Origin of the sequence: Candidatus Palauibacter sp. (genome assembly GCF_965197445.1) — a bacterium.
Classification (GTDB): domain Bacteria; phylum Gemmatimonadota; class Gemmatimonadetes; order Palauibacterales; family Palauibacteraceae; genus Palauibacter.
Genome location: NZ_CBDANE010000005.1, coordinates 1,262,858 through 1,320,528, shown reverse-complemented (window position 1 = coordinate 1,320,528; position 57,671 = coordinate 1,262,858). Strand labels below are relative to the sequence as shown.

At 69.6% G+C, this 57,671-nt stretch carries 46 protein-coding genes and 5 pseudogenes (2 of these 51 running past the window's edge); 6 read left to right on the top strand and 45 right to left on the bottom strand.

Going from position 1 to position 57,671, the window contains the following annotated elements; all coding sequences use genetic code 11:
- Together ACN9M6_RS13110 and ACN9M6_RS13105 are read right to left on the bottom strand one after the other, a co-directional pair.
- A protein-coding gene (locus tag ACN9M6_RS13110; RefSeq protein ID WP_419163339.1) for a hypothetical protein crosses the window boundary here: on the bottom strand, window positions 1-27 show its 5' portion. The gene continues 552 nt to the left of window position 1, outside the view; the window shows 27 of its 579 coding nt (coding positions 1-27); its start codon is at window positions 25-27; the stop codon falls past the left edge of the window.
- A gap of 171 nt (window positions 28-198) precedes the next feature.
- Window positions 199-594, bottom strand: coding sequence for a hypothetical protein (locus ACN9M6_RS13105; protein ID WP_419163338.1), 396 nt, complete (start codon window positions 592-594; stop codon window positions 199-201).
- A 227-nt stretch (window positions 595-821) separates the two neighbouring features.
- Here ACN9M6_RS13105 and ACN9M6_RS13100 point away from each other — a divergent pair, with 227 nt between their 5' ends.
- Window positions 822-1,085: a hypothetical protein gene (locus ACN9M6_RS13100; RefSeq protein ID WP_419163337.1), complete on the top strand. Its 264-nt coding sequence runs from the start codon at window positions 822-824 to the stop codon at window positions 1,083-1,085.
- A gap of 19 nt (window positions 1,086-1,104) precedes the next feature.
- Here the strand turns inward: ACN9M6_RS13100 and ACN9M6_RS13095 are convergent.
- From ACN9M6_RS13095 to ACN9M6_RS13080, 4 genes and pseudogenes are all read right to left on the bottom strand, one after another.
- A pseudogene (locus ACN9M6_RS13095) lies at window positions 1,105-1,302 on the bottom strand (toxin-antitoxin system HicB family antitoxin); the annotation flags it as partial.
- A 133-nt stretch (window positions 1,303-1,435) separates the two neighbouring features.
- The gene (locus ACN9M6_RS13090; RefSeq protein ID WP_419163336.1) at window positions 1,436-1,669 is read right to left on the bottom strand and encodes a hypothetical protein; all 234 of its coding nucleotides are present in this window, start codon (window positions 1,667-1,669) and stop codon (window positions 1,436-1,438) included.
- 10 nt (window positions 1,670-1,679) lie between these two features.
- Window positions 1,680-1,922, bottom strand: coding sequence for a FitA-like ribbon-helix-helix domain-containing protein (locus ACN9M6_RS13085; protein ID WP_419163335.1), 243 nt, complete (start codon window positions 1,920-1,922; stop codon window positions 1,680-1,682).
- Between the two features lie 124 nt (window positions 1,923-2,046).
- Entirely contained in the window at window positions 2,047-2,199 is a 153-nt protein-coding gene (locus ACN9M6_RS13080; protein ID WP_419163334.1) for a hypothetical protein, read from the bottom strand.
- A gap of 82 nt (window positions 2,200-2,281) precedes the next feature.
- On the opposite strand from ACN9M6_RS13080, the gene ACN9M6_RS13075 reads away from it, so the two are divergent.
- Window positions 2,282-2,449, top strand: a complete 168-nt coding sequence (locus ACN9M6_RS13075; RefSeq protein WP_419163333.1) for a hypothetical protein — start codon at window positions 2,282-2,284, stop codon at window positions 2,447-2,449.
- Window positions 2,450-2,560: 111 nt separating this feature from the next.
- Here ACN9M6_RS13075 and ACN9M6_RS13070 read toward each other — a convergent pair whose 3' ends face one another.
- The 5 genes and pseudogenes from ACN9M6_RS13070 to uvrA all read right to left on the bottom strand — a co-directional run bounded on the left by ACN9M6_RS13070 (window position 2,561) and on the right by uvrA (window position 15,465).
- Window positions 2,561-5,122 (bottom strand): Ig-like domain-containing protein, encoded by a 2,562-nt coding sequence (locus ACN9M6_RS13070; protein WP_419163332.1) that lies wholly within the window; start codon window positions 5,120-5,122, stop codon window positions 2,561-2,563.
- Window positions 5,123-5,309: 187 nt separating this feature from the next.
- Window positions 5,310-5,528 (bottom strand): annotated as a pseudogene (locus ACN9M6_RS13065) (hypothetical protein); the annotation flags it as partial.
- Between the two features lie 25 nt (window positions 5,529-5,553).
- Window positions 5,554-6,177 (bottom strand): annotated as a pseudogene (locus ACN9M6_RS13060) (Ig-like domain-containing protein); the annotation flags it as partial.
- 1,598 nt (window positions 6,178-7,775) lie between these two features.
- Complete coding sequence (locus ACN9M6_RS13055) at window positions 7,776-11,930, bottom strand: Ig-like domain-containing protein (protein WP_419163331.1); 4,155 nt, start codon at window positions 11,928-11,930, stop codon at window positions 7,776-7,778.
- 640 nt (window positions 11,931-12,570) lie between these two features.
- Complete coding sequence (uvrA, locus tag ACN9M6_RS13050; protein ID WP_419163330.1) at window positions 12,571-15,465, bottom strand: excinuclease ABC subunit UvrA; 2,895 nt, start codon at window positions 15,463-15,465, stop codon at window positions 12,571-12,573.
- A gap of 257 nt (window positions 15,466-15,722) precedes the next feature.
- On the opposite strand from uvrA, the gene ACN9M6_RS13045 reads away from it, so the two are divergent.
- Window positions 15,723-16,949, top strand: coding sequence for an AAA family ATPase (locus tag ACN9M6_RS13045; protein ID WP_419163329.1), 1,227 nt, complete (start codon window positions 15,723-15,725; stop codon window positions 16,947-16,949).
- A gap of 103 nt (window positions 16,950-17,052) precedes the next feature.
- Window positions 17,053-17,547, top strand: coding sequence for a DUF4276 family protein (locus ACN9M6_RS13040; protein ID WP_419163328.1), 495 nt, complete (start codon window positions 17,053-17,055; stop codon window positions 17,545-17,547).
- Between the two features lie 67 nt (window positions 17,548-17,614).
- Here the strand turns inward: ACN9M6_RS13040 and ACN9M6_RS13035 are convergent, their stop codons facing one another.
- The 6 genes and pseudogenes from ACN9M6_RS13035 to ACN9M6_RS13010 all read right to left on the bottom strand — a co-directional run bounded on the left by ACN9M6_RS13035 (window position 17,615) and on the right by ACN9M6_RS13010 (window position 24,111).
- Entirely contained in the window at window positions 17,615-17,956 is a 342-nt protein-coding gene (locus ACN9M6_RS13035) for a hypothetical protein (protein WP_419163779.1), read from the bottom strand.
- Complete coding sequence (locus ACN9M6_RS13030) at window positions 17,920-18,225, bottom strand: hypothetical protein (protein WP_419163778.1); 306 nt, start codon at window positions 18,223-18,225, stop codon at window positions 17,920-17,922. The genes ACN9M6_RS13035 and ACN9M6_RS13030 overlap by 37 nt, the downstream gene beginning before the upstream one ends.
- A 28-nt stretch (window positions 18,226-18,253) precedes the next feature.
- Window positions 18,254-18,580, bottom strand: a pseudogene (locus tag ACN9M6_RS13025) (ATP-binding protein); the annotation flags it as partial.
- Between the two features lie 22 nt (window positions 18,581-18,602).
- Entirely contained in the window at window positions 18,603-19,520 is a 918-nt protein-coding gene (locus tag ACN9M6_RS13020; RefSeq protein ID WP_419163327.1) for a hypothetical protein, read from the bottom strand.
- 140 nt (window positions 19,521-19,660) lie between these two features.
- Window positions 19,661-21,043 carry a sodium:solute symporter gene (locus ACN9M6_RS13015; protein ID WP_419163326.1) on the bottom strand — a complete coding sequence of 461 codons (1,383 nt, stop codon included), beginning with the start codon at window positions 21,041-21,043 and terminating at the stop codon, window positions 19,661-19,663.
- A 50-nt stretch (window positions 21,044-21,093) separates the two neighbouring features.
- Window positions 21,094-24,111, bottom strand: coding sequence for a glycoside hydrolase family 3 N-terminal domain-containing protein (locus tag ACN9M6_RS13010; protein WP_419163325.1), 3,018 nt, complete (start codon window positions 24,109-24,111; stop codon window positions 21,094-21,096).
- Window positions 24,112-24,247: 136 nt separating this feature from the next.
- Between ACN9M6_RS13010 and ACN9M6_RS13005 the strand changes: the two genes are divergently transcribed.
- Window positions 24,248-25,531, top strand: a complete 1,284-nt coding sequence (locus ACN9M6_RS13005; RefSeq protein ID WP_419163324.1) for an exo-beta-N-acetylmuramidase NamZ domain-containing protein — start codon at window positions 24,248-24,250, stop codon at window positions 25,529-25,531.
- A gap of 74 nt (window positions 25,532-25,605) precedes the next feature.
- Window positions 25,606-26,619: pseudogene (locus ACN9M6_RS13000) on the top strand (DUF222 domain-containing protein); the annotation flags it as partial.
- Window positions 26,620-26,913: 294 nt separating this feature from the next.
- Here ACN9M6_RS13000 and ACN9M6_RS12995 read toward each other — a convergent pair.
- From ACN9M6_RS12995 to ACN9M6_RS12860, 28 genes are all read right to left on the bottom strand, one after another.
- Window positions 26,914-27,840, bottom strand: coding sequence for a diacylglycerol/lipid kinase family protein (locus ACN9M6_RS12995; RefSeq protein WP_419163755.1), 927 nt, complete (start codon window positions 27,838-27,840; stop codon window positions 26,914-26,916).
- A gap of 19 nt (window positions 27,841-27,859) precedes the next feature.
- Complete coding sequence (locus ACN9M6_RS12990) at window positions 27,860-32,266, bottom strand: translocation/assembly module TamB domain-containing protein (protein ID WP_419163323.1); 4,407 nt, start codon at window positions 32,264-32,266, stop codon at window positions 27,860-27,862.
- 104 nt (window positions 32,267-32,370) lie between these two features.
- Entirely contained in the window at window positions 32,371-34,575 is a 2,205-nt protein-coding gene (locus ACN9M6_RS12985) for a BamA/OMP85 family outer membrane protein (RefSeq protein ID WP_419163322.1), read from the bottom strand.
- Complete coding sequence (locus ACN9M6_RS12980) at window positions 34,572-35,405, bottom strand: prolipoprotein diacylglyceryl transferase (RefSeq protein WP_419163321.1); 834 nt, start codon at window positions 35,403-35,405, stop codon at window positions 34,572-34,574. Before ACN9M6_RS12980 ends, ACN9M6_RS12985 begins: the two co-directional genes overlap by 4 nt.
- A 27-nt stretch (window positions 35,406-35,432) precedes the next feature.
- Window positions 35,433-36,455, bottom strand: a complete 1,023-nt coding sequence (gene tsaD / locus ACN9M6_RS12975; RefSeq protein ID WP_419163754.1) for a tRNA (adenosine(37)-N6)-threonylcarbamoyltransferase complex transferase subunit TsaD — start codon at window positions 36,453-36,455, stop codon at window positions 35,433-35,435.
- Between the two features lie 38 nt (window positions 36,456-36,493).
- Window positions 36,494-37,450, bottom strand: a complete 957-nt coding sequence (locus ACN9M6_RS12970; protein WP_419163320.1) for a CdaR family protein — start codon at window positions 37,448-37,450, stop codon at window positions 36,494-36,496.
- The gene (locus tag ACN9M6_RS12965; RefSeq protein ID WP_419163319.1) at window positions 37,451-38,209 is read right to left on the bottom strand and encodes a PASTA domain-containing protein; all 759 of its coding nucleotides are present in this window, start codon (window positions 38,207-38,209) and stop codon (window positions 37,451-37,453) included.
- Complete coding sequence (locus tag ACN9M6_RS12960; RefSeq protein WP_419163318.1) at window positions 38,206-39,492, bottom strand: RsmB/NOP family class I SAM-dependent RNA methyltransferase; 1,287 nt, start codon at window positions 39,490-39,492, stop codon at window positions 38,206-38,208. The genes ACN9M6_RS12965 and ACN9M6_RS12960 overlap by 4 nt, the downstream gene beginning before the upstream one ends.
- On the bottom strand, window positions 39,489-40,265 hold the full coding sequence (locus ACN9M6_RS12955; RefSeq protein WP_419163317.1) for a thiazole synthase: 777 nt from the start codon (window positions 40,263-40,265) through the stop codon (window positions 39,489-39,491). Before ACN9M6_RS12955 ends, ACN9M6_RS12960 begins: the two co-directional genes overlap by 4 nt.
- Complete coding sequence (thiS, locus tag ACN9M6_RS12950; RefSeq protein ID WP_419163316.1) at window positions 40,266-40,472, bottom strand: sulfur carrier protein ThiS; 207 nt, start codon at window positions 40,470-40,472, stop codon at window positions 40,266-40,268. It lies immediately after the preceding gene.
- Window positions 40,435-41,055: a thiamine phosphate synthase gene (locus ACN9M6_RS12945; protein WP_419163315.1), complete on the bottom strand. Its 621-nt coding sequence runs from the start codon at window positions 41,053-41,055 to the stop codon at window positions 40,435-40,437. Before ACN9M6_RS12945 ends, thiS begins: the two co-directional genes overlap by 38 nt.
- A gap of 49 nt (window positions 41,056-41,104) precedes the next feature.
- Window positions 41,105-42,079: a methionyl-tRNA formyltransferase gene (fmt, locus tag ACN9M6_RS12940; protein ID WP_419163314.1), complete on the bottom strand. Its 975-nt coding sequence runs from the start codon at window positions 42,077-42,079 to the stop codon at window positions 41,105-41,107.
- Between the two features lie 16 nt (window positions 42,080-42,095).
- Entirely contained in the window at window positions 42,096-42,590 is a 495-nt protein-coding gene (def, locus tag ACN9M6_RS12935; RefSeq protein WP_419163313.1) for a peptide deformylase, read from the bottom strand.
- 29 nt (window positions 42,591-42,619) lie between these two features.
- Complete coding sequence (gene yajC, locus ACN9M6_RS12930) at window positions 42,620-42,922, bottom strand: preprotein translocase subunit YajC (protein ID WP_419163312.1); 303 nt, start codon at window positions 42,920-42,922, stop codon at window positions 42,620-42,622.
- Window positions 42,916-44,103 (bottom strand): tRNA guanosine(34) transglycosylase Tgt, encoded by a 1,188-nt coding sequence (tgt, locus tag ACN9M6_RS12925; RefSeq protein ID WP_419163311.1) that lies wholly within the window; start codon window positions 44,101-44,103, stop codon window positions 42,916-42,918. Before tgt ends, yajC begins: the two co-directional genes overlap by 7 nt.
- A complete protein-coding gene (queA, locus tag ACN9M6_RS12920) occupies window positions 44,100-45,227 on the bottom strand; it encodes a tRNA preQ1(34) S-adenosylmethionine ribosyltransferase-isomerase QueA (RefSeq protein WP_419163310.1) in 1,128 nt (375 codons plus the stop codon). The genes tgt and queA overlap by 4 nt, the downstream gene beginning before the upstream one ends.
- Entirely contained in the window at window positions 45,217-46,296 is a 1,080-nt protein-coding gene (ruvB, locus tag ACN9M6_RS12915) for a Holliday junction branch migration DNA helicase RuvB (protein WP_419163309.1), read from the bottom strand. The genes queA and ruvB overlap by 11 nt, the downstream gene beginning before the upstream one ends.
- Window positions 46,293-46,892 (bottom strand): Holliday junction branch migration protein RuvA, encoded by a 600-nt coding sequence (gene ruvA / locus ACN9M6_RS12910; protein ID WP_419163308.1) that lies wholly within the window; start codon window positions 46,890-46,892, stop codon window positions 46,293-46,295. Before ruvA ends, ruvB begins: the two co-directional genes overlap by 4 nt.
- The gene (gene ruvC, locus ACN9M6_RS12905) at window positions 46,889-47,368 is read right to left on the bottom strand and encodes a crossover junction endodeoxyribonuclease RuvC (RefSeq protein ID WP_419163307.1); all 480 of its coding nucleotides are present in this window, start codon (window positions 47,366-47,368) and stop codon (window positions 46,889-46,891) included. The genes ruvA and ruvC overlap by 4 nt, the downstream gene beginning before the upstream one ends.
- Before the next feature lie 2 nt (window positions 47,369-47,370).
- Window positions 47,371-48,114, bottom strand: coding sequence for a YebC/PmpR family DNA-binding transcriptional regulator (locus tag ACN9M6_RS12900; protein WP_419163306.1), 744 nt, complete (start codon window positions 48,112-48,114; stop codon window positions 47,371-47,373).
- Window positions 48,115-48,183: 69 nt separating this feature from the next.
- On the bottom strand, window positions 48,184-50,271 hold the full coding sequence (fusA, locus tag ACN9M6_RS12895; protein ID WP_419163305.1) for an elongation factor G: 2,088 nt from the start codon (window positions 50,269-50,271) through the stop codon (window positions 48,184-48,186).
- A gap of 113 nt (window positions 50,272-50,384) precedes the next feature.
- Entirely contained in the window at window positions 50,385-51,296 is a 912-nt protein-coding gene (locus ACN9M6_RS12890; protein WP_419163304.1) for a rhomboid family intramembrane serine protease, read from the bottom strand.
- A gap of 2 nt (window positions 51,297-51,298) precedes the next feature.
- A complete protein-coding gene (gene ddlA / locus ACN9M6_RS12885; RefSeq protein WP_419163303.1) occupies window positions 51,299-52,426 on the bottom strand; it encodes a D-alanine--D-alanine ligase in 1,128 nt (375 codons plus the stop codon).
- Window positions 52,423-52,845 carry an energy transducer TonB family protein gene (locus ACN9M6_RS12880; protein ID WP_419163302.1) on the bottom strand — a complete coding sequence of 141 codons (423 nt, stop codon included), beginning with the start codon at window positions 52,843-52,845 and terminating at the stop codon, window positions 52,423-52,425. The genes ddlA and ACN9M6_RS12880 overlap by 4 nt, the downstream gene beginning before the upstream one ends.
- Window positions 52,838-55,462: a DNA mismatch repair protein MutS gene (gene mutS / locus ACN9M6_RS12875; protein ID WP_419163301.1), complete on the bottom strand. Its 2,625-nt coding sequence runs from the start codon at window positions 55,460-55,462 to the stop codon at window positions 52,838-52,840. The genes ACN9M6_RS12880 and mutS overlap by 8 nt, the downstream gene beginning before the upstream one ends.
- Window positions 55,459-56,247 carry an SPOR domain-containing protein gene (locus ACN9M6_RS12870; RefSeq protein WP_419163300.1) on the bottom strand — a complete coding sequence of 263 codons (789 nt, stop codon included), beginning with the start codon at window positions 56,245-56,247 and terminating at the stop codon, window positions 55,459-55,461. The genes mutS and ACN9M6_RS12870 overlap by 4 nt, the downstream gene beginning before the upstream one ends.
- Window positions 56,244-57,254 (bottom strand): DNA polymerase III subunit delta, encoded by a 1,011-nt coding sequence (holA, locus tag ACN9M6_RS12865; protein ID WP_419163299.1) that lies wholly within the window; start codon window positions 57,252-57,254, stop codon window positions 56,244-56,246. Before holA ends, ACN9M6_RS12870 begins: the two co-directional genes overlap by 4 nt.
- A 48-nt stretch (window positions 57,255-57,302) precedes the next feature.
- Window positions 57,303-57,671, bottom strand: partial view of a zf-HC2 domain-containing protein gene (locus tag ACN9M6_RS12860; protein WP_419163298.1) — the 3' portion only. It continues 204 nt past the right edge of the window; the window shows 369 of its 573 coding nt (coding positions 205-573); its start codon lies beyond the right edge, outside the window — the gene reads right to left on this strand; it ends in the stop codon at window positions 57,303-57,305.

Here is a 57,671-nt window from a genome sequence, read left to right as displayed (position 1 = left end):
GATGATTCCGAGCACGTTGAAGTCCATTGTTCAGCTCCCGCTGGAGGTTCGGGGCGGCGCGCGGGCCGGTGGACCCGCCACGCCGGTACGCAACCAACCTCCGGGTGACCCTCAATTTGGTGTCACGCGGGGAGCGCCTCAAGCCCGGTCCCGTTGCTGCCCAGGATGGCTACCATCCCGTGGTGCCGGGGCTCTCGATCACGGCCGTTCTCTCATGGGCGTCGGGTCGCCGGCCAGGCTGGACAGAAGCGCGGGGATGTCCCCATCGCCGCCCGTGCACCGCTGGAGGATGTCGAGGATTCTCTCTCCGGCGTCGCGCTCCGCCTCGTCTACCGTCAACGCGTATTTGGCGCGCACGGCCACAATCGCTCCCGCGTACCAGCACTGAACGCGCTCGCGCGGGAGATGTGCTTCCCGGACGGGGCCCTGCGCCCGCGCGACCGTCCCATCTCCGAGCGGGACGCGGCGTATTCCGACCGGGACTTCGAGTACGTGCGCGATCTCGGACTGGTCGCGCCGGACCCGCCGCTTCGCATCGCCAACCCCATCTACGGCGAAGTGCTTCCCCGGGAACTCGCGTGGGTACTTCAGCAAGCGATGCCGCGGCCGCAGACGGCCTGGTACGTCGATGCCGATGGCGGCCTCGACATGGGCAAGCTGCTGGCCGCGTTCCAGGATTTCTTCCGGCAGAACTCGGAGCACTGGGTCCAGCGGGCGCAGTACACGGAGGCGGGCCCGCAACTTGTGCTGCAGGCGTTCCTGCACCGGGTGGTGAACGGGAGGGGCCGGATCGAGCGGGAGTACGCGCTGGGGAGCCGCGCGTGGACCTGCTGGCGGTCTGGCCCGCCGGCGCCGGGCGCGAGGTCCGGTTCGTGGTGGAGTGCAAGCTGGTCCGGGAGGGCCGCTCGCGCGTCCTCGACCATCGAAACGGGGCTGGAACAGACGGCGGCCTATATGGACCTGAGCGGCGCGGGCGCCGGCCATCTGTCGTGTTCGACATGCGCGAGGGGAGGACGCGGGCCGAGAAGATCTACACGGAGGAGCGGCGCCGGAACGGCACGCCCATCACCGTGTGGGGCGCGTGATCGGCGGTCAGGCCATCCCGGGCTCGACGCCGTCCTTTTCGCACATCGCGAGAAACACCCTGAGCGATGCCGCGCCCTCCCTTCTGAGACCGGAAACGTCGCGGGCGTAGAAGTCCGCGCCGCCGTTCAGGCCGACGAACTCGCCCCGGAACATCTCGATGTCAGCGTCGAATTGGATGATGGCCCGGTAGCCGTTGACCTCCGTCGTGTTTCTCACGGCTCCACTCCGTTCTTCCCGCATGTCAACGGGGACGCTCTACGGCCTGGGGGTGGCCAGCCACATAGCGGTATTCTGTACGTCCGCGTTCGCGTGCGTGGACTTTGCGTTCGGACGCTGCAGCTGGCATCGCTCACGCCCCGGACCAGGGATCCACGACCTCGATTCCCATGTTCTCGAAGTCCCTGACGTTGCGCGTAGCCACCGCCATCGCGCGGGACCGGGCGATCGCCGCAATCTGGCAGTCGGGCGGTGCGACGGGGCGTCCGGCGGAACGGCGCCTGGAGGCGATGTCCGCGTACGCAGCGGGGCGGGGCGACTTGCGCATCAGCTCGGACACGACGTTCGTGTCCAGCAGCACGGTCATGACCGCGGGCTCAGTCGAAGGATGGCGGCTCGCGTCCGGGCTCGCGCGGCGGCAACTCCAGGTCCACGCCGTTCACCGGCCCGAAGTGCGAGCGGATGATGCTCGCGAGGTTACCGGAACTCGGCTTTCGACCGACCGCGTCGCGCAGGATCCGACGCGCTTCCTCCTCCATCGAGCGGCCGTTGCCCGCCGCCCGCACCCGCAGACGGGTCTTCACGTCATCGTCCAGGTTGCGGATCGTGATACTCGCCATAGCGACACCTCCCAGTCTTCGACGAGCTTACGGACTGATTGCGTTGCAATCAAGACGAACGGCCGTGGCCCGGGAGAGTTCAGGGGGTGGGGGGCGTACCCAGGGCGCGGATATCCTCACGGATCTAGGCGAACCCCTCGTTCATCTTGCCCTCCAGCCGATCGATTCGCCGATCCAACTGGTTGAGGTGCCGTTCGAGCGGTTGCGCGAAGAGCTTCGTCATCGTCCAGACGGAACCCACCAGCATGGCGAGCGGCCACGCTTCAGCAGCTTGCACTCAACCGCGAACCTGCGGACGCGCCCCTGCTGCCGGGCCAGATGACCAGCAGGTTCACGAAGCTCGAGATCCTCGCGGGCAGGTGGGCGGGCAGCCCCTCCAGCCCGGACAGGTCGAACACGAGCGCGGCATGGCGGTCGATGCCCGGTCACGCCGCAGCGCCGCCTCAAGGCGGTTCGCCCGCGAAGGGAGGTTGTCGATCACGATGGACCGGCGTCGGCTCCTCGTCGGCGGGGTCGGCCCCGCGTAGACCGCCGGCTTCCCAGTCCCGCCGGGACCGGAAAGTGGCTCCAGGCTCCTCCTGAGTCAAAAAAAGGCAGGGGCGCCGTGGGGCGCCCCTGCCTGTGCAGACCTTCCCTGGCTAGCGCGGCCTTCGGTCGAGCCTGTCCACACCGCCGGGAAGCCGGACCTGATTCGCGGCGGGGGAACCGGCGACCGCCTTCACCTGATCGAACCCGGGCGGAGCGCCGGCTTCACCGGCCATCGCGGCAACCTCCTCACCGGAGACCTCCACCCAGTCGAATAGCGCGGTCGCACCGGTGGCGCCCCGGTTCACCAGCCAGATGTCCACGAGGCGGTCAAGAAAATCGCCCAGACGAATGCCGTGCAGCGGCGCGTCCAGGCTAACCCTCAAGATCGTAATGCCGAAATCACCCCCGCCTACCTCGAACACGAAGGAGCCGAACGTATCATGTCCCAGCCGGAGTTGATCGTACGAATTCGGAGCCGCCCCGATGCTGCGCGAATGTCCGGACAGGTCCTCTATCACGATCCATCCGTTCTGCGCGGCATCGAACACGGCGAACTCGTAGTTCATCGTTGTAGACGCCGGCAGCAGGAGCCGGACGGCGTGGAACCGGTCGTGGCCGGTAAACCAGATCACTCCGGGGGTTGCCTCGCTCGTGACACGACTGATCACCGCGGAGAGTTCCCACCCCCGCAGGCTGGGCGGTGACGAGCGTTCCGCGGTCCCGGTGCCCGTGACACTGTTCGTCAGATGCAACGCGCTGTCGGCAACCGTCGCGTCGGCCTCCTGGATGCTCCAGTCCTGGAGGCTGGCGGAGGTCTCGAAGTCCTCGCGAAAGCCGCCCGCCCGCCCGCGGACGGAGACCTCGATGGTCTGCGTTCCGGTCCGGCCGCCCGGGTCCGTCGCCGTCACCGTCACCGTCGCCGTGCCTCCGGCCACGCCGATCATGGTCACGTTGCTTCGGAACAGCCGGGTCGACACCACGCCGGGGTTCGATGTCGCCGCAGTGTATCTGAGCACGTCGCCGTCCGGATCGCTGAAGTACTGAGCCACATCGACGGTCGCAGCCCGCCCCGCGTCGAGGTGCTGGGCTGGAATCGAGCCGGACGGCGACGGGGCACGGTTGGACTGCACCGTTACGTCCACGCTCTGCGTCGCGCTCAGACCGCCCGGGTCCGTCGCCGCCACCGTCACCGTCGCCGTGCCGTCCGCCTCCCCGGTGAGCGTCAGCGTGCTGCCGGACACGCCGACAGACACGACGCCGGCGTTCGATGTCGTCGCCGCGTATCTGAGCGTGTCGCCGTCCGGATCGCTGAAGTACTGAGCCACATCGAGCCTCGCAGTCCCCCCCGCGTCGACGCTCTGGGCCGGAATCGAGCCGGACGGCGCCGGGGCGCGGTTGGGCGTCTGCACCGTCACGCTCACGCTCTGCGTCGCGCTCAGACCGTCCGGGTCCGTCGCCGTCACCGTCACCGTCGCCGTGCCGTCCGCCACCCCGGTGAGCGTCAGCGTGCTGCCGGAGACGCCGACGGAAACGATGCCGGCGCTCGATGTCGTCGCCGCGTATCTGAGCACGTCGCCGTCCGGATCGCTGAAGTACTGAGCCACATCCACGGTCGCAGCCCGCCCCGCGTCGAGGTTCTGGGCCGGAATCGAGCCGGACGGCGCCGGCGCGCGGTTGGACTGCACCGTTACGCCCACGCTCTGCGTCGCGCTCAGACCGTCCGGGTCCGTCGCCGTCACCGTCACCGTCGCCGTGCCGTCCGCCACCCCGGTGAGCGTCAGCGTGCTGCCGGAGACGCCGGCAGACACGACGCCGGCGCTCGATGTCGCCGCCGCATATCTGAGCGCGTCGCCGTCCGGATCGCTGAAGTACCGAGCCACGTCGAGCCTCGCGGTCCGCCCGGGACTGAGGCTCTGGGCGGGAATCGAGCCGGATGGCGCCGGCGGGCGGTTGGGCGTCTGCACCGTCACGTCCACGCTCTGCGTCGCGCTCAGACCGCCCGGGTCCGTCGCCGCCACCGTCACCGTCGCCGTGCCGTCCGCCACCCCCGTGAGCGTCAGCGTGCTGCCCGAGACGCCGGCAGACACGACGGCGGCGTTCGATGTCGTCGCCGCGTATCTGAGCGCGTCGCCGTCCGGATCGCTGAAGTACCGAGCCACATCGAGCCTCGCGGTCCGCCCGGGATTGAGGCTCTGGGCGGGAATCGAGCCGGACGGCGCCGGGGCGCGGTTGGACTGCACCGTTACGCCCACGCTCTGCGTCGCGCTCAGACCGTCCGGGTCCGTCGCCGTCACCGTCACCGTCGCCGTGCCGTCCGCCACCCCGGTGAGCGTCAGCGTGCTGCCGGAGACGCCGGCAGACACGACGCCGGCGTTCGATGTCGTCGCCGCATATCTGAGCGCGTCGCCGTCCGGATCGCTGAAGTACTGAGCCACATCGAGCCTCGCGGTCCGCCCGGCGTTGACGCTCTGGGCGGGAATCGAGCCGGATGGCGCCGGCGCGCGGTTGGGCGTCTGCACCGTCACGTCCACGCTCTGCGTCGCGCTCAGACCGTCCGGGTCCGTCGCCGTCACCGTCACCGTCGCCGTGCCGTCCGCCACCCCGGTGAGCGTCAGCGTGCTGCCCGAGACGCCGACGGAGACACGACGCGGCGTTCGATGTCGTCGCCGCATATCTGAGCGCGTCGCCGTCCGGATCGCTGAAGTACCGAGCCACATCGAGCCTCGCGGTCCGCCCGGGATTGAGGCTCTGGGCGGGAATCGAGCCGGATGGCGCCGGCGGGCGGTTGGGCGTCTGCACCGTCACGTCCACGCTCTGCGTCGCGCTCAGACCGTCCGGGTCGGTCGCCGTCACCGTCACCGTCGCCGTGCCGTCCGCCACCCCGGTGAGCGTCAGCGCGCTGCCGGAGACGCCGGCAGACACGACATCGGCGTTCGATGTCGTCGCTGCATATCTGAGCGCGTCGCCGTCCGGATCGCTGAAGTACCGAGCCACATCGAGCCTGGCGGTCCGCCCGGGATTGAGGCTCTGGGCCGGAATCGAACCGGACGGCGCCGGGGCGCGGTTGGGCGTCTGCACCGTCACGCCCACGCGTCTGCGTCGCGCTCAAACCGTCCGGGTCCGTCGCCGTCACGGTCACCGTCGCCGTGCCGTCCGCCTCCCCCGTGAGCGTCAGCGTGCTGCCGGACACGCCGACAGACACGACGTCCGCGTTCGATGTCGTCGCCGCGTATCTGAGCGCGTCGCCGTCCGGATCGCTGAAGTACGAGGCTACATCAAGCGCCGCGGTGCGCCCGGGATTGAGGCTCTGGGCGGGAATCGTGCCGGACGGCGCCGGGGCGCGGTTGGGCGTCTGCACGCTCACGCCCACGCTTTGACTCGCGATCAGACCCCCGGGGTCGGTCGCCGTCACGACCACAGCCGCCGTGCCGTCCGCCACCCCTACCATGGTCAGGCGGCTGCCGGACATCGACACGGAGACCACGCCGGGAACCGCAGTGGTCGCGGCATATCTGAGCGCGTCGCCGTCCGGATCGCTGAAGTACGGGGCCACGTCAACGGTCACGGTCCGCCCCACATTGACGCTCTGGGCGGGAATCGAGCCGGACGGCACCGGGGCGCGGTTCGGCGTCTGCACCGTTACGCCGACGGTCTGCGTCGCGCTCAGACGGTCCGGGTCGGTCGCCGTCACGACCACCGTCGCCGTGCCGTCCGCCACCCCGACCATGGTCAGGCTACTGCCGGATATCGACACGGAGACCACGCCGGGGGACGACGTTGCGGCCGCGTAACTCAGCGGCCCTCCGTCCGGATCGCTGAAATAGGGAGCCACGTCGATCACGGCCGACTCGCCCACGTTGACGATCTGAGCCGGAATCGAGCCGACCTGCGCCGGCGGGACCGCCGGTGGAGGCGGGGGCGGGGGCGGGGGGGGCATGGTCGGCTCCCCGCCGCATGAGGCGAGACTCGCCAGGAGCGCGCAGAGGAACGACGTGGATGCGGCGCGTCCGCCCGACTGAAGCCGCGTGAGGCGAGGGTTGGTCACGGACATGATCCTCGGAAGGTTCGGGTGAGATCGGGTCCAACCAAGAGTGTAATAAGGCAGCGGGCTGAGACTCGGGTCAACCCTTCCGTGTAACCCGTCGAATCGGTTGCGCACCTCGGCCCCCCCGTCAGCGTATCGACGCCGCAGCTCAAAGCGGCCACTCCGATCAGAAGACCCATCCTCGCAGAGACCGCGCGGGCCGCGGTCCTCCGGGATGGAGCCAGGTGATCCGCACCGCCCTGACGTCCGGGGGTCCACTCACGGTCATGCATCGGGTTCTCATCATAGACGGTGAAATGGGGTCTCCACCAAAAGGTAAGGACCCCGCGCTTGTTGGCGGGGTCAGCTGAATCCCTTGCTCGCCCGGTGGCATTGCCGTCCGAGGACGGGAGTTGTGGTTAGCTCTCGGCGTCAAATGTCCGCGTTGACCGATCGTCTCAGCTCGGCCGCCTGGAACGTCCCTAACGGTGGCTGCCAGGCTTCGCCGGAGGCGCAACGGTGACCGGGACGGCGCAACGTCCTGGTTCGCCTGTCGTGGATGTCATCGACCGGCGTCACCGTCACCGTCCCGCTCGCATCGACATCTTATCCGTGTCGGGGTGCTGAACGTCTGCGTCACTCGAGGCCGGCAACCCCTTCGCAGCGGCGACATCCCCGATCGTCGACGACGTGAGGATCCTCGGTCGACGGCGCACCCAGCTGACCGCCGGACCGGTCACCACCGTCGCACCGGACCCCTCATCCAGCGATGTGACTCGCGACACGCGTATCCGTCGGCGTCGATGATCATGATCGAGGTCGGAACCACGTCCCCGTTCACATCGGCGTTGTTGGTGTCGCTCAACGAATCGCGTCACCGGCTTCGTCCATGCACGTGTCATCAATCGTCGGTCACGTACACGGTCGATCGTCGACGTCATGCCCAAATCGTGATGTTGTTGCCACCATCGCCGTGCCACCGAGGTCACGCGTTGAAGTCCTGTCGGCGTCTGGCCGCCACTGTGCAAATGCACCGCTACCTCTTGCCCGGCCGCAGCCGTGTCGCGGTGAGCCCGGTGGCCACCACCGTGGCACTGTCGGCGTCCTCGGTCACGGACGTCACACTCCGCGGAGAGCGAGAAGTCATCGTCCGTCACCGTCACCGTCAGCGACGCCGCCGTCGTAGTCCGTCGCCGTGTGGTCTCACGGATGTGCTCTTCGGATCATCGGTTCAGGTCGTGTGCGGACGACCTGCGCCAACGTTGTCCGTTGCCGACGTGAACGCTCAGTGTCATCGGGACTCACGCATCACCCTCGGCCGGCGGGCTGATCGTCACCGTGACGGGCGCGGTCGCCGTTGGGGCGTCTGCCGTCGCCAGCGGACCCAGTAGCCGACCTGTTATGGCGTGTGCCGTCGAGCCCTCGTCCAGTGCCGAACGTCGCCGGATTGCTGCGTCGTCCGCGCTCTGGAACTCGAACGTCGGGCCCGGTGGCACCACCGGTCCTGCAGGCCACGTCACGCTGAACGTGGAGATGACATCGCTGTACGAGTTCGCGGCAGCGCGGTCATCCGCGTCGCGGGCGTCATCCTCGCCGTGCAGGAAGAAACAGTAGGACGTCTCACTGTTGTCGTCGCCCTGCTTGACCGTGAACACCTCGGAGAACTCGATCGAGTTGCTGTCGTTGTCGAGCCGCCGCACGGGACCGCTCACCTGCGACGCCTCCAACGGATCGTCGGCCGTGCAGGTGGTACCGTGATGGATGCTGAGGAACGCACGCCGGATCTCCGTCGCGTCGTTCAGCGTTCCCGCCACGCTCACGCTCACCGACTTCGCCGTGATGCTGCCGAAATCGTTCGGCACCGCGGAGAGCGAGAGAACCGGATCCGATTGATCGCGAACGAACGTGAAGGCCGTGGACGCGTAATTGCCGGCAACGTCCGGCGTCGCGGCGTACACGGTGTGACTCGCTTCACGCGCAAAGCGGGCGTTCCCCGCTGGATCGATATCGATCTCGACCGATCCGTTGGCGGCGACCGTCGTCCCCGACGCACGCCAGTAGACCTGGCCGGAATTGGGATTCGAGCTGCCGGCCCACGCAAGAACGTTGCGCGCCAGCCCACTGCCGTCTTCGCCGGTTCCGAGCCGCGGGTCTTCGACCTCGAAGAACAGCGAATTACTCGACAGCACCAGCGCTTCGGAGGGCCGCTCGCGGCTGATCTCGGGCGCCGTGCGGTCCACGCCGAAGGTCGAGGCCGTACGGATCCTCGCCACGTCGGCAAGACCGACGGCATTCCCCAGCCGGTCCGCCAGAGACTGGACCTCTGCCACGTAGCAATCGACCCCGCCGCCATCCGCTACGCCATTCGCGATAGGATCTTCCTCGGGCAACTGATTGATGAGCGTGACGTTCTCAAGGCCCCCCAAGGGAGTGAACGCCGTGCTTCCCCGAGTGTCGGCGTTGCCGGCCACCCCGCAGTCGCCCACGGCGATGGCCGAGGTCGTGCCGTACACGTGCCCGACACCCATCTCGGTCATTTCCGTGATCCGCAGGCGTCGCGTGCTCCCACCCGAGCTGTCGCGGTAGTACGTCGCTGTCGTGGACTCCCAGGTCGCGGGATTGTTTGAGGTGGCGATCACGACTTCCGATTCGTTCGTTCGCACCGGGGCCTTGAAGTCGAAGTGAAGCGGCCCGAGCTTCGCCGTCTCGCCGCCCGCACGGAACGTCGCGGTGGCGTCGAGGCCGTTGGGATCGAGAATCTGTCCATCGTTGACGATCCACGTCTCGCTCGCGTCGTCCCCGCCCGGGATGTTCTCCAGGCTGTTGTTGGGGTTCCACCACTGCGTGCCGGCGGACCACGTGAACGGCGCTTCCTTGCTCGGATAGTCCGGACCGAACCGGCTCTCCCTGAAGCTCAAGGAGGTGGCGTCCGCGACGGGCGTCGGCGTCGGCCTGCTGGTGTCGGTGTGCATGGTGGACAGCCGCATCTTTCCAACGACAGTGCCGTCGTACGCGACCGGGCACGCGTGGAACTGGTTGACGTTGCCCTCGGCGTTCGGACCGCCGTAGAAGGTGAGCCCGCTCGTGTGGGCCCCGAGCTCGGACTGGCTGCCCGGAACATGCGCGATCATCACGAACCCGTGATTGCCGAGCGAGATCGGCAGAGGGGCGATGGCTGCGCGCCGCTCGTCCGCATCGGTGGTGAGGAAGGCACCCAACTGGTACTCGCCGTTGGCGTACTTGGGATCGAGCTGCATCCCCACGCACTCACCCACAACTGCGTTGGTGGTGAGCTGGCACTCGATCTCGGCCTGCCCTGCGGCGGCGAGTCCGGGGCCCACGGCTACGTCGGCAGAGGCACTGCCGCGGCACATGGGAGTTACCGTCTCGCCTCCCAGCGTGAGACCGATGTCCGTCCACGTCTCATCGTTCGACTCCACATCCAGGACCACGTAAATCGTGCCCGAGATGCCCGACGGATTGCTGATCTGCTGCCGATCCGCGTCCAGCAGTCTGGTGATAACAACCGTGGCCTCCTTCGGACCCGCGTTAACCTCCACGCGGAAGCCCTGAGACACGGACGCGGATCCGTCGCTTGCCGAGATCGTGATCACGGCATCGCCGGCCGCGATCGCGGTGATCGTCGCGCTCGCGCCCTCCATCGCCACGGTCGCGACGCCCTCGTTCGAGCTGGATCCCGTGTAGGTCAGCTCATCGGCGTCCGCGTCGCTGAAGTAGCCGGCCGCGTCGATCGTGGACGTGCCGCCGATCTCGAGGCTCGAACCCGGAATCGTACCCACCGCTACCGGCGGGTTGTTCACCGGCTCCGCCTGGACCGTCACGGTGAAGCCCTGCGACACGGACGCGGATCCGTCGCTTGCCGAGATCGTGATCACGGCATCGCCGGCCGCGATCGCGGTGATCGTCGCCGTCGAGCCCTCCATCGCGACCGTCGCGACGCCCTCGTTCGAACTGGATCCCGTGTAGGTCAGTTCGTCGCCGTCCGCGTCGCTGAAGTAGCCGGCCGCGTCGATCGTGCCCGTGCCGCCGATCTCGAAGCTCGAACCCGGAATCGTGCTCACGGCTACCGGCGGATTGTTCACCGGTGCCGCTTCAACGGTCACACTGAAGCCCTGCGCAACCGTCGACTCGCCGTCGCTGGCGGTGACGTTGATCACGGCCTGGCCGGCGGCCACGCCCTCGATCGTCACCGTCGTGCCCTCCATGGAGGCAGTGGCCACGTCGGCGTTCGAACTCGATGCCATGTAGCTGAGCTCGTCACCGTCCGCATCGCTGAAGTACCCCGTCACGTCAACGGTCACTGTCCCGCCAACCCCCACGGAGTGGTCCGGAATCGAACCCTGGGCTACCGGCGGATTGTTCGCCGGTGCCGCTTCGACGGTCACACTGAAGCCCTGCGCAACCGTCGACTCGCCGTCGCTGGCGGTGACGTTGATCACGGCCTGGCCGGCGGCCACGCCCTCGATCGTCACCGTCGTGCCCTCCATGGAGGCAGTGGCCACGTCGGCGTTCGAACTCGATGCCATGTAGCTGAGCTCGTCACCGTCCGCATCGCTGAAGTACCCCGTCACGTCAACGGTCACTGTCCCGCCAACTCCCACGGAGTGGTCCGGAATCGAACCCTGGGCTACCGGCGGATTGTTCGAACTGTCGCCGTCGCCGATCGTCACGCTGACCGTCTGCTCAGCGCTCTCGCCGTCCGGGTCGCTCGCCGTGACCGTCACGACGGCCTTTCCATCGGCCACGCCGCTGATGGTCACGGTCGCAGCCTCGACGGATGTGCTGGCCGCATCGCTATTGGACGATTCGGCACCGTACGTCAGCGCATCGCCGTCGGGATCGGAGAAGTAGGCGCCCAGTCTGATGCTGATCGCGCCACCGACGTCAACGTCGTACGCCGGGATCGTTCCCACGGCGACCGGCGACCGGTTCTCGGCCACGCCGTCGCCGACCGTCAAGCTGACCGTCTGCTCAGCGCTCTCGCCGTCCGGGTCGCTCGCCGTAACCGTCACGACGGCCTTTCCATCGGCCACGCCGCTGATGGTCACGGTCGCAGCCTCGACGGATGTGGTGGCCGCATCGCTATTGGACGATTCGGCGGCGTACGTCAGTGCATCGCCGTCGGGATCCGAGAAGTAGGCGCCCAGTCTGATGCTGATCGCGCCACCGACGTCAACGTCGTGCGCCGGGATCGTTCCCACGGCGACGGGCGACCGGTTCTCGGCCACGCCGTCACCGACCGTCACGCTGACGCTCTGGGCGGCGGCCCCACCGTCCGGGTCGCGCGCCGTGATCGTCACGACCGCGGTTCCGTCGGCCACGCCGGTAACCGTCGCCGATGAACCGTCCATGGAGACGGTGGCGGCGGCCTCGTTCGAGGATCCGGCGTCGTAGCTGAGTTCGTCACCATCCGCGTCGCTGAAGTATCCGGCCACGTCGACCGTGCTGGTCCCGCCCGGGTTGATGCTGATGGCCGGAATTGAGCCAACGGCCGCCGGTGCCTGATTCGGCGGCGGTGGCGGTGGCGGCGGTGGCGGCGGGAATGGTGGAATTACGGGGGGCGGCGCTGGCGGTGGCGGGTCCGGAACGAGCACCTCGACGGTGTCTCCGCAGGCGCCAATGACCAAGGCGATAATCCCTGTCGTCAACAGGCCTTTCGTAACCTTCCTCATTCAACTCCTCCTCAGGATGAAGTCCTTCGGGTGGTGACTGACTTTCGCCGACCTCGCGGCCGCTGGCATTCGATTTGTACCTGCGATGCACCACACCCCAGCCGCAAAACGGGCTGAACATACCGGCGCTCCCGATGAGGGTCAAGAGCGTCGGACTTCGCGAAACCTCTTTTGTCTCTTTTCGATTAACTCCGTGAGTCGTCTCCGGCAAGAGCCAGGATTTCCCGGTCGAAACCGGGGCGACGAGATTACGATCTTTTCACGTTGAGTCAGGTACTCGGGGAGGCGATTCAAGGCAGGCCCAACCCCTCCACATCCCCCACCTCCACGTTTCCAAGTATGGCAAAAGTTCCCCCGTGCGTCAAGAACGGGCGAGACTTGTGCACGGACCGACCTGCCCGGGTCATACGGCTAAAGTTCCACCTGCCGTTCGAGCCGGTGGTTCGCCCATCTCGCGCAGGAGCGACGACAGGTGTCGACCCGTGTGGCTACCCGGCGTCCGCGCAACATGTTCCGGAGGCCCTTCCGCGACGACGAGACCGCCCCCGGCGCCCCCCTCGGGGCCCATGTCGATGACCCAGTCGGCCGTCTTCACGACGTCCATGTGGTGCTCGATGACGATGATCGTGTTTCCGCGGTCCGCGAGCCGGTGCAGGACGCCCAGGAGGAGCCGCACGTCCTCGAAGTGGAGGCCGGTCGTGGGCTCGTCGAGGATGTAGATGGTGCGGCCGGTGCTCGTCTTCGCGAGTTCGGTCGCGAGCTTCACGCGCTGGGCCTCGCCGCCCGACAGCGTGGTGGCGGGCTGGCCCAGCGTCACGTAGCCGAGACCGACGTCCGAGAGCGTGCTCAGGCGGCGCGCGAGGGTGGGCACGGCGTCGAAGAACTCGAGCGCTTCGTCCACGCTCATCGCGAGCACGTCGGCGATGCTGCGGCCCCGGTACAGGACCTCCAGCGTCTCGCGGTTGTAGCGCCGGCCGCGGCAGATGTCGCAGGGCACGTACACGTCGGGCAGGAAGTGCATCTCGATCTTCACCAGGCCGTCGCCGCGGCAGGGTTCGCAGCGCCCTCCCTTGACGTTGAAGCTGAAGCGGCCGGGCGCGTAGCCGCGGATGTTGGACTCGGGCAGGCGGGCGAAGAGTTCGCGGATGGGGGTGAAGACGCCGGTGTAGGTGGCGGGGTTCGAGCGCGGGGTGCGGCCGATGGGACTCTGGTCTACGTCGATAACCTTGTCGAAAAGTTCAATACCGTCGATCGCGTCGTGCGCGCCGGGGACGAGCCTGGAGCGGTAGATCTCGCGCGCCAGGCGCCGGTAGAGGATCTGCTCGACGAGGGTGGACTTGCCGGAGCCGGACACGCCGGTGACGCAGATGAAGAGGCCGAGGGGGAAGGCGACGTCGATGCCGCGCAGGTTGTGCTCCCGGGCCCCGCGCACCACGAGGCGGCCCTGCAGGGGCGGGCGGCGGACGGACGGCACCGGAATCTCGCGCTCGCCGCGCAGGTAGGCCGCGGTGAGCGAGCGCTCGTCGGCCAGGAGTGCGTCGATGTCGCCGGAGACCATCACTTCCCCGCCCTCGCGCCCGGCCCGCGGTCCCATGTCGACGATGTGGTCCGCGCGGCGGATCGTGAGTTCGTCGTGTTCGACGACGAGGACGGTGTTTCCGAGGTCGCGGAGGGCGGCGAGCGTGCCGAGCAGCTTCTCGTTGTCGCGCGGGTGGAGGCCGATGCTGGGCTCGTCGAGCACGTAGAGGACGCCGACGAGCCGGCTCCCGATCTGGGTCGCGAGACGGATGCGCTGGGCCTCGCCGCCGGACAGGGTGCCCGCCGAACGCGACAGGGTGAGGTAGCCGAGGCCGACGTGGTCGAGGAACTCGAGGCGTTCGACGATTTCCTTGAGGATGGGGGCGCGGATCTCGGACGTCTGGCCGCCGGCCGCGCGCGCGCCCTCGACCCAGCCCGCGAGGAAGGGGCGGAGTTCGGCCACCGACTTTGCGGTGAGCGCGGGGAGGGAGACGCCCTCCACGGTCACGGCCCGGCTCTCGGGACGCAGGCGGCCGCCGTCGCAGGCGAGGCAGGTCGAGAGCGTCATGTATTCGTCGAGCGCGAGCCGCACGCGCTCGCTGGTGGTCTCGTGATAGCGGCGGAGGGTCGCCGCCACCGCGCCCTCCCAGCCGACATCGGTGTCGCCGTACAGGATGGCCTGCTTCTGGTCGTCGTCGAGCGCTCCCCAGGGCGTGTTGAGGTCGAATCCCATCTTGCGGGCCAGCCGCGGGAGCTGGTGTCGGCGCGTGCTGCCGCTGGGGGCCCCCATGGGGAGGAGGACGCCCTCGAGAATCGAGATCTGGTCGCCGCCCACGATGAGGTCGGCGTTTGGCACGCGCTGGGAGCCGAGGCCGTCGCACTCGGGACAGGCGCCGAAGGGGGAGTTGAAGGAGAACTGCCGGGGTTCGAGTTCGGGGATGCCGAGCCCGCAGCCGGGGCAGGCATAGCGCTCGCTGAACAGGTGCGCCTCGGGCTCGGCGCCGCGGCCGCCCTTCGCCCGGGCGCCGGGGTAGAGCGCGACCTCGACCACGCCGTCGGCCATGCGCAGGGCCGTCGCCACGGAGTCCGCCAGCCGCTCGCGGTCGGAGGCGCGCACCGTGAGCCGGTCCACCACGACGGAGATGTGGTGGTTGCGGCGGCGATCGAGGGTGGGAGGCTCCGACAGGTCTATCAACTCTCCATCCACGCGCGCGCGCACGAAGCCTTCGCGCAGCGTGCGCTCGAACAGGTCGCGGAACTCTCCCTTCCGTCCGCGGACGAGGGGGGCGAGAACTTCGATGCGGGCGCCGGCGGGCCACTGCAGGATCTGCCCGGCGATCTGCGTGGGCGACTGGGGGCGCACGGGACGGCCGCACGAGGGACAGTGGGGGGTGCCGGCGCGGGCCCACAGGAGGCGCAGATAGTCGTAGATCTCGGTGACGGTGCCGACGGTGGAGCGGGGGTTGCCGCCGGCCGTGCGCTGCTCGATGGCGATGGCGGGCGAAAGTCCCTCGATGACGTCGACGTCGGGCTTCTCCATGACGCCGAGAAACTGCCGGGCGTAGGCGGAGAGGGATTCGACGTAGCGGCGCTGCCCCTCGGCGTAGATGGTGTCGAAGGCGAGCGAGGACTTGCCGGAGCCGGACAGCCCGGTGACGACGATGAGGCTGTCGCGCGGCAGCTCGACGTCGATGTCGCGGAGGTTGTGCTCCCGGGCCCCCCGCACGATGAGCATGTTGGCGCTGGCGTCGGTGTTGGCTGCTGGGGTGGCGTCTTTCATAGCCGGGGATCGTAGACGCGGTCAGCGCTTCCGCGCCAGTTTTCCGCGGCGGTTGATCCCCCGTTGATGGGCCGAGGGTAGTATCTTGCCCGAGTCGGCAACCTGAGCCGGCACGTCAGGTGCGCTTCGACAGGCGGGTGGACGAGATCGAAGCCCGGATCGGCGAGTTGCGGCGGTGAGCAGGCCGGCCGCGTAGCGGACTGCGGCAAGCGGCGTCATCATGGTGGCCTTGATCCACTCGATTGACGGAGACCCACATGGCTGAGCCACCTGGCCCCCTTCTGAAGGCCATCACACTCAGGGGCTTCCTCTCCTTTGGGTACGCTACGAAGGAGTTCCCCCTGGCGCCGCTGAATGTCGTCATCGGACCGAATGGGTCCGGCAAATCCAATCTCGTTGAAGCAGTGTCGGTGCTGCGGGCCGTCCCGCGAGACCTTCCCCTGCCGATCCGGCAGGGCGGCCGTGTACAGGACTGGCTGTGGAAATGCGATCCATCGAGTGCGCGAGCCGGTCCCCGCGTGGACCCTCCTTCCGCCTGTATCGACCTGGTGTTCGCCGAAGGCCGAATAGCCCAATTCCATACCGATCCGGCTGTTCGGTATCGGTTGGTCTTTGGGGTACAGGGCGATTCATTTGTCGTTCTCGACGAGCGTTTGGAGAACGAGGCGAAACCCAAGGACAAGGACAAACCATACTTCTACTTTGGGTACGAGAATGGCCGCCCGATGCTGAACGTGCGGGACGGGCGGCGTAGAGAACTTCGAAGGGAAACCCTCGACATGACTCAGTCCATTCTGTCCCAGCGAAGGGATCCCGAAGAATACCCGGAACTGGGCCGATTGGCGGATACTCTGGCGCGAATCCGGATCTACCGACGTTGGCAGTTCGGTCCAGACGCGGCTGTCAGAGAGGCCTGCTCGCCAAGCGTGAGGGCGGATCATCTGTCCGAGAACCTCGATAACCTCCCGGCGCGCCTCGCCGTGCTCAAGGGGAAACCTCTCGTCAAGCAACGGCTGCTCGAACTGATCCGTGAACTGGCCCCGGGATTCAGTGACTTCGAGGTAGTTCCAGAAGGCGGAGCGCTGACCCTCTACCTCACCGAAGGCAACCTATCCATTCCTGCGCGCCGCGTGTCCGATGGGACACTCCGCTTCCTCTGTCTGCTGGCAATCCTGGTCGATCCCGAGCCGCCGCCGTTCATAGCGATCGAGGAACCGGAACTGGGGTTACACCCGGACATCCATGCGCAGCTGGCGGCACTCCTGCTCGAGGCGAGTACCCGCACTCAGCTCATCGTGACCACCCACTCAGACATAATGGTCGATGCGCTTACGGACACGCCGGAGACGGTCGTCGTCTGTGAGAAGGTCGGCGGCTCAACGCGGCTGGAGCGCCTTGACCCCGAGAAACTCGAACCGTGGCTCGAGAAGTATCGCCTCGGAGAGTTGTGGATGCGGGGAGAGATCGGGGGAACGCGCTGGTGAGCATCGCACTCTACGTGGAGGGCGGCGGGGACTCCAGGAGCTGAAGACACAGTGTCGGAGAGGCTTCAGGAAGTTCGTCGAAAAGGCAGGTGTTGAGGGCAGGATGCCCCGCATCGTGGCCTGCGGCGGGCGCCAGAATGCGTACGACAGCTTCAAGAAGGCCCTCGACATCGGGGAAAGAACCCCGATGCTTCTCGTTGATGCCGAAGATCCTCTTACGGCTGCAAATCCCTGGGAACACCTTCGCAATCGGGACACCTGGGATCGGCCGAATGGCGCGGGCAACGACCACTGCCACCTGATGGTACAAGTCATGGAGTCATGGTTCCTGGCCGACAAGTCGGCTCTGGAGTCCTTCTACGGCCAGGGATTTCAAGTGAGCGCGCTTCCTGGAAACCCGAACGTCGAGCAGATCAGCAAGGCTGACGTTCTGCGCTGTCTTGCCAATGCCACCCGCCACACGACCAAGGAGGCCTATGACAAGGGACCGAACAGCTTCACGATCCTGGGCAAGATCAACCCGTCTGTCGTTGAGTCAGGAGCGCCGTCCGCCAAGCGTCTTCTCGACATGCTTCGTGCCGGGGGCCCCCAGCCGTGAGTGACCAACATCCCTCCGGATTGGAGATCGGCGGTGAGCATGCCGGCCGCGGCGGTCACGGCCGGGTTTATCGCCAACCGGGCGGTGCGGGCCTCAGCCGGGCTTCCGGATCCGAATCCGCAAGGAGCCACTCGTACGCCGGACAGGCCTCGATCCCCGGGGGAGCCTCCGGCGGGAGTCCCGCCCGCGTAAGCGTCAGCAGCCGGCGGTGGGCGACGGCCCCCCGCGGGGCGGCGTCGAGGAGGGCCCGGATCTCTCGCTCGGCGGTGACGGGGTCGGAGGCGTCGGCGCACACCTGGATGAGTTCGGCGTCGCCGCCCGGTGCGCGCGCCAGGAAGTCCACTTCGTAACCTCCGGGCGTCCGCACGTACGTCACCTCACAGCCGCGCCGTTCAAGTTCGACGAACACGGCGGTTTCCAGCGCGTGGCCGATATTCGCGCGTCCCGCACCAGGAAACAATCTTCCAGGTGGGCGACAAGATCGTGCACGGAGTCGCGACCGATGGCGATCTCCTGCGACTTCAGCCGAGCATGGAACTTCGTCGCGCTGAAGAGAGATCCCGCATTCGCCAGCAGCTGTCGCACCAGCCAGCGCAGTCCCGTCACGTTCCGGACGCCGTGGCGTTCCACGACGTCCCTCAGAATCGCGACATCCACGTAGTCCCGTAGCAGCTGCATCCGAGCTGCCGTGCCGAAGAGCTTCCTCGAAGCTGAAAGGATGCATGAGGACCGTCCAACCCCTCCCCCGCAGTTCCGTGGCGATCTCGCGCGAGAGGAGGGCCGCGGAAGATCCCGAGAGGAAGACTTCGACCCGCCGGGCGTCCAGAAGCCGCCGCACGAGCCGCTCCCAGCCAGGTACGACCTGGATTTCGTCGAGGAACCACGCGGCGGGGGCACCTTCGGGATCGGTCAGGTACCGTTTCGGATACTCGTCCAGCAGGGTTCCGAGAGTCGGGGCGTCCAACCCCAGAAGCTGCTCCTCCTCCAATCTGAGGAAGGGGAGCCGCCACGGCGGCGAGAGTTGCTCGTCCATCGCCCGGCGGAAGCGCTCGAGGTCAGGCGTCATCCCCCCCGGCACCCGTCACCATGGGCCACGCCCACCGGATCCACTTCATCGCTTCGGGCAGGTCGGGTACGTGCTCGAGAACGATACAGGTCTCCCGGTCCCGCTCCATGTCCAGGTTCCGAAGCGACTCGGCGCCATCGTACGCTATGGCGAGCAGTTGCCGAAGCTTGCGCAGGAACGTCTCTTCGTCGTCGTCTTCGGCAGCCCGCACCGCCTCCCCGGCGTACCTCTTCAGGTCATCCAGTTTCCGCGCGTCGTTCATCCGGGTGGACCGCGCGGGGACTCGCGGGCGGAACTTGATGGCGCCGTGGCCGTTGACGAACACTTCGCCTCGCCGACACTTGTCGCGGACATAGAGCGCGAAGCCTTCGTCGAGCACCGTGCCGACGACCTCGCCGTCCACCACCAGGTCGTACACCTCCCGCCGCCGCAGCGCCGCGCTCTCCCGGGGAAGGATGAGCCTGAAGCCGATGGGGGGATCGGCCGGCACCAGGCCGTCCCCGGCCGTTTTCCTTATCGTGCGCGCCCAGGCATCCCGGGCCGCCGAGGGCATTGCTACAAGGCGGGATCCGCGCGCGACGTGCTCGACTTCGACGACTGCGTTTACCGCGACCTCGTACTCGGCCACATCGGTCTCGGCTACCCGCGGGGCGACGGTCCGGGAACCGGCAGCCCGGCGGCCGACTCCTTCGGGTCCGTCCGATTCCTCATCCAGTTTGTAGACGTCCTGTCCTTCGGGAGCGCCGACTCTCATCTCATCATCGAGCCGGTCCACCAGCCCGGGGGGCCACCCGTAGTAGCGGGCAGCCTCGCGGAGATCCACGCTGCGGACCGCGGCGCGTTCAGCCTCCGCCAGCGTGACGGCGTTCAGCCGCCCGCGACGAATCGCGGCTCTGACGGCAGGCACCCCGACTCCTGCCAGCCGTGCCGTGAGTTTGAGTGAGAGAAGAACCCTGCCGGCCATCGTTTCCTGCGCATTCCTGCGTATCGGGAAAAGTAGCGTGCGGGGCGGGTTCGCTCAAGACGTGGTGGGGACCTGCGTCTGTTCTACCGTCGCGCGCCGAGCCGGGCGGCAACGAGACCGACGCCGACGGTGACCGCCGCGCCGATGAGGACGAACCAGGGCCAGGCGACGGCGGCGCGCGCGAAGACCCACACGCCGGTGACCGACGCGATGCCGATGGCGATCCCGGCGCGTACGGAACCGCTGGTGGCCCGGCGCGAGAATCGCGCGAGCGCGAACGCCCCCAGCAGCCCGCCGTAGACCAGCGACGCGATCCCGAGCGACACCTCGACCGCCGTGCTCTCCTCGCTCAGCGGGATGAACCCGATCGCCGCCGCCACGAGGAGGAGGGTCCACGCCGCCGCCGCGGCCCGCCCCGCGCGCAGGATCCGGCCCTCGTCCGCCCCGGGATGGGCCGCCGCCCAGAAGTCGTAGGCCGTCGTCGATGAGAGCGCGTTGATCGAGCTGGAGAGTGTGGACATGGCGGCCGCGAACACACCGGCCACGAGCAGCCCGCGGACGCCCGCGGGAAGCGCCTCGACGATGAAGCGGGCGAAGATCTCGTCGGAGCGGGCGAACGTGGCGCCGTCGTACCAGGCCCACAGGCCGAGGCCGACGAACAGGAAGAGGGCGAACTGGAGCAGCACCGCGAAGCCGCTGCCGATGAGGGCGCGGCGGCTCGCGGCGAGGTCGCGGCAGGCGAGGAGGCGCTGGACGATCAGCTGATCGGCGCCGTGAGAGCCCATCGACAGGAAGGCGCCGCCCAGCAGCCCGGCCCACAGCGTGTAGGGCCGCCCGAAGTCGAGTGCGGGATCGATCAGGGTGAGCTTCCCGGCCTCGGCCGCCCGGCCCAGGATGTCGGGCCAACCGCCGGGCGCCGCCTGGCCGAGGACGACGAGGGCGATGAGCCCGCCGGCCACGTAGAGGAGCATCTGCGACGCGTCCACCCAGACGACGGCGCGGATGCCGCCGATGAAGGTATAGATGAAGGTGACGGCCCCGATGACGAGCACGGAGGCGATCAGCGGCCAGCCGGTGACGAGCGTGAGCGGGATCGCGGTGGCGAACAGCCGTACGGAGTCCGCGAGGAGGCGCGTGACCATGAAGAGGGCGGAGGTGAAGCGCCGCGTCTCCGGACCGAAGCGCGCCTCGAGCAGTTCGTAGGCCGTCCGCAGCCGCCCCTCGTGGTAGGCGGGAAGGAGCCAGCGGGCGACGGCGATGCGGCCGAGCACGTATCCGGCGGCGATCTGCAGGAAGGCCAGCGAACCGCCGTACGCGATGCCGGGAATGGACAGGAAGGTGAGGGTGCTCGTCTCCGTGGCCACGACGGACAGAAGCACGATGGCCCACGGGAGGTCGCGCCGGCCGAGGAAATACTCCTCTCCGCCCCGGGCGCCACGCCCCAGCCACGCCCCCCACGCCGTCACCCCGCCGAGATAGACGACGAGGATGACGAGATCGAGCGTACTCAGGGTACTCAGGGGTCCCGGATCGAGGTCGCGACCGCGTCGTGTACGGCCCGCCGCAACTCGATGTGCTTCTGGTTCGCCCGGGTCGGATTCACGCGGTTGGTCAGCAGCACGACGAAGAGATCGAGTTCGGGCTCCACCCAGATGCTGGTCCCGGTGAATCCGGTGTGCCCGAACGCGCCTTCACCGAAGTAGTCCCCGGCCGACGAGCGCCCCGAGGGGGTGTCCCATCCCAGCGCCCGGCTCGACCCGCCCTCGCCCGTGTCCGCCCGCGCCGTGAACTGCGCCACGATGTCCGGCGAGGGTGAGTCGAGCGACGCGGTCAGCCTGAGGGCGCCCGTCGTGCGGGTGGGCCGCGCTATGGACGGAAGACCTCGCCCTTCACGCGCCGCCCCCAGAATCCAGGCGGCGAACCGCGCCAGATCCCGGGCGTCGGAGAAGAGTCCCGCGTGTCCCGCCACGCCGCCCAGCGCGTGGGCGTTCTCGTCGTGCACCTCTCCGATCACATGTCTGTCCCGGTATACGGTATCCATCTCCGTCGGGGCGACCCGCCCGTGCAATGAGTTCGGCGGATTGAACCATGTATCCGTCATTCTCAATGGGCGGAGCAATGATTCATACAGATAATAATCGAGCGACTGTCCTGTAATCTCCTCTATAACGAACCCGAGAGTCATGAACCCGATATCAGAGTAGACGGTCTCTTCCCCCGGCTCATAGTCGGGCTCGAGCGCGGCGATCGCCTCGCGATATTCATCCTCTCCCTCGAGGGTGCGCCAGAAGGGACGGAACGGCGGCAGGCCGCCCTGGTGGGTCAGCAGATGACGGACGGTGACTCCGCTCTTCCAGCCCTCTGACCACTCCGGGAGGTGTTCGCCGATGCGGGTGTCGAGGGACAGGTCCCCCCGGTCGACGAGTTGCATGACGGCCGTGGTCGTCGCGATCCCCTTGGTCAGCGACGCAAGGTCGTAGAGACTCGAATCTCCCACCGGCGGGGCTGTCGCGGCCCAGTCGAGACGTCCGTAGCCCCGGAGCCGGACGAGGCGATTCCCGCGCCCCACGACGAGCGCGGCGCCGGGCGTGGCGCCGTCCCGGATCGCCGCTTCGATCAGACGGTCCACCCGGGACAGGGAGTCCCCGTCCATCCCCACCTCTTCGGGCAGAACCTCGCCGGGCTGGAACGAGCTTGCGTGGACCGATTCGAGTCCGCGATTCAACCCGTCTCCGAGTGCGTGCAGCGGCGGGAGCGAGATGGGAAGCCGGCCCGAGATGGGCGCGCCGAGGAGGGCGCGGGCCGCGGCTTGCTGTGACGCCTCGCCCCCGCCCCACGCAAGGAGGTACGCCTTCGCATCCGGGATCGACGTCAGCAGGTAGGGGCTCCCGAACGAGAGGAGCACGGCGGTCCTGCCGCTGGCCTGGAGACCGTCGAGGAAGCGCCGGGTGTCCTCGGGAAGATCGTTGGAGTCCCCGGCGGCGCCGGGCCGGACGTAGGCGGACAGCGTCACGGCGTCGACCGAGCGCGCGATCCGGGCGAGCGAGTCGTACACGGCCGGGTGCGTGTCGAAGCCGACCCGGGCCCGGCGGACGCGCACCGCCTCGCCGAGACTTCGGTCGAAGACGCGGCCCGCGGCGAGGTCGCTCGCGCCGGCGAAGGTCACGGAAAGCACGGAGCGCATCGTCGTGGTGTCCAGCGGGACCGCGCCGTCCGCATCCCGGACCAGCGTGATGGAGCGGGACGCGATCGCCTCGGCGAGTTGTCTGTGCGACTCGGTTCCGACGACTCCCGGGAGGGCGTCGGGCTCGATCATCGCACCTTCGTTCAGGCCGGCCCGCGCCTTCAGCGTCAGCACACGACGGGCGGAGGCCTCGATGCGCTCGGCGGTGAGCCGGCCGGAGCGCACGGCGCCGACGACGGCCGCAATGGCGCGGAGGGGCTCGCGCGGCATGAGGAGCACGTCGGCCCCGGCCTCCATGGCGCGGATCGCGGCCTCGCTGGCCCCGTAGCCGTCGGCGATGGCGCCCATGTCGAGCGCGTCGGTGAACAGGACGCCGCCGAAGCCCAGGTCGACGCGCAGCATCTCGGTCATGAAGTACGGAGACAGGGTCGCGGGCGGGGCCCCGGAGCCGAGGATGGCGGGGGCCGCGACGTGGGCCGTCATCACGGCATCAACGCCCTCGTCTATCGCCCTCCGGAAGGGTACGAGCTCGAGGCTGTCGAGCCGCGCGCGATCTCCGGGGATGATGGGCAGGGCGACGTGGGAGTCGGTGCCGGTGTCCCCGTGACCCGGGAAATGCTTGGCGGTGGTGAGGAGCCCGGCCTCGCGCGCGCCGCGGATGAACGCCGCGCCCAGAGCCGCCACCCGCTCGGGGTCCTCACCGAACGACCGGGTGTTGATGATCGGATTGGCGGGATTGTTGTTGACGTCGAGCACGGGCGCGAAGGCGAGGTGCACGCCGAGGGCCCGCGCCTCGTCGCCGGTGACCCGGCCCGCGTTGTATGCGAGGTCTTCATCGTTCGCGGCGCCCAGCGCCATGGCGGGCGGGAGCACCGTCGCGCCGGGCATCTCGAGCATATTGGGAAGCGCGTAGATGCCGGCCACGCGGAAGCCCGCGCCGGACTCGAAGTCCGCCGTGACGAGCAGAGGAATGGGGGCCTCGGCCTGGAGCCGGTTGAGGCGCGAGGCGTATCCGAGCGGAGTCCCGAGCGAGAGCACGAGGCCGCCGATCCCGTCGTCGCGCACGAGGGCTTCGATCCGGGTGAACTCGTCGTCGTCCTCCGAAGCGTAGCCGCCGCTCATCCACACCATGACGAGCTGGGCCACGCGCTCGCGCAGACTGAGGCCCGCCAGCGTCTCTTCGACCCAGTCGCCCGCTTCGGAGGTAAGGGACTGTCCGGCCGGCGTGGAGGCGGGGGCGGGGGCGGACGCGCAGGCGGAGATCCAGGCTGCGGCACCGGCTGCGGCGCAGACTGCCGGAAACAGGGCCAGCTTTCGGGGACCGTCCGGTGCCTCTAGTCTCCGCAGCATGTCGGCCTCCACCCTTTCCCTGTCACCACTTCGCCGCTCCCAACCTACACGGCGGCACGCGGGCGCGCTCGCCACCGCACTCGCCGTCGCACTCGCCGCCTGTGGCGGTTCGGGTGCGTTGGATTCTCCGCCGGTCGTGCGGCCGGGGATCGAGGTATTGGTCGCGGATTCGTCCCACCTGATCGAGGGGCGGCGCGTCGGTCTGATCACGAATCGAAGCGGGGTGGGCCGCGACGGGACCAGTTCGATCGACCTCCTGCACGGCCATCCGGGGGCGGCACTCGTCGCCCTGTTCGCGCCGGAGCACGGGATCCGCGGCACGGAGGCTCCGGGAGCGGCGATCGCCGATGAGAGGGACGCGGCCACGGGACTTCCGATCTACTCTCTCTACGGCGAGACGCTGGCGCCGACGCCGGAGATGCTGGCCGGGATCGACGTGCTGGCGTTCGATCTCCAGGACATCGGGGCGCGCTACTACACGTACGTGTCGACCATGGCGCACGCGATGACGGCCGCCGGGCGCGCGGGGGTGCCGGTCATCGTTCTCGATCGCCCGAATCCCATCGGGGGACTCGCGCAGGGTCCGGTGCTCCATCCCTCGTTTGCGAGTTTTGTCGGCCTCTATCCTGTGCCCGTGCGCCACGGTCTCAGCGCGGGGGAGTTGGCCCGTCTCTATCGGGGGGCGTTCGGCGTCGAGGTCAAGTTGCACGTGGTTCCGGCCGCGGGCTGGTCCGCGGACCGCTGGTTCGACGAGACGCGACTGCCGTGGATCGCGCCGTCGCCCAACATGCCTTCGCTCGAGAGCGCCACGCACTATCCGGGCACCTGCCTGTTCGAGGGCACCAACATCTCGGTGGGCCGCGGGACGCCGGCGGCGTTTCAACTTCTGGGCGCGCCGTGGCTGGACGGCGAGGCCTGGGCGTCGGGCCTGACTGAAGTCGCGGGCGCGGGGGGGCTGCCGGGGGTCGCGGTCGCTGCGGCCACGTTTACGCCCGAGTCGCCGGGTGACGGCAAGTTCGGGGGCCGGTCGATCTCCGGCATCCGCCTCACGGTGACGGACCGGGCGGTCTACGATCCGGTGAGGACCGCCGTCGCCGCTCTGCTCGTCGCGCGTCGATTGTCGGGTTCGGCGTGGGAGTGGAGAGAAGGGCATTTCGACCGCCTGGCCGGCACGGACCGCCTCCGTCTCGCGATCGACCGCGGGGCGTCGCTCGACGACATCACATCGGAATGGGCGGCGGACCTCGCCGCCTTCGAGGCGCTGAGCCGCCCCTACCTGATCACGACATATCCCCGCTTTCTGGAGCTACCGCGGCCGCTCGGGACGTTCCCGCGGGAACGTCTTCGTGGGTCGACCCCTCCGGTTCGTGAAGTGGCTGCCTTGCTGGAAACCGAACATTTACCGAATATCGGGGTATGAGATGGGAGTCGCGAACGATTTCGGGTTCGCACCCTCTTTGACCCCGGACTTCGGAAGATTCGGAAGGAACACCCATGCCTCACGAGAAGTCCCACCACGCTCTGAGCGACCCTCTCGGCGACGAGATCGCCGAACTTTGCGCCCACCTCGACGCGGGCCAGTACCGGCTGCTGGCCCTGCTCTACCGCTACGACCGCGCGGAACTCTGGACCGGGTGGCGCTCCTGTGCCCACTGGCTCTCCTGGCGCACCGGGGTCACGCTCGGCCCCGCCCGCGAGCGGGTGCGGGTGGCCCGCTGTCTCGCCTCGCTGCCGCGGACCGCCGCCGAGATGGAGAAGGGGCGGCTCTCCTGGTCCAAGGTCCGTGCGCTGACGCGGATCGCCACGCCCGGGAACGAGGTCCGGCTGCTTGAGTTCGCGCGCGACGCGACGGCGAGCCAGGTGGAGCGTCTGGTGCGGGCGCAGCGTAGTGCGGAGGCCGCCATGGCTGCCGAAGACGGCGAATCCGAGATGTCGGCGCGGCGACACCTGACGGTACGGGTGGGCGAGGACGGCATGTACCGGATCCGGGGCCGGCTCCTGCCGGAGGTGGGCGCCCTGCTCATGGAAGCACTGGACGCGGCCGGGGACGAGCTCTACCGGGCGGAGCGGGCGGCCGAGGCTCCGGAGCCGAAGCTGCCGGCGACGCCGGCGGAGCGGCACCACGACGCGCTCGGGGCGTGGCTGGAGGATCGGACCGACGCGGAGGTGCAGCTGGTCGTCCACACCGTGGCCGTGGACGAGGGCGAGGGCGAGCCGGTGGTGAGCACGGAGGACGGTTCACACGTTCCCGCGGGAACGTCCCGGCGGCTGACCTGCGACCCGGAGGTCGTGGAGGTGACCCGGGGGCTGGACGGCTCGGTGCTGGACGTGGGAAGGAAGAGGCGCACGGTGGGGTGGCGGCTGCGTAAGGCGCTGGACGTGAGAGACGGGGGCTGCCGCTTTCCGGGCTGCGGGTCGCGGTATACGCAGGCACACCACGCGGTGCCGTGGGCCGAGGGGGGCGAGACGGCGCTGGACAATCTGATCCTGCTGTGCCGGTTCCATCACCGGACGGTGCACGAGGGCGGCTGGCGGGTGGAGATGGGAGTGGCGGGTGCGGCCCGGTTCACGGATCCCGCGGGGAGGATCGTGCCGGCGGTGCCTCCGGCGCGGCCCGATGTGAAGGCGCCGCAGACGCCCGACGCCGGGACTCGGGCGCTGGCACCGGCAGAAGGGGATCAACCCCTGGACGTCGACGAGCCGCTGGCAGGGGGACCGGCTGGACCTCGACTGGGCGCTGTGGGTTCTGTGGGGACAGTACGAAGACCTGCGGAAGGCAGCCTGAGGCGGCGGCGGCGCGCCCTAGCGGGGGACGAGGATGCAGGCGGCGAGCGGGGCGACCTCGGCTTCTATGGGGGTTACGCCTCGGGGCTCGCCGTCGATCTGGATGGCGACGGGTGGGTCGGCTTCGATGCGGACGCGGCGGGCCTGGAAGAAGACCATCTGGTCGTCGCCCGCGAACCGGTTTCTCGTCACGCGCCACAGGATGCGGGCGACTTCCGGGAGGTTGCGGGGGGCGTAGATGCAGACATCGATCAGCCCGTCCTGGAACGAGACTCCGGGGGCCATCCTGAACTCCACGGGGAGGGGGCCGGCGCCGAGTTGGCCGGCGTTCGCGAGGAGGACCATCTGCGCCTTCACGTGCAGTTCTTCTTTGTCGGCGGTGATTCGAAAGTCGGCGTCGGGGTGGCCGATGACGTTCTTGAGTCCGCTGTAGAGGTAGGCCGCGAAGCCGAGGCGGCTCTTCAACTCGGCGGTGGCGCCGGCCATCACCTGCGCGTCGAGACCGGCCCCGGCCATGAGCGCGAACATCTCTCCGTTGGCCCGTGCGAGGTCGATTTCGGTCACTTCCCCCTCGACGGCGACCCGGACGCTGTCCTCGAGCGAAGTGGGGATATCGAAGTTGAGAGCCAGTTGGTTGCCGGTCCCGAAGGGGATGATCGCGACGGGAACGCGGGTTCCGGCGACGCCTCGCAACGCCACGCTTACGGTTCCGTCGCCCCCCACGGCGACGATGGCCCGGTAGCCGCGCGTGGCGGCGGCGCGGGTGACGCGAAGTCCTTCCTCGGCACCCGCGGCCTCGACGATGTCGAACGGGACGCCCCTGGCGGCGAAGGCGCCACCCAGCCTCCGGCGCAGTGTCTCGAGTGAGACCGGACCGCCCCCGGCGCCGGGGTTGAGGAGCACGAGGAATCGCTCCGAGTCAGGATACGGATACTGGCTTCCCATGTGCCCAAGCTACGCGAAGCTAGGGGGGGCCGCTTCCGAACGACCACTCGCGGAAGAGGAACAATCTGAACGTGCGGTCGTTGGCGAGGTTCGTCCCCCAGTTGAGGCCGAACAGCCGCTCGTCGAAGCGGCTCGCGGCGCGGGCTTCCACGGACCAGCTGGGGAGGAACGACCACTCGACGGTCGCCCGCGGAGGCCCGCCGCCGAGCGGTTGCCAGAATGAGACGAAGAGCTCGTTGCTGGCGTACCAGCCGAACTCCACCGCGGTGCGCTCGAACACGCTTCGGGTCGCGGCGATGCCGCCGGGCCCGCTGGCGCTGATCGACGTCAGGTTGAAGTAGGAGAGGGCGGTCGTGCTCGTGAGCGCCGAGGAGATCCCGGAACTCAGCGGGGTCAGCAACGCCTCCTGCGCCAGCCGCTGCCCCAGCTGCCGGTCGGCGGAGAGGTAGCACGGCGTCCCCACCGCGAGCAGGCAGAACTGGTCGGTCTCACTCATGGGGGGGTTGCTCGTGAGGACGAGCCGGGGGTCGCGCATGGGGCCCGAGATGTGGGCCTCCACGACCACCGGGCCGTCGACCGTCCGGTTCCGGTACTCGGCCGTGACGTCGAGGTTGGGATTGAAGCCGGGATCGCCGACGAACTGGATCTCCCCGCCGGTGATCCGCAGGGGCCGACTGTACGGGGGCACCTCGACCACATAGGTGCCGCGAGGCAGATCGACGCCTCCGCTCACATAGAGGGAATCCTGCTCGCGGTCCATGTAGACATCGAGTCCCTCGGCGACGAGTTCCACCTCGAGCTGCGGCGACCGCAACCAGAGGTCGGGGCCGAGCGCAACGCGCGCGCTGATCTCGAGGTTGTTCATGAAGGGGTTGCGGAAACGCTCCAGGATCCGGCGCTCGCCCGCCGCCTGCGAGTCCTCGAACAGAGAGGCGATACCGGGGTCGCTGAGGTCGATGATCTCCAGCTCCCTGAGAAACTCGTCCTGACGTATCTCTCCGTCCGAGAGCGAGAAATCGCCCGTCAGCAGGGGCTGCGTGTAGGAACCATCCAGGCGGCCCTCTCCACTCACGGCCAGCGACATATCGTTTCTGGACACGCCGTGAAACCGGGTCGCGTCGATGTCGAGGTCGAATCTCGCGTCCGCGATCCGGGCGATGTCCACGGTGCCGCGGGCGCGCGCCGACCCGCCGAGGTCCGACGCGGCGTAGGCCGAGTCGATCCGAGCCACGGACGATCCCTCGAAGGCGATGCGGGCACCGACATCGGTGAGCCACACGCCGATGGCCGGCACCCAGCCCCTCCCGTCGATGAGGCGCGCGTTGCCGGTGTAGCGAAGTCGCCGGGGCGATCCGCGAAGGGTGAGATCCGTATCGGCGATGCCGGAGACCGCCTCGAAACCGCCGACGGCGAGTTCGATCAGCGCGAGCGGGAGCCGGTCACCGGTGAGGTCGAGGTCGAGGGGGTCGTCGAGAAGGCGGCGTTCGACCTCCACGAGAGAGAGATCGGTGGCTATGGTGCCCCCCAGCCGGCCGAGCCGTTCGCCGCCGTCGAACAGATCGATCGCTCCCGCGAGTTGGCGGTCGGAGTAACTGAAGCGGGCGTTCAGCGCGTCGTAGGTGTGATTCCGGACCCGGGGCTCGATCACCTCCAGTTCGCCGGCGAACTCCGGCGCCGTCAGCGTGCCCGTCATCCTCGCCGACCCCCCGAGCGTGCCGCCCACGAACGGTGACTCGGAGAGGAGATAGCCGAACTGTTCCACGCGGAGGCCGAACAACTCGAGATCGAGCGCCCCTTCCCCGAAGGCCGGAATCTGACCCTCCGCGCGGAGCCGGCCCAGCTGACCGTTCAGGACGAGGCCGTCGATGACGAGCCCCGAATCGGAGTAGACGAGTCGGGCGGGCGTCGCGAGCGTCGATTCGAGCTTGCCGAGCCGGAGGCGGAGTTCCGCGAGTCCCGCACTCCAGATCTCGCCGGCGGTGACATCGGCGCGGCCGGAGATCTCGAGGCTGGAGTCGCGGCGCGCATGGAAGTCGGCCTTGGTCGCGGCGGCGGCGGGGCGGTCCAGCCGCACGGACAGAGAGTCCACGCGTCTTCCGTCCAGTTCGACATCCGTCGCGGTGAGCTGCGAGCGGAGGATGTCCAGGCCGGGGGGATCGAGCAGTTCGACATTGGCCCAGAGGCTTCCGGCCCGGTAGCTCCCGAACCGTGCATCCGAGACCTCGACGACGGCTCCGAGGGTGAAGTCCTTCCAGCGGCCGGTCGCGGCGCCGCGTGTCGTCAGCCGGCCCTCCAACCCCTCGGTCGGCGGTTGCCTCGACGCGCTGCCGAGTATCGCTTCGAAGCTGTCGAACAGCGCCTCCCCGGCCTCTGCCGCCGCTCCGCCCGGGATCTCGTCCAGGAACCAGCGGTCCCAGTCGGACAGGTCCGCGGCGTCCGCCTCGAACAAGATGCGGCCGCCGCGGCCCTCGGCGAGCCCGAAGCTGCCCCGCGCCGCGACGACGCCCACGTCGGAGGAGAGGAACAGGCTGTCGATGGTGAGGAGGCCGTCGGCCACGCTGAACCGAACGCGGCTGTCGTAGATCTCGGCGCGATCCACGTCGGAGGGGAGGATCTCGAGGTCGAACGTGGCCGCGAGCGTCGCGGGGTCGATCCCCTCTCCGTTCGCCCGGCCCCGTATGGCGAGACGCGACGCCGGGCCGCCCTCGACCCACTGGTTCAATGAGAGGTCGGCGCCCTCGAACTGTGCATCGTAGCGCAGCCGGTCCGACGAGAGATCGAAGGCGCCGTTCAGGGTGAGCCGACCGAGGTTCGATTCCAGCGTCGCGGCGATGGCGAGGTCCGCCCGGGTCCCGTTCGCCCGGATGGGGCCGGTCACAGCCCCGGCCAGTTCGATCCCGGGCGCCCACGGCCGCAGCAGGACGAGCGAGAGCGGGTTCGCATCGATCGCCGCGTCGACCCCGGCGCCGTCGAGGTCGAGCGTACCGGAGCCCGAGAACCGGGACAGGTCGCCGGCCGGCGTCAGGTGCTCGACCGCACCGACGAACGCGACGGCGCCATCTTCGGCCCGGTCCAGGGTGAGCCGCCCCTCGACCCGTCCGTCGATCCCCACATCCATGCCGGTCAGGCGGGCCCAGCGCGGCTCGAAACGGTCCAGCTCCACTTCGAGGCCGCGGAGTCCGAAGGACTCGTCCCCGAACGCGACACCGCCCCGCGCCCGCAGGCCGGAAGCGGGGGTCTCCGGCTCGCGATCCTCGAGCGTGAGATCCGCGACGACCCCGAGGTCATCGGTGTAGCCGGAGCCGCGGATGGTGCCGCGCGCCCAGCCTTCGTTGCCTGCGCCCACGGGTTCGCGCCCGAGCAGCGGGTCCAGATGCGCGAGGTCGAACGGGGCCAGCCTCACGTCGAGATCCTCGAACCGGGGCCGCTGCGAGAGTGCAAGCCTGAAGTCGCCGGTCAGGCGCGTCTCGCCGGTCCGGAAGTCACCGTCGGAGACATCCACGACCAGGTTCGGACCGCGGCTGTAGAGGTCGATGGACATGGGACCCCCGCCGGACTCGGGGAGGTCGATCGGGAGCCAGCGCAGATCGCGGACATCGACGACGTCGGCGTCCAGTTCGAAGGCGTATGCCAGGGGGTCTCCCTCCCGCATCCAGCCGCTGCCGCTGATGGCCGTTTGATCCGTCTCCAGCCGCTCGACGACGATCCGGGCCGTGTCGCCGAGCGTCAGACTCATGCTGAGGCGCGTGACGTCCAGCGGTTGGCGCACGGCGAGCAGCCTGCCGCTGACGTTCTCGGCCTCGATCATGAACGGCGCCTCGGGGTCCGTCAGGCGGGCGACCGGGAACCGGCCGCGGATGTCGGACAGCTCGTACAGATGGTCGAATTCCCCCTCGGGCGTCTCGAGAAGGGCCCACGGCGATTCACCGGCTCGGGCCTCGCCCAGCGCTCGCGCCTTCTCGGCTCCCTCCAGCGTCGCGGTCCAGGGGGTGCGAATCCGGACGCGGCCCGACGCCACGCTCACGTCGCGAAGGACGATGCTCAGGGCGTTTTCGTCCGGGGCCCGGGCGAGTGACGCCGGAACGAGCGAAGCCGCCGCCGGGGGCGAGTCGAACACGCGCTCGTAGTTCCAGCCGCCGTCCGGATACTGCGTGAGCTGAAGGTCCACTCGGTTGGCGTGCAGCCGCCGGATCCCCAGCCGCCCCCGGAACAGCGCCAAGGGTTCGTATTCGATCCTGACCGTATCCAGCGCCACGAAGATGTCGGCGTCCTGATCGCGGATCTCGAAGCGGGAGACGGTGAGGTGCGTGACCATGTTGCCCGAGATCGTGGGGCCTATCCGGACCTCGCCGTTCACGGCCGACTCGATGGCGTCCTGCAACAGTGCGAGCGCGGCGTCGCGACCCACAGCCGTCCGGGTGACCACGAACCCGGCCGCAAGCGCCAGCGCGACGGTGACCGCGGCCAGCCAGCGGACGATCCGGCGACGGCGCGAGGGCGCGCCCTTCTCGGGGCCCTTCTCTTCGGAACTCAGAACGCTTCTCCGATCGACACGTGAATCTGAAGCCGGCGCCAGACCTCGAGCAGCGGGGACGGGTCATCGAAGCGGAACGGGTCGAACCGCACGGGTCGAGGCATCTGAACCAGCGTCCCGTCCTCGAGCGACACGATCGCCGGCAAGTCGGTCGCGTACGTTGTATTGTACCCCACATCGAGACGGATGGAACCGATGGGGCTCGTATATCGCAGTCCGAAGCCGGGCGTCCAGACCACATTCTTCAGCTCCGTCAGGTTCTGCGAGACGCTGCCCGCGTCCGCGAAGAAGACGAGACCCCACTGCGGGCTCAGGTATCGCCGAAGTTCGAGATTGATTTCCAGATGGGCGTCGCCGCCCCGGGGCCGCTGGTCGAAGGCGCCCGGATCCTCGGCGGCCAGCCGCTGGACGCAGGCCTCGAAGTCTCCCATCGGACAGTCCTCGACCTGATCGGCGACCAGCACGCGGGGACCGAGGAGGTTCTGGCCGAAGCCGCGCACGCTCTGGGAGCCTCCGACGAAGAAGCGTCGGGAGGGATGGACGAGACGGTCGGTCGTCACCGCTCCGGGGGTGAAGATCCGGGTGCCGGGGAAGCGGACGAAGCCCATGCGGACGCGGGCGGCGACGACGAGGGCGGGCTCGAGTTCCGTGAAGATCGCACCCTGGGCCAGAATGCGGTTGTACTTGTACTGCGAGCCCGTGCTGGCGTGCGCCACCTCGCCTTCCGCCGTCAGGTAGTAGCCGCGGCTCGGCCGCAGGGGGTCGTCGGTCCCGTTGTAGACCACGCCGAGGGTGACCGGCGCGAGCCACCGGGAGCGCGTCACCGTGAGGATGTCCTCGGGTTCGCAGAAGCCGAAGTTGACACAGAAGAAGATGTCGGCGGACTGCTCGCCGAAGCCGGTGTACCTGGGCGAGTACGACAGGGTGGCCAACAGTCGCCGGCTCATGCGTCGCGTCAGACCTACCTCGAACCCCGCGGCGTCCTGGATGAAGACATCGGGTATCGTCTCGCGTTCCACGAACACCCTGGCCCGTACACTGTTTTCCCTGGAGAACACGGCGGGCAGGAGAAGTTCGGTCTGCAGCAGGTAGTTGAGGGTCCGGAAGTCGGCGTCGGTGCCGACACCCGAGCAGGGGAACGCCCCGTCCAACTGCGCGGCGAAGATGTTCTTGAGCTGTCCGGTGATCTGCAGTCGCCGGGCGCCGCCGAAGAGGTTGCGGTGTGTAAGCTGAGCCTCCGTCTGGAGGCACTGGTCGGTGCTCCATCCGACGCCGCCGCGCGCGGCCTGCGGCGTGGCGGGCGTCACCTGCACGACCAGATCGATCGTGGAGTCGGCTGCGGCGCCGGCTTCCGGCGGTCGGGGCTCCCTCCGGATCGAAGCGAAACGGATGGCTTCGAGGCCGAAGAGATTTCGCTGCCCTTCCTGTTCCGCGTCCTGGTTGTAGTAGTCGCCCGGACGCAGCGGGAGGAGGTCGCGGATCACTCTCTCTCCCACGGTCTCTCCGCCCTCGATGCGGATCTCCCTCAGGCGGAAGCGTGGGCCGGGCTGAACGTCGAGCGCCACCTGCGCGGCCCCACCCTCCGTGCGCTGCGCCTCCTCGAAGACACTGGCCTCGACGTAGCCCTGGCGGCGAAGCGACTGGACGAGGGTGTCCTTCCCGGCCTGGAGCCGGTACAGGTCGAAGGGGTCGCCCTCGTCGAGGCCGATCAGAGCCGTGGCCTCGGCGGGCGTGAGCGTCTCGGGCAGTCCCCGGATCACGAAGCTGTCGATGAGGGTCGGAGGGCCTTCGGCGATGGTGAACCAGACGCGCGCCTCGCCGCCCGAGGTGCGGACGGCGCGGTCCACCTCCGCCTCGTAGTAGCCGCGCAACCTGTAGAAGGAGCGCAGCCGCAGCGCGTCGTCCGCGACGTCGAGGGTGTCGAGGTAGGACCGGCGGTGGGCGAATCCCCAGTCCGTGAGCAGGCAGAACGGCTGCAGAAACAGGCTGACGCATTCGGTGCTGCGGGTGCGGATGACCGCGCGCAACTGGCCGTCGGCGAGCGCCTCGTTGCCAAGGAAGTAGAGCGAGCGAACCTCGGCCCGTCGGGGGGCCGGGTCGCCGGTCGGCGTCTGGCCGGCGAGCGGGGACGGGCCGGTCGGCGAAGACGGCCCGGCGAGCGTGACGCCCAGCGCCAGCCCGACCAGACCCGCGCGGCTCACACCGCCGCCTCTCCGGCCCGCCGGCGCAGCTTCACGACCAGCGCCACGCCCACCGCGCACAGGATGATGGAGATCATCTGGGCGAGGGTGAAGCCGCCGAAGAACCGGTCGTCCTTCGCCCGGAAGAACTCGACGAGGAACCGCTCGCTCGCGGCCAGCGCCAGCCAGAGGCCGAACAGCCACCCCTGGAGGTGCGGATGCCGGCGCAGCCGCCACAGGACGAAGAAGATGACGAGCGAGAGCCCGGTCTCGTAGAGTTGAGTCGGATGGACGGCGAGGACCTCTGTGTCGGCGAGGGCCGGGTCCACCTCCGCGCCGAAGCGCCTGAGATTGCCGGCCGTCGAGGGCGGCAGGCCGGTCGGGAAGGCCATGCCGGCGAAGGAGTCGGTGGGGCGTCCGTAGTCGTCACCCACGAGGAAGCAGCCGATACGCCCGACGCCGTAGGCGAGCGACATGGCTGGGGCGATCGCATCCACCCCGAGACCCCAGGCCACGCGGCGGCGGTGCAGCATCCATACGACGCCCAGAAAACCGCCGATCAGCCCACCGTACCACACGAGTCCGCTGCGCGAGAAGATCATGCCCAGCGGATCGAGCGCCGTGCGGTCCCAATAGAGCAGCACGTAGTAGATCTTGGCCCCGGCGATGCCGCCGATCAGCGCCCCCAGCAGCATGTCGGCCGCGACGTCGCGCCCCGCGTCGAGGCGCGCGGTCTCGGCGCGCAGGACCATGTAGCCGGCGAGGAAGGCGAGCGCCATCAGGAATCCGAACGAGGTGATCGTGAACTCGCCGATCACGGGCAGGTTCAATGTGAAGAGTTCGGGATACACGTTGAGACACCCTCCTGGGGTCGGCTGTCAGACCAGTCCGGGAAACACGAGCGCCGCGTCGGCGTTGAGCGACCACGGGCTTCGTTCCCCGTTGGCCAGGCGATGACGCGCGGCGGCGGCGATCATGGCCGCGTTGTCGGTCGCGAGGCGCGGGGACGGGGCGTACAGTTCCCCGGACGAGCTCAGGCGCTCGGCTAAACGTTGGCGCAGGCGTGAGTTCCGCGCCACACCACCGCCCAGTACGACCCGGCGGCAGCCGGTGCGTTCCACCGCACGCAGCGTCTTTTCGACCAGCACGTCGACGACGGCCTCCTGGAACCCGGCCGCAAGATCGGACACGAGGTCGGCCGTGAGGTCGGCTTCGAGGTCGGCTTCGCACTCGGCGGCGATGCGGGCCACGGCGGTTTTCAGACCCGAGAACGACATGTCGTAGTAGGACGGGTCGCCCGGACGGTCGCGGCCGCGCAGCATCGGCCGCGGGAGGGGAAAACGGTCGGCGGCACCGCCCTCCGCGGCGCGCTGGATGTGGGGGCCGCCGGGGTACGGCAGACCGAGCCGGCGGGCGACTTTGTCGAACGCCTCCCCCGCCGCGTCATCCCTCGTCTGTCCGAGCAGCCGGTAGCGGCCCCAGGCGCGCGCCTCCAGCAGGAGCGTGTGTCCGCCCGATACCAGAAGGCCGATGAAGGGGGGCCGCGCGGCTTCGTGTTCGAGCGCGGTCCCGAACAGGTGCCCCTCCATGTGGTGGACGCCGAGCAGGGGGAGCTTGCGGGCGAAGGCGTAGGCTTTGGCCCAGTTCACGCCGACAAGCAGGGCGCCGACGAGGCCGGGGCCCGCGGTCACCCCGACGCCGGCGACCTCCTCGTGATCGACGCCCGCCTCCTGCATCGCGTGCCGCACCATCGCGTCCAGCGCACGGATGTGCTCGCGCGCGGCGATCTCCGGAACGACGCCGCCGAACGCCGCGTGTGCGTCCTGCGACGCGATCGCCAGACCCCGGATTCCGGTTTCGTCCACGACGGCGGCGGAGGTCTCGTCACAGGAGGTCTCGATGCCGAGGACCGGCCCGTCGCGGAAGCCGCGAGCCGGCGCTACGGCGTTGATGGGTCGGGCCGGGCGGAAGCGGGGGCCGCTCGCACGCGCTCGGGATCGAGATCGATCGTCACGGTCTCGGTCACATCGTCGGGCAGGACGGCGCGCACGGGATAGGAGGCCGCGCCATCGAAGGCGTCGGGGATCTCGACCGTCACGGTGAGGTCGGCGGGGTCGAGGCCGTCCACGACGGCGGCGGGTCCGGTGACGGTTACGGTGACCGTGGGTGGCTCCAGCGAGGCCATCGCCGCCAGGGCGCCGGTGGCTGCCACCTCGGCCTCGAACCGGCGGATGCGGAGCGAGTCGACGTCCACGGTGCCGAGTACGGTGACGGGGTCCACCGAGAGTCCCGCCAGATCGGGCGGCAGGGCAATCTCGAGTTGCTGCGACACGTCCCGGGAAACCGCGCCGACTTCGAGCAGTTCCGTCGACACCTGAGAGATCTGGTTGACGAAGGAGGCGGGCCCCTGCAGCCACACGCTGTCGGGGGCGAGACGCATCCCGACGACGAAGGCCCCGGGCGCCGCTCTCGCGTCGGTGCGGCCGGTGACGGCGACCCGCTTCCCCACCCGCTCCTCGAGACGGACGGTGACGACGGAGGGGCTGACCGTCATCGGCTCGACCCCGAGTTCGCGGTTGTAGATGACTTCCGACGCCGAGAGCGGGATCTGGACCACGCTGTCCTCCACCTGGTCGATGACCTTGCGGATGATCGTCTCCTCGAAGCGCGCGGCGAACACCTGGTTCCTCCCGCCGCGGAACGTGGTCGTGATCTCGGCCGGCAGGACCTCGCGGAGACTCCAGGCGGAGTCGCTCACCTGCAACTCGAGCAGAGTGGGCACGGCCTGTTCGGCGATTTCGGTGTCGGCCGACACGCTCAGCCAGAGAAGGAGCGACAGTGCGATCGCCGCGACCTTGTAGGGCCAGTTCTGCGTGAACACGCCTTTGACGTCCATCTAGCCCTCCTGGCTCTGCGGGCCCTGCGGGCCGTCCGGGATCGAATCGGGCGGGGTCCCGGCGATGATGACCGAGACGCGGCCTTCCCCGCGCAGAGACGAGCCCGGCTCCGGGCTCTGAAAGATGACGCGTCCCTGGACATCGGGCGCGTCGACCTGGTACCGGACCGCGCCGAGGCGGAGTTCCAATTCCTCGAGGAGCGCCTCGACGTCGTCGACGTGGCGGCCCCGGAGATCAGGTACGGAGACGATCGCCCTTCCCTGGCTGACGAAGAGCCGAACCCGGGCGGGCAGCGTGAGGCGCGTCCCCGCAGCGGGCTCGGTGCGGATCGCGCCGGCGGTTCCGACGCCTTCGGTCTCCTCGACGTCGATGTCGAAGCCGAGCCGGGTCAGGAGCGTCGCGGCTTCGTTGGTCGGCAGGCCGGCCAGATCGGGCACGATGCGAGTCTCGACCCCGGCGCTCGTCGTGAGGACCACGGTGTCGCCGGTTCGGGCGACCTGGCCGGGGAGGGGGCGCTGGGCGATGACAGCGCCGGCGGCGACCTCTTCGTGATTGAGCCGGCCGCGCTCGACGGGCACGAAACCGAGTTCGGCCAACTGCCTGTCCGCGTCGTCGAACGGCGCGCCCATCAGGTCGGGGACTTCCGTGAAGTCGACGTCGGTCGGGTCGTCCGCGGCGGGGAAGAGTTTCCACGCGGCCAGACCGTACCCGATGAGAAACATGACGCCGGCCAGGCACAGCACGCGCACGAGTCTCATGCGACCCTCCGCAGCCGCGCGGCATAGGCGCCGTCGGTGCCGGTGAGCCAGGGGCGGACGAACAGGTCGCCACGCGACGTCACGCACGCCTCCGGCAGCTCCGGCGGTTCGCGCCGATAGTCGGGCCTGCGGTCGAGAAAAGCATCCACCTGCGCTTCATTCTCCTCGTACTCGAGCGAACATGTGCTGTACACCAGGAGGCCGCCCGGCCTCACGGCTTCGGCGCAGCCGTCCACAATCTCGCGCTGCAGCGCCACGAGGTCGTCGAGGCCTCGCGGTTCGAGCCGCCAGCGGGCGTCCGCCCGCCGCCGCAGCACGCCGGTGCCCGTACACGGCACGTCGGCGAGCACGGTTCCGGCCTCGGCGACCGGAAGCCGCCGGGCGTCGGCGACCGCGGCGCTCACCGGCAGATCAAGCCGCCGGGCCGGCGCCGCGAGGCGGGCCAGCCGCCGCCGCGAGATGTCGAGCGCCACGACCCGCACGCCATGCGCCGCCGCGAGCCCGAGCGCCTTCGTGCCCGGCGCCGCGCACGCGTCCAGCACGGGCTCTGCGGGCCGGCCGCCGACATAATCTACCACGGCGGAGGCCGCAGGGTCCTGTATGACCGCGCGCAGGCCGGAGAGCGCCGCCTCGGGGGAGCCCTTCGCGAGCGTGAATGACCGCGGCCAACCGGCGACCGGCGTGAGTTCGACACCCTCGGGAACCTCGGGAACCTCGGACGGAGCGGGCTCGTCCCCGGTCAGCATGCGGACGACGACGTCCGGCGGCCGGTTCTGCTGTTCGACGAGCCGCCGCACATCGGACAGCGGCCACCGCTCGAGCCAGCGACGCACCAGCCACTCCGGGTGCGAGCCCCACGAGCACAGGTAGGCGACCGGATCCGCTTCGGGCGCCGGGAACGGGTCGGCGTCGCGGCCCCGGGCCAGGGCGCGCAGAACGGCGTTCACGTATCCGGCCTTCCCACGCCCCAGACCGCCCCGCGCCGCGCGCACCGTTTCACCGACCGCCGCATGGTCGGGCGTACGCAACTCGGTGAGCTGATAGACGCCGATCCGCAGCCAGTCGAGCACGTCCGCGTCGATACGGCGCGTCGGCCGGTCGGCGAAGGCCCGAACCCAGGCGTCGAGACGCGCGCGGAGCCGCAGGCAGCCGAACGCGATCTCCAGCGCCAGGCCGCGGTCGGCCGGGTCCACGACGGGCAGGATGCGCGACGCCGCGCGATCGGACAGCGCGCCGGCCCGCACCTCGGCCAGAATCCGGTGGGCCGCCGCGCGGGGGTTCAAGCCGGGGGCGGTACGCCCTCGAGGGGGCTCGACGGCACCGCCCATTCGCGCCGGGGCATGCGTCCCGCCACGTAGGCGCGCCGCCCCGACTCCACGGCCAGCCGCATCGCGGTCGCCATCCCGACCGGATCCTCGGCCGCGGCGATCGCCGTGTTCATGAGGATGCCGTCCACACCCTGTTCCATCGTCGCGCACGCGTCGGAGGCCGTCCCCACTCCGGCGTCGACGATCACGGGCACGGAGAGCCGCGACTTGATGATCCGGATGTTGAGCGGGTTGAGCAGCCCGAGGCCGCTTCCGATCGGCGAGGCGAGCGGCATCACGGCCGCGGCTCCCGCCTCCTCGAGACGCAGCGCCGTAACCAGATCGTCGTTGGTGTACGGCAGGACCACGAAGCCCTCGGCCACGAGGACTCGGGTCGCCTCGATCAGCTCTTCGGTGTGCGGGAGGAGTGTGTCGGGGTCTCCGATCACCTCGAGCTTCACCCAGTCGCTCATCCCGGCCGCGCGCCCCAGGCGCGCGAAGCGGATCGCGTCCTCCGCCGTATAGCAGCCCGCGGTATTGGGCAGGAGTTCGAACTCATCGGGGCTGATGGTCCGGAGGATGTCGTCGCGGTCCGGATTCTCGATGTCCACGCGCCGCACGGCGACGGTGACCATGCCGGCGCCGGAGGCACGGATCGCCTCGAGCATGATCTCCGGACTCGGATATTTTCCGGTCCCGACGATGAGCCGGGAATCGAACGTCCGTCCGCCGATCGTCAATGCGTCCACTCAACCGCCTCCCACGAAATGGACGAGTTCCACGCGGTCTCCCGCCTCGAGGTGCACGCGCTCGATCTCGGGCAGCCGGATGATCCGGCGGTTGAGTTCGACGACGATCGCCCGGCCATCCAGCCCCAGGACCTGGAGCAATGATGCGACGGACGTTCCCGCGGGAACGTCACGCTCCCGTCCGTTCACCTGTATGCGTATCTCCATCAGGATCTCCATCAAGCCGTCTCCTCAGGTCGAGCGCCGCCTGCCCCGGGTCGGGCGCGGACCACACGGCGCGCCCCACCACGATCCCGTACGCGCCGGCGCTCACGACTTCGTCCACGCGGTCCGCGCGCACGCCGCCGATGGCGAGGACCGGCGGTACGGGCCCGGAGCGCGGCCCGCGGCGCACGGCGGCCACGGCGGCGGGCCCGCTCCCCTCGATCCCGGGGTGCGAGGGCGTCGCGTAGATCGTACCCAGTACGAGGTAGTCGGCGCCGTCCCGAACGGCTCGAAACGCGCCCTCCGCATCATGCACCGATGCCCCGATCGCCAGCCTTCCCCCGCACGCCTCGACCATCCGGCGCGTCTCCTCCACCCCGAGAGCGGTCCGCCCAAGCTGCACAGCCTGCGCACCGGCCGCCAGCGCGACATCGGGCCTGCCGTTCACCACCAGCCAGCCCGCTGTCGCGCGGGCGACCGGAGCCAGTCGGGCCGCGATCTCGAACAGGCTCCGAGTGGGGAGTCGCGCTCTCAGGTGTACCGCGATGGGCGCCGCGCGCTCCAGCACGCCGGCGGCGCCGTCCACCTCGCGCTCCGAGACGAGCACATGAAGCCGGGGGAGAGCGGGCCGTGCGTCAGTCGAAGCGGGCCCCCTTCAGGTCGGCCACCCCCCGCACCCAGGCGGCCGAGGCCATGCGGCGGCCGCCGGCCGGCTTCACGGCCCCGACCTGCAGCACGCCCGACCCGGTCGCGACGCTCAGCCCCCGCACGGGATGGGCTTCGAGCACGGTGCCGGGCGGCGCGGCCGCATCCGGCGCCTCGCCGCCGCCCACTTCGCGCGCCGGGAAGATCGCGGGCTCGAAACACTGGACGGACCGCCCCGCGAGCGAGGTCCACGCCGCGGGCCAGGGATCGCAGCCGCGCAGCCAACGGCCCAGTTCCTCCGCGGACCGCGACCAGTCGATCCGGGCCGCGCCCCGGTCGAGTTTGGGCGCCCACGTCGCGCGCGTGTCGTCCTGCGGCGTCTCGAGGGCGCGGCAGGCCGCGACCTCCGCCAGAACCGCGACGACGCGCGTGCCTCCGGCCGCGGCGGCCTCCCCGTAGAGTTCTCCCGCCGTCATCGTCGCGTGGATGGGGATGCGGGTCTGCCCGAGCACCGGTCCGGCGTCGAGTTCGACGACCATGCGCTGGATGCTCACCCCGGTCTCCCGATGACCCCGGATGATGGCCCAGTTGATCGGTGCGGCGCCGCGCAGCGCGGGGAGAAGCGAGGCGTGCACGTTAAGCGAACCGAGCGGGGGCAGGTCGAGCGCTTCGCTCGGAAGGATGCGGCCGTACGCCGCGACCACGGAGATGTCGGGCCCGAGTCGGCGCGCCTCGTCGAGGAACGTCCCCTCCCCGGGACGGGACGGCTGCAGGATCGGCACTCCGGCCTCCAGCGCCCAGCGCTTCACTGGGCTGGCCCGCAGCGCCCTCCCCCGGCCCCCACGCCCCCGTCCCGCCGGCCGGTCGGGATTGGTCACCACGCCGGCGATCTCGTGCCCCGCCTCCCTCATCGCCTCGAGGGAAGGGAGCCCGAAGTCGGGCGTCCCCCAGAACAGGACCCTCACGACGCCCGTTCCGTCTTCAGTCCCGGTCCCGTTTCCGCCACTTCCCGAGCAGGATCTTGCGCTTGAGCGGGCTCACGCGATCGAGGAAGAGCATGCCGTCGAGGTGGTCCTTCTCATGCTGGATGCAGCGGCTCAGCATGCCTTCGGCCCGGATCTCCACGGGTTCTCCGTCGAGGTCGAGTCCGCGGGCCACGATGGACTCGCTGCGCTCGACGATCTCCGCCAGTCCGGGGATGCTGAGGCAGCCCTCCTCCTCCTTCACCGTCCCCTCCGCCTCGACGATTTCGGGGTTCACGAGCACGCCGGGGGGAATGTCGGGATCACGCACGTCGTACACGAACAGCCGGATCGGCACGCCCACCTGCGGCGCCGCGAGCCCGATGCCCTCGGCCTCGTACATCGTCTCCTGCATGTCCGCCGCCAGCTTGCGGAGGTCGTCGTCGATGCCGTCCACGGGGGCACACTTCTCCCTCAGAACAGGGTCGCCGAACATGCGGATTTCGAGGATCACAACCAGGCCCTCGCGTCGACCCCGGGGGGTCAGGTCCTCGAGCCGACCCTGCCGATCTTCGAGCGCTCAACCTCGAGCCGGGTCTCGCCGCTCTTGATCGTGACGCGGTCGTTCGTGAGGTGGACGATCGTGCCCACGATGCCACCAACCGTGGTGACTTCGTCTCCCCGCTTCAGACCCTTGATCAGCTCCTGGTGCTCGCGCTGCTGCTTACGCTGCGGTCGGATGAAGATGAAATAGAAGATGGCGAGGAAGCCGAACATCATCAGCATCGTGCCGGCCGGGTTCGGCGCTCCGCCCTCGGATCCGCCCATGAGGCTCAACATCAGCATTCTGCGTCCTCACCTTCCTCTTGTATTCCTGCGCGCGGGATCCCGCGCCGGTAGGTGGCGAGCCAGTCGTCGGCCCAGCGGTTGTATTCGCCCCGCAGGATCGCCGCGCGGGCGAGGGAAGTCAATCGAATCAGGAAGCGCACGTTGTGCAGCGACAGCAGCCGCAGGCCGAGCAGTTCGCCGCTCACGAACAGGTGGCGCAGATAGGCGCGGCTGTAACGGGCGCAGCAGGCGCAGTCGCACGTCTCATCGAGAGGGGCGGGATCGGTCGCGAAGCGCGCGCCCTTGATGTTGAAGCGACCCTGGGCCGTGAAAGCGGTGCCGTTGCGCCCGTTCCGGGTCGGCGCGACGCAGTCGAACATGTCCACGCCCCGCCGGACGGCCTCGACGAGGTCGTCGGGATACCCGACGCCCATGAGGTAGCGGGGGCGGTCTCGAGGGAGGGACGGTTCGATGGCGTCGAGTACCCGGTGCGTCACCTCCTTCTCCTCGCCCACGGAGAGGCCGCCGATGCCGATCCCCGGCCAGTCGCCCATGGCCAGGGTGCGTTCGATGGATTCGAGGCGCAGGTCCCCGAACGAGGCGCCCTGTACGATGGGAAAGAGGAGTCCGCCGCGTCCGTCGCGTCCGGAATGAGTCTCGTGGCGCGCCTGGCAGCGCTCGAGCCAGGCGAGGGAACGTTCGACGGCGGTCCGGACCGCCTCGCGCGACGCTTCGCCGGGGGGACACTCATCGAACGCCATGCGGATGTCGGCGCCGATCGCGGCCTGGATGTCCATCGACAGTTCCGGGGTCAGCCGGTGCAGGCTCCCGTCGAGGTGGCTGCGGAAGGTCACGCCTTCGTCGTCGATCTCGTTGATCCGCGCCAGAGAAAACACCTGAAAACCGCCCGAGTCCGTGAGGATGGGACCGTCCCATCCCATGAACCGGTGGAGTCCGCCCAGTTCGGTGAGGACGCGGGTTCCGGGTCTCAGGTAGAGGTGATAGGCGTTGCCCAGGAGGACCTCGACGCCGGCTTCGCGGAGTTCTCCGGGGGTCAGCGACTTCACGGTGCCGAGCGTCCCGACGGGCATGAAGCACGGCGTGCGGATCTCCCCTCGAGCGAGACTCAGCACGGCGGCGCGCGCACGGCCGCTCGTCCCCTCCAGACGGAATCGTTCCTTTCCGGGAGGCCGGGTCATATGACCAGCATCGCGTCGCCGTAGGAATAGAAGCGGTACTGCTCGCGGATCGCGTGGGCGTAGGCTTCGAGCGCGAGTTCCCGGCCCCCGAAGGCCGCCACGAGCATGAGGAGGCTGGAGCGCGGGAGGTGGAAGTTGGTCACGAGGGCGTCGACGGCCCGGAACTCGTACGGGGGCCGGATGAAGAGGTTCGTCCATCCCCGTCGCGGCTCGTAGCGGCCGCCGGCGCCCACGGTCTCGAGCACGCGGCAGGAGGTCGTGCCGATGGCGAACACGCGGCCGCCCGACTCCCGCGTCGCGTTCAGACGGTCGGCCGCGGCCTGTGAGAAGCTGTAGGCCTCCGGCGCGACGCGGTGTGCCTCGATGCGGGCGGCGGTGACCGGGCGGAAGGTCCCGAACCCGACGTGGAGGGTGAGCTTGACGAGGCGCGCGCCGCGGGCCTCGACGCGGGCGAGCAGTTCGGGCGTGAAGTGGAGTCCGGCCGTGGGGGCGGCGACGCTGCCGACCGGCGCCGCGTAGACGGTCTGGTAGCGCTCGCGATCCTCGGCGTCATCGCCGGGGTCGTCCTCCGGCGTGCCGTCCCTCGCGATATAGGGCGGAAGGGGGACGCGGCCGTGGCGGTGGATCAGGTTCCACGGGTCGCCGTCGCCGACGAGCCGCACGAGGCGGGTGCCATCGGGGGCGGAGTCGAGGATCTCGACCGCGAATCCGTCGGCGATGTCCACGGTGCGGCCCGGCTTCAGCTTGCCGCCGGGGCGGACCATGGCGCGCCACCGCCGGGCGTCCGTCCGGTCGAAGGAGTCGGACGGGTGGAGCCCCGGGTCGAGAGCCGGATCGAGCGCCGGGGGTTCGGGGCGAACGAGGAGGATCTCGGCGCGGGCCCCGGTCGGCTTGCGGCCCAGCAGCCGGGCCGGGAAGACGCGGCTGTCGTTGACGACGACCGCGTCGCCGGGGGACAGCCCGTCGAGCAGCGCGGGAAAGGCGGCGTCCGTGAAGCCGCCCCGCGCGCGGTCGACCACGAGGAGCCGGCTGGCATCCCGCCGCTCGGCCGGACGGGCCGCGATCAGCTCGGCCGGCAGTTCGTAATCGTACGCCTCCGTCCGGCCCGCCCGGTCATCCGTCATCGCCGAAAAGCGCGCCCTGCGCCCCGCCGGCTTCCCCGCGCGGGAGCGCGTAGCCGAAGCGCTCGTACGCCTTCCGGGTGGCCGTGCGGCCGCGCGACGTGCGCTGCATGTAGCCGTTCTGGATCAGGTAGGGCTCGTAGACTTCCTCGAGCGTGCCCGCATCCTCGCCCACCGCGACCGCGAGCGAGGCGAGCCCCACCGGACCGCCGTCGAACGTCTCGATGATCGCCTTGAGCACGCGGCCGTCCATCTCGTCGAGGCCGTACTCGTCGACGTTGAGCAGCGCGAGGCCCTTCGCGGCGGTCTCGACGTCGATCGTCCCCTCGGCCCGCACCTGGGCGAAGTCGCGTACGCGGCGCAGCAGGCGGTTCGCGATGCGGGGCGTGCCGCGGGCGCGCCGGGCGATCTCGTCCGCGCCGCTGGTCGTGATGGGGATGTCGAGGAGACGGGCCGACCGGGTGACGATTCGCTCCAGTTCCTCCGTCGGGTAGTAGCCCAGCCGCTCGACGACGCCGAAACGCGCCCGCATGGGGGCGGTCAGGAGCCCGAAGCGGGTCGTCGCACCCACGAGCGTGAAGCGTTCGAGCTTCATCGAAAACGTCTCGACGCGCGGACCGTCCCCGAGCCGGATCTCGATCCGGTAGTCCTCCATCGCGGGGTAGAGGAACTCCTCGATGACGGGGCGCAGGCGGTGGATCTCGTCGATGAACAGGATGCCGCGCGGCGGGAGGTTCGTGAGCAGTCCGGCGAGGTCCCCGGCCTTCTCCAGCACGGGCCCGGAGGTGAGCTTGATGTCGACGCCGAGTTCCTGGGCGAGAAGCAGGGCCAGCGTCGTCTTGCCGAGGCCGGGCGGGCCGTAGAAGAGCGTGTGATCGAGCGCTTCCTCGCGGCCCAGCGCCGCTTCGACGAAGACGGAGAGGCTCTCCTTGACCCTCGCCTGGCCGATGAACTCGTCGAGCCGGCGCGGGCGGAGCGACGCATCCGGACGCAGGTCGGCCTCGAGCGACTCGGGCGTGGTGATATCGGTGCGCGGCCGCTCGTCGGGGCCGGGAGGCTCGGGCGTCGTCATACGTGCCGCAGCGCGTGACGCACGAGTTCCTCGGCGTCGACCTCCCGGCCCTCGAGCGATTCGAGCGCCCTGTGCACGGCGTTCTCGCTCTGGGCGTGCGGGTAACCCAGGCCGCGCAGCGCCTTCACGGCCGCCAGGACCGGAGCGCCAGCCGCCGCGGCGCCGCCGTCCGTGTCGCTCATGTCGCTCATGTCGTCGAGCTTGTCGGCGAGTTCGATCGCGATCCGCTCGGCCGTCTTGCGGCCGACGCCGCTCACGGTCTGGAGCGTTCGGTGGTCCTTGGCGCGGATGGCCCGCACCACCCGCTCCGGCGGCAGGGCCCCGAGGATCGCGAGGGCGAGGCGCGGCCCGACCCCGCTCGGGACACGCAGCCGCTGGAACAGCTCGCGGTCCCGTGCGCTCTCGAATCCGTACAGCTCGAACGCGTCATCGCGTACGACGAGCACGGTGTGCAGTTCCACCATCCCTCCCTCGGACGGGAGACGGTCGGCCAGCCCCAGGGGCACGTTGACCTCGTAGCCGACGCCGTCGCCCGTGACGACCTCGACGGCGCCCGACCCGCGCCCGACCAGCTCGCCGCGCAGCCGCCGGATCAAGGCAGCGGCCCCGCGAGAAGGTGGCACAGGGCGACCGCGCAGCCGTCCGCGGCGTCCGCGGGGTGCGGCGCCTCGCCGAGCCGCAGGTGGTGCTTGACCATGAAGCCCACCTGCTCCTTGCTCGCGGCGCCGGTCCCGACGACCCGCTTCTTCACCTCGCGCGGCGCGTACTCGTGGACCGGGAGCCCCCGCAGCGCGGCCGCCAGCACCAGGACGCCGCGCGCATGCCCGAGTACCAGAGCCGTGCGGGCGTTCCGCCCGTAGAAGGCGCTCTCGATCGCCACGCAGGTCGGCTCCAGCCGGTCGATGAGTTCGAGCGCCGCGGTATGGATGTCGACGAGCCGGCCGGGGAGGTCCGTTCCGCGCGGCCGCACGACGCCGCACTCGATGAGCCGGTACGCGAGACCCGGCGCCGGGCGCCGCCCTTCGATGAAGCCGTAGCCGGTCGCCCGGGTGCCCGGGTCGATGCCGAGCACCTTCAGACGGCCTCCCAGTCCGCGTCCTCCAGGTCGACGTTCGTGTTCACCTTCAGCACGTCGTCGTGTTCGTCCAGCGCCTCCAGGATGCCGAGGATCTTCTCCGCCTCGCGGCCCGCGAGCCTCACGGTGTTGTTGGGCACCATGGCGAGATCCGCCTCGGCGACCGGGATGCCGGCGCCGCGCATCGAGGCGAGCACGTCGTGAAAGTCGGCCGCCGTCGTCGTCACGAGGTACATGCCGTCCTCGGACTCGAAGTTCTCGGCCCCGGCCTCGAGCGCCGCGTCCAGCGTCGTGTCTTCGTCGCCCCGTTCGGCGGGCACGAAGATCTGACCCTTGCGCTCGAACATCCACGCGACCGAGCCGCTCTGGCCCAGGTTGCCGCCGCGCTTGTCGAGCAGGTGCCGGAGTTCGGCCAGCGTCCGGCGGGGGTTGTCGGTCAGGCACTCGAGAAAGAGCGCCACGCCCCTCGGCGCGTACCCCTCGTGGGTGACCTCCTCGAAGGTGGTCCCCGGCAGGTCCCCCGTCCCGCGCCGGACCGCGCGGTCGATGTTCTCGGCGGGCATGCGCTGGCCCTTGGCGTTGTCGATCGCGGTCCGGAGGCGGGGATTGAAGTCCGGATCCCCTCCCCCTTCGCGCGCCGCCACGGCGATCTCGCGCCCGAGCTTGGAGAAGAGCTTCCCCTTCGCCTTGTCGGTCACCGCCTTCTGGCGCTTGATCTTCGACCACTTCGAATGGCCCGCCACGGGCTACCGCCTGCTCCTCCCGCTACTCGTCATCCTATTCGGCATTCTATTCGGCATCCTGTCATCCTATTAGTCATCGTCGCGCCGGGACTCGGCGATCACTCTCTCCTGAACATGTGGGGGAACCTGCTCGTACGCAGCCAGACTCCGGGTGTGCGTCGCCTTCCCGTGCGTGAGAGACCTCAGGGCGGCCGAGTACTTGTAGAGTTCGGACTGCGGGACGCGGGCCTTCACGACCTGCCGCCGCCCCTTCGAGTCCATGCCTAGCACGCGGCCGCGGCGCTGGTTCAGGTCTCCCATCACCTCCCCCATGTACTCCTCGGGGGTCTCGACCTCGATCTCCATGATGGGCTCGAGGATCACGGGATTCGCATCCCTCGCCACCTTCTGGAAGGCCAGCGACCCGGCGATCTGGAAGGCGATATCGGAGCTGTCCACGGAGTGGTGCGAGCCGTAGAAACACTCGGCCTCGAAGTCGACGAGAGGGTAGCCCGCGAGGACACCCCTCCGGGACGCTTCCGCGATGCCCTTGTTCACGGCCGGGACGAACTTGGTCGGGATCACGCCGCCCTTGATCGAGTCGACGAACACATACCCTTCACCACGCGCCAGCGGCCGGAGGCGGACGTGACAATCGCCGAACTGGCCGCGGCCTCCCGACTGTTTCCTGTGCCGGCCGTGGCCCTCGGCGACCCGCGTGATGGTCTCGCGGTAGGCGATGTTGGGCTGATGAGTATCGACGTTGATCCCGTACTTCCGGGTCATCTTCTCGAGTGAGATGTTGAGGTGGATCTCCCCGAGTCCGCGGATGATGGTCTGCCCGCGTTCGCCGTCGTAGCCGGAGGAGAAGGTCGGGTCTTCCTCGTGAATCTTGGCGAGCCCGCTGCCGATCTTGTCCTCGTCGCCACGGGTCCGGGCGGTGACGGCGAGGGAGAGGTCGGGGCTCGGCCACTGGATACCCTCCAGTATCAGCGCGCTCCCGCTGTCGCAGAGCGTGTCGCCCGTGTGGGTGTCCTTGAGCTTGGTCACCACGCCGATGTCGCCGGGGTTCAGCGCGTCCACGTCGATGCGCCGGGAACCGTGCGGGATCGCCATGTGCGCGATGCGTTCGGTCGCGGAGCGTTCGGGGTTGGCGAGCGTGACACCGTTCGCGATCCGCCCGGAGAAGATGCGGAAATAGCTCAGGTCGCCGACGTGCGGTTCGGACGTCGTCTTGAACACGAGGGCCGCTGTGGGCGCGGCGGCTCCCGGCTCCAGCGTCACCTCGCCGCTTCCGTCGCGGGCCATCTGGGCGACGGAACGGTCGGGCGACGGCAGCAACTCCACGATCCGGTCGAGCAGGGCCGGCACCCCGGCGCTCGTCTGGCACGATCCGCAGAACACGGGGACGATGTCGCCGGCGCGGATCGCGTCCGACAGCACTTCGATGACCCGGCGGGGGTCGAGTTCCTCGCCCTCGAAGTAGGCCTCGAGCAGATCATCGTCGGCGGCGACGATGGCTTCGATCAGCTCCTCGTGGAACTCCTCGGCGGTCGCCGAACTCTCCCCGGGGATGTCGACCTCGTCGCTGGCGCCCAGGTCTCCTCCCTTGAAGCGGTGCGCCGTCATGGTGAGGAGGTCGACGATGCCGCTGAAGTCGGCGCCCTCACCGATCGGGAGCTGGAGCGGCATCACGCCGGAATCGAGTTCGGCCCGGATCTGGTCGACGGTGTTCCCGAAGTCCGCGTTGTCCCGGTCCATCATCGAGACGAAGACGGCCCGCGGCAGGCCGGCGGCCTTGGCGGCCGCCCAGGTCTTCTCCGTCCCCACCTCGACGCCCGAGATCGCGTCGATCACGCAGATCCCCGCATCCGCCACGCGGATCCCCGCCATCACTTCACCGAGAAAATCGAGATAGCCGGGGGTGTCGATGAGATTGACCCTGGCGTCGTTCCAGCAGGCGTGGGCCACGCCGAGGTTGATGGAGATTCCGTGGCCGGTCTCTTCGGGGGTGAAATCGGTGAGCGCGCTCCCCTTCTGGACGTCGCCCTTCCGGCTGGTGTCGCCGGCGACGTAGCACATCGCATCGACAAGCGTCGTCTTCCCGGCGCCGCCGTGGCCGAAGAGAACGACGTTGCGGATGTTCGGCGTTTCATATACCGAGGCGGCAGACACCATTTGCACCTCCTGGGATGGTAGCCGGGTCATGAGCGCGAACCGGCATCGGGCGGGGGGTTCGCGCGGGGCGAGTATTGTAGAAACCGGCGAGGCAAAACTCCAGCCGGGGGCGGCTAGTGCGTGCGGCTCTTCTTCTCCGGCTGCTGCGTCTCCTTGTACTGCCGGCTCACTTCGTCGAGGAACGCGCGTTCCCGAGGGGTCAGCGAGTCCATGCCGCCGGCGCGGATCTTGTCGAGGATGCGGTCGACCTCGTCGAGGGAGTCACCGTCGGTGCGGCGCCGGTGGCGAGGGCCGGAAGACGGCGAGCCGTTGGCGGGCTTCGGGCGCCGCTTGCGTCTCGGCTCCACGCGGACCGGCTTCACTGTCTTCGCCTTCTTCTCCTTGTACAGCGCCTGCTGGACGAGACGGCCGATGCGCTCCCCGTAGCGGAGATAGACGAAACCGGTGACCAGGCCGCCGAGGTGCGCCCAGTGCGCCACCCCGTCCGGCGAGCCCTGGGCGGTCGAGAGAAGGGTGAAGGCGCCCAGCGCCGCAACGAACCACTTGGCGGGCACCGGGAAGACGAAATAGAGGAAGATCTTCGCGTCGGGCCAGTTGAGTGCGAACGCCACGAGCAGGCCGAAGATGGCGCCGGAGGCCCCGATCATCAGCGTGGGACCCGTGAGCGAGTAGAGGAGGACGGAGAAGGCCGCGCCGCCGAGCCCGGTGGCGAGGTAGTACTTGAGGAAGAAGCGGCTGCCCCATTTCCGCTCGAGCGGCGGCCCGAAGAAGAAGAGGGCGAGCATGTTCATGAACAGGTGCGCGAAGCCGCCGTGCAGGAACATGTAGGTGACGATGGTCCACGGGCGCGTGAGGAACCCCGGCACGGCGAAACCCAGCCACTCGATCGCCGACATGGGGATGATCCGCAGCGCCGTGAGGAGAAAGATCGCGAAGTTCGCGATCATGAGGCGCAGCACCCACCGGCTCATCGGGAAGCCGTGCCCGAAGCGGACGCCGCCGGACTGGTACGCGGGCCGTCGCATCCTCATGTCTCGAGGTCGATCGCGGAAGCCAGCCGATCCTCGCGCTCGGCGCGCTCGATCGCCAGACGGATGAGACGGTCGATGAGTTCCGGGTAGGGGACGCCGCTCGCCGCCCACAACTTCGGGTACATGCTGATTCTGGTGAAGCCCGGAATGGTGTTGATCTCGTTCACGATCAGTTCGCCCGTCTCCAGGTCGCCGCACGCCTCGGTCGTGAGGAAGAGGTCGACCCGGGACATCCCCTCGCAGCACAGGGCGCGGAAGGCGCGGATCGCGAGATCCCGGGCGCGCGCGGTGGTCGCCGGATCGAGGTCCGCCGGGATGAGCAGATCGGCGCCGCCTTCATCCAGATATTTCGCCTCGTAGGAGTAGAAGCCGTGCCGGGGGGCGATCTCGCCGGGGATGGAGGCCTCGGGGGTCTCGTTCCCCAGCACCGAGATCTCGATCTCCCGCCCCCGGATCGTCCGCTCGAGGAGAACCTTGGTGTCGAAAGAGAAGGCCTCGTCGAGCGCCCGCTCATACTCGCTGTTCGTGTCCGCTCTGGAAACGCCGACGGACGATCCCATGTTCGCCGGTTTGACGAAGACTGGGGCGCCGAGCGCCTCGACGGCGTCGTCCCAGGGGGGCGCTTCCCCGCGCGCGAGGACGGTGATGAAGGGAGCGACGGGAATCGCGGCGTCGCGCAACAGGCGCTTGGCCACGTCCTTGTCCATGCACACGGACGAGCCGAGGACGCCGGGGCCGACGAAGGGGAGGTGCGCGAGACGCAGCAGACCCTGGACGGCGCCGTCCTCTCCGAGGGGGCCGTGAAGCACGGGGAAGATGACGTCGAGCGGAGGGAGCGGGTCCCCCCCGCCGAGGGGCGCGATCTCCGCGTTGCGGCCGACGGCCACGGCCAGCCCAGTCGTCGAGGCGGGGAGTCGGATGCGCCGGGGATCCGAAGCGTTCCTGAGAAAGCGGGACTCGTCCGCGAGGTGCCAGCGTCCTCGCCGGTCGATCCCGATGAGTACGACCTCGTAGCGGTCGCGATCGATGGCCTCGATCACGTTCTTCGCCGACTGGAGCGACACCTCGTGCTCCGGCGACTCGCCGCCGAACAGGACGCCGACGCGCAGTCGGGGCTCAGTCATCGCGGCCGAGGGTAGCGGACGGGGAGGTGCGCCCAGATGGCGATGGGGGCGTCGCGGTGGCGCGCGGGGCGGTACCGGAGCCGCCGGGCGCCCGCCAGCGCCGCGGAATCGAGCGCCGGATCGCCGGAGGACCGGAAGACGGCCGCGGAATCGACGAGTCCCTCGGCGGAAATGTGGATGCGGAGGAGGGTCTCGCCGCCCACGCCTCGCTCCCAGGGGTCCAGGGGGTAGGCGAAGGGGGCGCGCCCCGGTTCCAGGGCGGGTGTGACGAAGCTGGCGTCGCCGGATCGGTCGACCTGCAGGCCGCCGAGCGTGGGGCGGGCGTCTTCGGTGCAGGCGGCGGCACCGAGGACGGCGCCGAGCATGGCGAGGCCGGGCGCGGCGAGCCTGGTCCTCGAAGCCCGGGGGCGCTCACGCATCGCCGAACGCCTTCCACTCCGCGAGCGTGTTCAGCGCCTCGAGCGGGGTCAGCCGGTCGACATCGAGGCGGGCCAGCCGGTCGAGCAGTTCCCGGGCCGCCGCGACATCGGCGGCTCCTTCTTCGCCGGGCGAGTCGGCGGCGTCGAACAGGGAGAGCTGTCCGATCCCGCCTTCGGCGAGGGCGGCGCCACGCCCGCCCGCTCCCCACGGTCCGCTCTCGAGCACCTGGAGGATGCGGGCGGCGCGCCCGACGACATCGGCCGGCAGGCCGGCCAGGCGCGCCACGTGCACGCCGTAGGAGCGATCCGAGCCGCCGGGCTCGAGCCGGTACAGGAAGGCGATGTCGCGACCGGTCTCCCGCACCGCGACGTTGAACGCCGCCCCCCGCTCGAGCGACTCCGCCAGCCCGACCAGTTCGTGGTAGTGCGTGGCGAACACCGTGCGCGCGCCGAGTTCGTGCAGCCGCTCGGTCACGGCCCACGCGATGGAGAGGCCGTCGTAGGTGGACGTGCCCCGCCCGATCTCGTCCAGCAGGACGAGCGATCGCTCGGTGGCCCCGTGCAGGATGGTTGCGGTCTCCGTCATCTCTACCATGAACGTGCTCAGCCCCGCCGCGAGGTTGTCGCTCGCTCCTACGCGTGTGAAGACACGATCACATACCCCGATGCGGGCCCGGCGAGCCGGGACGAAGGACCCGATGTGAGCCATGAGCGCGATGAGTCCGGCCTGCCGCAGCACGGTCGACTTCCCCGCCATGTTGGGTCCCGTGATGATCATGGTGCGGCAATCCTGGTCCAGCCGCATGTCGTTCGGGATGAACATGTCCCGGGCCACGCTCGTCTCGACCACCGGGTGCCGGCCTTCCTCCACATCGAACACGATGTCGTCGGTCAGATCCGGACGGACGTAGTCCTCGGCGACCGCCACCTCGGCGAGACAGGCGAGGACGTCGATTTCGGCGATCCGGGCCGCGGCCGCCTGCACCCTGCCCACCTCGGCGGCGACTGCGTCCCGCACCGACTGGAAGAGCCGCGCTTCGAGCCCGGCAACCTCGTCCTCGGCGCCGAGCACCCTGCCTTCCCATTCCTTGAGTTCGGGCGTGAGGTAGCGTTCAGCGTTCGTGAGGGTCTGCCGGCGCGTCCATTCCTCCGGTACGCGGTCGAGCTTCGACTTGGTGACTTCGAGATAGTACCCGAACACCTTGTTGAACCCGATCTTCAGCGTATCGATGCCGGTCCGCTCGCGCTCGCGGATCTGCATGCCGGCGATGACGTCGACGGCGTTCGTGCGCAGGCTGCGCAGTTCGTCGAGTTCGGCCGAGAATCCGGCCCGGATCACGCCACCATCCTTGAGCGCGCGAGGCGTCTCGGGGTCGATGGCCTCGGCCACGCGCGCGGCCACGTCCTCCAGCGCATCGAAGCCGGAGCGGAGTTCGGCGAGGCGGGCGGCCTCGAGCGGGCCGAGAGCCGCGGCCAGGCCGGGCAGCGCGTCGAGGGAGAGGCCGAGGCCGAGGAGTTCGCGGGGCCCCACCCGGCCGGTCGAGACACGCGCCGCGAGCCGCTCCAGGTCGCGGATGGGGCGCAGCGCACCGCGGATGTGCTCCCGGTCGTCCGGGCGTTCGACGAGTTCCTGAACGGCGTCCAGGCGGGCCGTGATCTCGTCGGCATCGACGAGCGGCCGAAGGAGGCGCCGGCGCAGAAGCCGCGCGCCCATCGGTGTACGCGTGCGGTCGAGCAGCGTCAGCAGCGACGCGCCCTCTCCGGGACGCAGCGGTTCGACGAGTTCGAGGTTCCGCCGGGTCATGTCGTCCAGGAACATCACGCGGCCGGCGCGGTCGACGCGCGGGGGGCGCAGGTGGTCGAGGCCGGCGGGCCGCACCTCCTCCAGATAACCGAGCAGCGCCCCGCTCGCCGCAAGGAGCCGCGTGTCGCGGTCCACATGGAGACCGAACCCGATGGAGGACGTCACGCCGAACCACTCGCGGAGTCGCTCCTCTCCCAGCGACGCGTCGAACCGCCAGCCCGGCCGCGGCGTCAGGTGCCATGGGCCGGCCGGGGGATCCATCTCCTCGGAGATGAGGACCTCGGCCGGTTCGAGGCGTCCGAGTTCGTCGCGCAGGTCCGTGGCGCCGGCCAGCTCGCGAAGCTCGAACTCACCGGTCGAGAGGTCGACGATGGCGAGTCCGAACGGCGCCTCGCCGGCGATGGCCACGACGTAGTTGTTGCGCTGGGCCACGAGCAGCTTGTCTTCGAGCACGGTGCCGGGGGTGATGATCTCGACCACATCCCGCTGCACGAGCCCCTGCGCCTCCGCCGGATCCTCGAGTTGCTCGCAGATCGCCACGCGGCACCCCAGTTCGAGGAGTCGGGAGACGTACTCGTTGACGGCCTTGACCGGCACGCCCGCGAGGGGGACGTCGCGCTTTCCGCCGTTGTTGCGCGCGGTGAGGGTGAGTCCGAGCAACCGGCTTCCCTCCTCCGCGTCCTCGAAGAACAGCTCGTAGAAGTCGCCGACCCGGAAGAAGAGCAGCGAGTCGGGATGGCGGGACTTGATGTCCAGATACTGCCGGATCATCGGCGTGGAGGCGGCACCCCCGCGAGCGGCCGTTCGGGTCATGTCGCCTCGGGTACGATGTCGGCCGCGTAGCCGGCGTCATGCAGGCGCCGCTGGAGGCCGCGGGCGGCTTCGGGACTCGCGAACCGGCCCACGCGGACGCGGTGCAGGGCGTCGTCCTCGACGACCCTCGCCGGGAAACCGTCGACCTCCAGCCGGGACCGCATTTCGCGCGCGGTCTCCGCCCGCGACAACGCCGCTACCTGCACCGTGAAGCGGGGAGTGCCCGCGCCGCAGCCGGTCGAGGCCACCGCCGCCAGGCGAGCCGACGTGGCGTCGCCCACCCGTCGCGCTTCGGTGACCGCTCGCTGCCAGGCTTCGCAGGCCCGGGCGAGCAGACCCCGAGCCTCGAGCGTCCGCGCCGTCCAGTGCCATGAGACGGTCGCCAGGGGGCTCCGCGGATAGTCGGCGCGCAGCCGGTCGAGGTCGGCCGACGCGCGGGCGGGTGCGCCGAGCGCGAGGTCCAGCTGGGCCAGCCGGAGCCACGCCAGAGCCCCAAAGGACGAGCCGCCATCCAGCGCGAGGGCGAGCAGCGCGGTGCGCGCGGAATCCGCATCGGCCATGAGCCGGGCCCGCAGGTAGCGTGCGCGTGCGAGCGATTCGCGGGTCGGATTCCTGGCCTCCGCGATCCAGCGTCCGACCGCCTCCGCGACGCCTTCGGCCCTCCCGGCTTCGACCTCGGCCTCGAGGCGGACGAGTGCCGCGGGGTCGGCGGATTGTGCGGCGAACGCGGGGGCCGGGCAGATGGCGAGGAGCACGAGCGGCCACACCCGCCGCCCGACTCTCATCCCGCGGCGCCCCCGGTCTGTCCCAGCGCCAGCAGCAGGTCGGCGAGCACCGCCGGGTCGGGCCGGCCCGACTTCAGGTGCCGGTCGGCGCGGTGCAGCGCGCGGAGCGCGTGATCGAGTTCGTCTACGGTCCATGCCCTCGCCTGTCTCGCGTAGGCGTCCGCCTTCCAGGACAGGTAGCCCCGTCCGGTCTCCGACAGGACGGCCCGCAAGGCGGGGCTCCCTCCATCGAGGGCCAGGCCCAGCAGCAGGTGATGCTCGACAAGGCCGGCGACGAGGCCGACGCCCCGCTCCGAAGTGAGCACATCGTCAAGCTCGCGCAAGGCGCGACCGTACTTCCGGGAGGCCACGAGGTCGAGCCACGTCCAGCGATCGATTCGATGGGTCCGGGGGACCAGCGCCTTGATGTCGGCCTCGGTCCGGCGGTCGGCGGGGAGCCGCGAGAGCTTCTCGAGTTCGGCGTCCAGGATCGAGAGGTCCGGCCCGACCGCTCCCGCGATCCACTGGGCGGCTCCCGGGGACAGGTCGAGCCCCCAGCGCCGCCGTGCGCGGTCGCGGATCCAGCCGGGGACTTCGGCCGGCCGGGGAGAGCTCCACTCCAGCGTGCGGCAACTCTTCTTCAGATCGCGGTAGAAGGCCGCGCGAGAACCCTTGGGGATCGTCGCCGTGACGATCAGCGCGATGTCGGACGGCAGGGCTTCCGCGGCCTGCTTGAGGACCGCGCGGACCCCGGCCCCGAGGCGCTCGGCGTCGCGGACGAACACGACGCGACGTTCGGCCATCATCGGTGGCATGGCGAGGGTGGACGCGAGTTGCTCGCCGGTCACGGCCTCGGACTGGAACTGGTCGTAGTTGAAGTCGCGCGTGGCCGGGTCGAGGGCCGCATCGACGAGCTGCTGTGCGGCCTCGTCGCGCAGGCGGACGGCATCGCCGTGGAGGAACCAGCCACCGCTCGGAGAACTCCGAGCCAGTGCACGCGCGAGTCGCGGGTCGAGAGGGGCGCTCAACGCGTGGAAACCTTGGAGGGGGGGGCTCTTGCCGCCGCGTGCTGCAGGTCAGCGAGACTCGTCGAGTTGGCCGGAACGCGGTTCAGCGAGCAGGAGGGTCGAGTCTCCCGCCACGATCGTCATGTCGTATGAGGAACTGAACAGCCCACCCGCGTCGTCCAGGGCGGGCGCGAACGGGACCAGAAACCGCCCGGGTATGTAGGGACTATTGTCGAACAGACTCGGCTGGCTCTCGGCCACCGCTTCCAGGGGAGCGTCTGCGGTGACGGGCGGGAGCTGCACCTCCACGCTGAGCGGCTGATTTCGGTTCGACACGCTCAGGGTGAACAACCCGGCAGCCCCCACGGCAATCATCGCCGCCCGGCCGACGTGCGCACGCAAAGACCGCCTCCCCGGGTCGTCGACATGGTAGAGGCG

What these genes read in the sequence shown, in the direction of transcription:
- ACN9M6_RS13090 (WP_419163336.1), bottom strand. Translation starts at nt 1,669, where the DNA reads ATGACCGTGCTGCTGGACACGAACGTCGTGTCCGAGCTGATGCGCAAG.
- ACN9M6_RS13085 (WP_419163335.1), bottom strand. Translation starts at nt 1,922, where the DNA reads ATGGCGAGTATCACGATCCGCAACCTGGACGATGACGTGAAGACCCGT.
- ACN9M6_RS13070 (WP_419163332.1), bottom strand. Translation starts at nt 5,122, where the DNA reads ATGCGGCGACGACATCGAACGCCGCGTCGTGTCTCCGTCGGCGTCTCG.
- uvrA (WP_419163330.1), bottom strand. Translation starts at nt 15,465, where the DNA reads ATGAAAGACGCCACCCCAGCAGCCAACACCGACGCCAGCGCCAACATG.
- ACN9M6_RS13045 (WP_419163329.1), top strand. Translation starts at nt 15,723, where the DNA reads ATGGCTGAGCCACCTGGCCCCCTTCTGAAGGCCATCACACTCAGGGGC.
- ACN9M6_RS13040 (WP_419163328.1), top strand. Translation starts at nt 17,053, where the DNA reads ATGCCCCGCATCGTGGCCTGCGGCGGGCGCCAGAATGCGTACGACAGC.
- ACN9M6_RS13030 (WP_419163778.1), bottom strand. Translation starts at nt 18,225, where the DNA reads ATGCAGCTGCTACGGGACTACGTGGATGTCGCGATTCTGAGGGACGTC.
- ACN9M6_RS13010 (WP_419163325.1), bottom strand. Translation starts at nt 24,111, where the DNA reads ATGCTGCGGAGACTAGAGGCACCGGACGGTCCCCGAAAGCTGGCCCTG.
- ACN9M6_RS12995 (WP_419163755.1), bottom strand. Translation starts at nt 27,840, where the DNA reads ATGGGAAGCCAGTATCCGTATCCTGACTCGGAGCGATTCCTCGTGCTC.
- ACN9M6_RS12970 (WP_419163320.1), bottom strand. Translation starts at nt 37,450, where the DNA reads ATGGACGTCAAAGGCGTGTTCACGCAGAACTGGCCCTACAAGGTCGCG.
- ACN9M6_RS12965 (WP_419163319.1), bottom strand. Translation starts at nt 38,209, where the DNA reads ATGAGACTCGTGCGCGTGCTGTGCCTGGCCGGCGTCATGTTTCTCATC.
- thiS (WP_419163316.1), bottom strand. Translation starts at nt 40,472, where the DNA reads ATGGAGATACGCATACAGGTGAACGGACGGGAGCGTGACGTTCCCGCG.
- yajC (WP_419163312.1), bottom strand. Translation starts at nt 42,922, where the DNA reads ATGCTGATGTTGAGCCTCATGGGCGGATCCGAGGGCGGAGCGCCGAAC.
- tgt (WP_419163311.1), bottom strand. Translation starts at nt 44,103, where the DNA reads ATGACCCGGCCTCCCGGAAAGGAACGATTCCGTCTGGAGGGGACGAGC.
- queA (WP_419163310.1), bottom strand. Translation starts at nt 45,227, where the DNA reads ATGACGGATGACCGGGCGGGCCGGACGGAGGCGTACGATTACGAACTG.
- ruvB (WP_419163309.1), bottom strand. Translation starts at nt 46,296, where the DNA reads ATGACGACGCCCGAGCCTCCCGGCCCCGACGAGCGGCCGCGCACCGAT.
- fusA (WP_419163305.1), bottom strand. Translation starts at nt 50,271, where the DNA reads ATGGTGTCTGCCGCCTCGGTATATGAAACGCCGAACATCCGCAACGTC.
- ACN9M6_RS12890 (WP_419163304.1), bottom strand. Translation starts at nt 51,296, where the DNA reads ATGCGACGGCCCGCGTACCAGTCCGGCGGCGTCCGCTTCGGGCACGGC.
- ddlA (WP_419163303.1), bottom strand. Translation starts at nt 52,426, where the DNA reads ATGACTGAGCCCCGACTGCGCGTCGGCGTCCTGTTCGGCGGCGAGTCG.
- ACN9M6_RS12880 (WP_419163302.1), bottom strand. Translation starts at nt 52,845, where the DNA reads ATGCGTGAGCGCCCCCGGGCTTCGAGGACCAGGCTCGCCGCGCCCGGC.
- mutS (WP_419163301.1), bottom strand. Translation starts at nt 55,462, where the DNA reads ATGACCCGAACGGCCGCTCGCGGGGGTGCCGCCTCCACGCCGATGATC.
- ACN9M6_RS12870 (WP_419163300.1), bottom strand. Translation starts at nt 56,247, where the DNA reads ATGAGAGTCGGGCGGCGGGTGTGGCCGCTCGTGCTCCTCGCCATCTGC.